Origin of the sequence: Blastomonas sp. CCH1-A6, from assembly GCF_001556365.1 — a bacterium.
Taxonomy (GTDB): domain Bacteria; phylum Pseudomonadota; class Alphaproteobacteria; order Sphingomonadales; family Sphingomonadaceae; genus Blastomonas; species Blastomonas ursincola.
Map to the genome: position 1 here is coordinate 1 of NZ_LSIS01000364.1, position 43,291 is coordinate 43,291.

The following is a 43,291-nucleotide window of genomic DNA, read 5'->3' on the forward strand; positions in this document are numbered from 1 at the left end:
CTCGTCGGCGCCACCGATTTCGGACGGGCCGGGATTGTACGTGTCCTGACGGTTGTCCTCGCATGGGTGCCGGCGTTGCTTTTCCGGCCATCGCGCGCCAGCTCCAGCATCGCCGCGAGCCTTTATGGCGCCGCGCTCGGCACCCTGGCCTGGAGTGGCCATGCCGCGGTTGGCGAGGGTTTTGCCGGTTGGCTGCACCGACTGAATGACGCAGCCCATCTGCTCGCCGCAGGGCTCTGGCTGGGTGCGATCGGCTGGTTCGCGCTGCTCGTGCTGCGCGCCCATGCCGGATCCGATCCGGAGCGCACCATGGCGCTTGCGGCGGCGCTCAAGGGCTTTGCACCAGTCGGCGCGGCGCTTGTGCTGGTGGTGGCGCTGACAGGCGTCGTCAACAGCCAGATGATCTTCGGCCTCGGCCAGGCCCTGCCCGTTCTTTCAACACGCTATGGTCAGCTGCTCGTTGTGAAACTCGGACTGGTCGCGCTCATGTTGCTATGCGCCAGGTCCAATCGGTCGACAGCGCGAAGCATCCCGGACGCTTGGAACGCTGGCCCGGCCCCGGATCAGCAAGCGCTCCAGACCATGCGTCGAACGCTGCTCGTCGAGCTGCTGCTCGCGGTGGCGGTGATCGCCGTCGTCGCGTGGCTCGGACTGGCATCGCCCATGCCAGGCGACAGCTGATCGGGCAAAACCGTCTGAGAGAGCGAACGCGGCTCTGTCCGATCAATCAGCCAGTCGCACAACGCGCAAGGCCACAGCCAGGACCGGCGCGCAGACCCTGATGAGCGCCCGACCAGTCGAGGTCAGAATTCCGACCAGTCGTCCTCGTCCTGCACCGTCTGCAAGGCGAGATTGCCCGCCATTTGCGGCACCGCACGCGGCCTTGTACGCTGCGTCGGAGCGCTGGGCCTGGCTTTGGCGGTCGCAGCAACAGCAGTGCCGCTGAACCGCTGCACCACCATCGCCAGATCATTGGCCTCGTCTGCCAGGCTGCGCGAAGCGGCAGTCGATTGCTCGACCATCGCCGCATTCTGCTGGGTCATCTTGTCCATTTCGCCGACGGCAAGGTTTACCTGCTGCAGACGGCTCGCCTGGACCTGCACCGAGGCCGAGATTTCCGCGATGCGGCTGTTCACGGCCGCCACGCGGTCGCCGATCTGCAACAGCACCGATCCGGTCTCGTCGACCAGCGCCACGCCATCCGAAACGCTGGCCGTCGAAGCCTGGATCAATTCCTTGATGTCCTTGGCGGCGTCGGCGGAACGCTGTGCGAGCGCGCGCACCTCGTTGGCGACCACCGCAAAGCCCTTGCCTGCATCGCCGGCACGTGCGGCTTCGACTCCGGCGTTGAGCGCGAGCAGGTTGGTCTGGAAGGCGATGCCATCGATGACATCGATGATATTGGTGATCTCGCTCGCCGATTTCTGGATGGCGTGCATCGCATCGACCGCGCGATGCACCACAGCGCCCCCATCGGTCGCGGCGACATGCGCCTCGGCCACCTGGGTACCGACTTCGCCCGCATTCTTCGCGGTCTGCTGCACCATCTGCGTGACTTCCGCCATGGCGAGCGCGCTGTCGCGAAGGTTGGCCGCCTGCTGCTCGGTCCGCTGGGCAAGATCGTCCGACGCGGAGCGGATTTCGGTCGCGCCGTTCAGGACATTGCTGGCGGTCTCAGCGACCTTCGAAAGGATCGCCGAAAGCGCGGCCGTCGCATCGTTGAACGCATGGCTGATGGCATTGGCCTTTTCGCCCAGCGCAGCGTTGATCTTGATCGCATAGCCCAGATCGCCATCGCGCAGATGACCGAGCGCCGAGGTAACCTCGCCGATCACGTCCTGGAGCGCCGCATCCGATTCTTCGCGCGCCTTGGCATTGTCGCGGAAGATCAGCATGGCGCGGCTCATCCGGCCGACGCAGTCCTCGAAATGCCCATAGGGGATGGGCGAAACGAGATCGCCCGACGCGAGACCCTCCATCCGGACAACGGTGTTCACATAGGGATCGCATATGAGCTTCTTTGCGGTCAGCATCACGCCGACCACCGCTGCCAGCGCGAACAGCTCGACCAGTTGGATGCCCAGAAGGCCTCCGACACCGGACAATGTCACGACCAGCGGAATGGCAACCAGCGTGCCCAGCAGCATGATCAGAATGTCAAACTTTCGCCGGATAGGCGCATTGGCAGTGAAATACTGAATCATCGGTGATCTCCCGTCGCAGTGTGGAGAGCCTATGGGACTATGCCCAAATGCCTAACCAGTGGTTTAGATTCAGCCCCTCCCCCCAAATTTAGGGGGGTGGGTTCTGACGCGCGGTGTTCCCCCGAACAGTCTGTTTCCTTGGCACCCTGTCGTCAGGCTGCTGTCAGCCAGCTTGGGCAGAACGGACTGGACAGGAGGCTGGCATGACAAAGATCTTTCATCCCGCGCATTCTACGGTACCCGTCTGGGATCTCCCGACGCGGCTGTTTCACTGGTTGCTGGTGGCAGCGATCGCGATCGCTTTTGCATCGTCGGAAGAAGCGAGCGCCCTGGCCCCATGGCACATGGCCGCCGGATATCTTGCGGCGGTGCTGATCGTGTTTCGCCTGTGCTGGGGCTTGATCGGCAATGCCCAGGCCCGGTTCGCAAACTTCGTCAAACCCGGCGCGGTTCTGCCTCATGTCCGGGAGTTGCTGGCCGGAAGACCGCAGCGCACGCTGGGGCATAATCCGCTTGGCGGTCTGGCAGTGCTGGCGCTGCTTGCCGGCACGGCAACGGTCGTCGGCACAGGCATCCAGATGACGACAGGCGCAGGAAACGAGGATTTGCATGAAATCCTCGCCTTCTCGCTGCTCGGGCTGATCGTGGTCCATGTGATCGGCGTGGTGGTGATGTCGGTCCTGACGCGCGACAATCTGGCCAGGGCAATGGTTACCGGCCGCAAGCCCGGACCCGGGATGCGCATCCTGCGCGAACCACGCGTGCGCCGCGTAATGGCGAACCTTGCGGCGCTGGTGATCGTCGGCCTGTCCGTGTTCGGCATCACCCGTTATGATCGCGACGCCTTCATGCCCGGATCGCGCGAGGAAGCCGAACATGCCGAACATCATGCATCTGCCAGCGCCCTGCGCATTGTCGGTCAGGATGATCATGACGAAGACTGATCCGGGAGCTGCGCCTTGCGTCTGCTGATCGTCGAGGACAATGAGCGGCTCGCGGGGCTGATCGCCGAAGGACTGGGGCGGCGTGGGTTCATCTGCGACATGGCGCCTGACCTTGCTACGGCGGAAGACAGCCTGGCGGGTGCCGAATTCGATGCGATCATCCTTGATCTGGGGTTGCCCGATGGCGACGGGCTCGCCTGGCTGCAGCATCAGCGTGCCCTTCGCCAGCTGGTGCCCGCGCTGATGCTGACCGCGCGCGGTGGGCTGGAGGACCGGATTGCCGGGCTCGACGCCGGTGCGGATGATTATCTCGTCAAGCCAGTGGACATCGAGGAGCTGGCGGCGCGAATCCGGGCGCTGCTGCGACGGCCCGGACCGCGCGCGGTCAGCGTGCTGGAGAGCGGTCCGCTGCGCTTCGATCCGGTGACACGCGAGGCGCGGCTCGACGATCGGGTGATCGACCTGTCGCGGCGCGAGGCCGATCTGCTCGAGCTGCTGATGCGGCGGCTGGGCAGCGTGGTGGTGCGCGATGCGATCGAGAATGCGCTGTACAGCTTCAACGAGCCGGTGACCCCCAACGCGGTCGAGGCGATCGTCTCACGCCTGCGCCGCAAGCTCGAGGAAGCCGGGCTCGCCGGGCAGCTGCATACCGTGCGCGGCGTCGGCTACATGCTGCGGAGCGGGTGATGGAGCGGCCGACACCGTCGATCTTCCGTTCGCTCGCGCGCGGCCTGGCCGTGGTCGTCACCGGCGGCACGTTCCTGCTGCTGGGCGCAGTGCTGCTCGAATACTGGAGCAGTTTCGCCGCGATGTCCGCGCCCGACGCGCTGCGGTCCGCGCTGCGCGAGATGGCCGAACATGTCGTGCTGCCGGTGCTGGCGCTGGCCATCCCGATGATGCTGGCGATGCACTTCGTCATGCGCCGCGCGCTCCAGCCGCTCGCCGAGGCGACCGACAGGCTTAACGCGGTATCGGGCCAGGACCGCAATATCCGTGTCGATGACGCACATCTGCCCGCGGAAATCCTGCCGTTCACGACGGCCGTCAACACGCTGCTGGGGCGGCTCGAGCAATCGGCGGCGCAGCAGGAGGCCTTTGCCGCCGATGTCGCGCACGAACTGCGCACGCCGCTCGCGGCGATGATGCTCGAACTCGACGGGATGGAGGGGGAGCCGGCGGCACGGCTGAAGGGCGATGTCGCGGCGATGCGGCGGCTGATTGACCAGCTGATGCTGCTGGCGCAGATGGATGCGCAGGAGGCTGCGGCGACCGCGACCGACGATGTCGATCTAACCCAACTTGCCAGCGACGTGATCGCTCGCATCGCGCCGACGGTGATCGCCTCGGGTCGGATGATCGAGCTGGTCAGCGACGGCCAGCCGCCGAGCCTGCGTGGACGCCGCGAGGCGATCGGGGCCGCCCTGCGCAATCTGATCGACAACGCGGTGCGCGTGACGCCTCCTGCCGGCACGGTGCGGGTGATCCTGGATGGCAGCGCCGTCATCCGCGTGTCGGACGGGGGTCCGGGGCTTTCGGAAGAGCAGCTCGAACGGATGATTCGACGCACCGCGCGCGCCGATCACGCCAGTCCCGATGGCGCCGGCCTGGGGCTGGCCATCGTCCACCGCATCATGCAGGTGCATCGCGGATCGATCCGCACCGATCCAGCCTCGAGCAGCCTGATCCTCGATTTCCGGCAATAGCAGCCACTGTCAGGCAACCGTCAGCTTTGCCCGTCACGAGGTCGGGATGGACAGGGCAAAGATTCTCTACGCAACTCTCGCGGCACTGGCGATTGTCGCCGCCTTCGCTGGCTATCGGCTGCTCGGAGGATGGGGTCAGCCTGATGGTGCCGGTCAGGAAACGGCCGATATGTCGGTCGCCGCGGGAGCGCTCAGCGCGCAGCAATTGCGGCGCCTGGGCGTCCAGACTGTAGTGGCTGAGGCCGCGATGGACGTGCCGCTGGGCACCGTCCCTGCCGCCATCACCCTGCCTCCCGAAGCACAGGTGGCGGTGACCGCCCCGTTCGACGGCGCGATCATCCGGCTGCATGTCATCCAGGGTCAGCAGGTTTCGGCCGGACAAGCCCTGGCGACCGTCAGGAGCCGCGAGCCGCTGCAATATGGCGCGGAGCTTGCGCGCGCCCAGGCGCGGCTGGGCCTGGCCGAAGCCAGCGCCGCACGTACCCGTCAGCTGGTGCAGGAAGGCATTGTCGCAGGCGCGCGCGCCGACGAGATGAACGCCGCGATCCGCGTCGCGCGCACCGATGTCGCGGAAAACGCGCGCATCCTGCGCCAGGCAGGCGCCAGTGCCTCGGGCGAGGTCACGCTGCGCGCGCCGATCGCCGGGCGTGTCGCGGCCATGACCGCGCAGGTTGGCGGCCCGGTGATGGCGACCTCCGCACCCTTCGTGATCGAGAACAGCAGCGCCTTCACGCTCGATATGCAGCTGCCCGAGCGCCTGGCGGGCCAGGTCCGCCCCGGCATGCGCATCGCGGTCCCGGCAACGGGCGCGATGCCGGAACTGACCGGTTCGATCCTGTCGGTGGGCAGCTCGCTCGATCCGGCGACCCGGTCGATCATCGCCAAGGCGCGGATCGACGGAACGCCGCCGCTGGTCGCGGGCAAGTCGGTGATGGTCGTGATCCATCATGACAGCGCACAGCCCGGCGTCAGCGTGCCTTCGCGCGCGATGACCACCATCGACGGCAAACCGCATGTGCTGCTGCGGACCAGCAAGGGCTTCGCGCCGCGCGCGGTGACGGTTGCAGGCCAGTCTGGCGACCGGACGATCCTGTCCGATGGGCTGAAGCCGGGTGACAAGGTCGCGGTATCGGGCATCAGCGAGCTCAAGATGCTGCTGGCAGGGAACTGATCCGATGCTACGCAAGCTGGTCGAAGCCTCGCTCAATTTTCGCCTTGTTGTCGCCGGGCTTGCGCTGGCGATTGCGGCGCTCGGAGCATGGTCGTTCGTCAACCTGCCGATCGATGCCTTTCCGGACATCAGCTCGACCCAGGTCAAGATCATCCTGAAAGCCCCGGGCATGACCCCCGAGGAGGTCGAAAGCCGCGTCATCACGCCGATCGAGATGGAGATGCTGGGCATCCCCAATCAGACGGTGCTGCGATCGGTCGCCAAATATGCGATTGCCGATATTACCATCGATTTTGCCGACGGTACCGACATCTATTGGGCACGCAGCCAGGTCGCCGAGCGGCTCGCCAATGCCACGGCGGACCTTCCCGCCACGGTCGAGGGCGGGATGGCCCCGATCTCGACGCCGCTGTCCGATATGTTCATGTTCACCATCGAAGGCCCGCTGTCGCTGACCGAAAAGCGGCGGCTGCTCGACTGGACGGTGCGGCCCGCCCTGCGCACGGTGCCCGGCGTTGCCGATGTCAACGCGCTGGGCGGCATGGTCGAAACCTATGAGGTGCAACCCGATGGCGCAGCGCTCGCAGCTGCAGGCATGACCATCGAGGACCTCAAGGCCGCGATCGAGGCAAGCAACCGCAATGACGGCGCGGGGCGGCTGAGCGTCGCAGAGGAATCGCTGATCGTGCGCTCGGTCGGGGCGATCGCCTCGCTCAACGATCTCGCGTCGGTCGTGGTGCGCAGCGCGGGAGGGACGGTGCTGCGTGTCGGCGATGTCGCGACGGTGCGCATGGGCAGCCTCACCCGCTATGGCGCGGTGACGAAGAACGGTACCGGCGAGGCGGTGCAGGGTCTGGTCATCGGCCTTCGGGGCGCGGATGCCAGCAAGATCGTCGCCGGGATCAAGCAGCGGCTCGAAGAACTGCAGCCGACGCTGCCGCCGGGCGTCACGGTGAAGCCGTTCTACGACCGATCTGACCTGATCGGCCGCGCGGTCGGAACGGTGGAAAAGGCGCTGCTCGAAGCGACGGTGCTGGTCGTCATCCTGCTGCTGCTGTTTCTGGGCGATGTGCGCGCTTCGGTAATCGTCGCGCTCGCGCTGCCGATGGCGGCGCTGATGACCTTCATCTGGATGCGTAGCATCGGCCTGACCGCGAACCTGATGAGCGTGGGCGGGCTCGCCATCGCGGTCGGCATGCTCGTCGACGGCGCGGTTGTGGTGGTCGAGAATGTCGTCGAGCGGCTGTCCGATCCGAAGCATCGCGGCGCGACCAAGCTCAACGTGGTATTCGTCGCGACAGCGGAGGTCGCAACCCCGGTCGCCTCGGGCATGGCGATCATCGCGCTCGTCTTCCTGCCGCTGCTCACGCTCGAAGGGCTTGAGGGCAAGCTGTTCGCGCCGGTGGCGATGACCATCGTGCTGGCCTTGCTCTCGGCGTTGATCCTGTCGCTGACCCTGGTCCCGGTGCTCGCCTTCTATGGCCTCAAGCGCGTCGAGGGGCATCATGAGCCGGTCCTGATGCGGTGGATCACACCGCTTTATGCCCGGCTGCTCGATGCGAGCTTTGCGCATCCCCGCCGGGTCTTCATCGGCGCTGGCGCCGCTCTGGTGCTCGCGGGCGGGGCCTATGCGGTGACCGGCAAGACCTTCCTGCCGACCATGGACGAAGGTTCCATCATCGTGCAGCTGAGCAAGCTGCCGAGCATCGGCCTTGATCACAGCACCGCAGGCGACATGAAGGTGCAGAAGGCGCTGCTCGCCGATGTGCCCGAAATCGAGGCAGTGATCGCGCGCGTCGGCAGCGACGAGCTGGGGCTCGACCCGATGAGCCCCAACGAGACCGACAGCTTCCTGCAATTGAAGCCGCGCGACGAGTGGCGCCGGGGCGACAAGGCCTGGCTGACCGACCAGATCCGCAATGTGATGCACGATTTTCCCGGCATCGAGCCGACCTTTACCCAGCCGATCGAGATGCGCATTTCCGAGATGCTGACCGGCGCGCGCGGTGATCTGGTGATCAAGCTGTTCGGCCCGGATCTCAAGGAACTGTCGCGGCTCGCCGGGCAGATCCAGGCCCGGCTGGAGAAGATCGAGGGCACGACCGAGGCGATGACCGTCGCCAACGACACCGTCGACTATCTGCAGCTCGACATGGACCGCGTGGCTGCCGGACGCGCCGGGATGCCAGTCGATCTGCTGCAGGACATGATGCGCGCCAATGTCGAGGGCGTGCGCGCCGGTACCGTGACCGAAGCGGGACGCCGCGTGCCCGTAATGATCAAAGGCACCGGCGGCGCGGGCATGGACCCAGCGCAATTTGCCGATCAGCTCTATCGCGCGCCTTCCGGCCAGCTGGTGCGGGCAAGCGATGTGGCGCAAGTCCGCCAGGTCGCAGGCCCGGTGAAGCTGGAGCATGAAAACGGCTCGCGCTACGCGATGGTCCAGGCCTTTGTCGGCGGCCGCGATCTGGTCGGCTATGTTGACGATGCGAAGCGCGACATAGAGGCCAATGTGAAGCTTCCCCAGGGCTATCGGCTGGTCTGGGGCGGGCAGTTCGAGAACCAGCAGCGGGCCTCGGCGCGGCTGATGGTGGTGCTGCCGATCTCGCTCGTGCTGATCTTCCTTGTGCTCTACGCGACGCTGGGATCGGTACGCGCCTCGCTGCTGATCCTGGTCAACATCCCCTTCGCTATGGTCGGCGGGATCATCTCGCTCGCGCTTTCGGGCGAATATCTCTCCGTCCCTGCCTCGGTCGGGTTCATCGCGCTGCTCGGCATCGCGGTGCTCAACGGGCTGGTCATGGTCACCTGTTTCCGCCAGCTGCGCGAGGACGGTCTGAGCCTCGAACAGGCGGTGCGCCAGGGTGCGGCGCGGCGACTGCGCCCGGTGATGATGACCGCGACGATCGCCGCGTTCGGGCTGGTGCCGCTGCTGTTCGCCACCGGGCCGGGGTCGGAAATCCAGCGCCCGCTCGCGATCGTGGTGATCGGCGGGCTCGTCAGCGCAACGATGCTGACGCTGATCCTGCTCCCCATTCTCTACCAGCGCTTCGGCGAGAGCCGGGCAGAGCGCGACGCCGGCGCGCTGGGCGCTGCCACCGGAGAAGCCGCATGAAGCGCCGATTCGTCCTGATCGCCGCGCTGCTCGCCGGTTCCGCGCCCACGCTTGCCCAGCCTGGCCTGCCGCCCGAGCCACAGGTCCGCGAGGCGCTCGACCAGCATCCCACGGTGCTTGCCGCGATGGCGCGGGTCGCGGCTGCACGCGCCGATGGCGAGGCGCTGCGCGCGGGCCCGCACGAGTTCCAGCTGACCACCAGCGCGATCCAGCGCAGCGTCGATCGCGACGGCCGCTATGCCGAGTTCGATGCCTCGCTCAGCCGCCCGATCCGGCTGCCGGGCAAGGCGCGCCTCGACCGGCAGGCAGGCGCCTCGGGCGTCGCGGCGGCGGAAAACCGGATGGAGGATGCGCGGCATCAGGCGGCCCTGCTGCTCGCCGACTATTGGTGGGACTGGCTGGGCGCGGCGGCCGAGCAGCAGATCGACGCACAGGCGGTGCAGAATCTGGAGCGCTCGCTCGCCAGCATCCGACGCCGGGCAGAACTGCGCGATGCCGCACCGATGGAGGTCGATCAGGCCGAGGCGGCACTGGGTTCGGCGCGGTTGCAGGTGCAGCAATCGGCGGGCCGCGCTGAGCTGGCCAGGGCGCGGATCGCGGCGCAGTTTCCGGGCTTGGCGCTGCCTGCCGCGCCGGACGACCTCCCGCTGCCCGAGATGCCGCAGGCAAGCCTTGCCGAACTGCGCGCTCTGGTGATCGCGCGCAGCCACGAGATCGGCGCGGCCAGGGCAGAGGCTGAACGGATGCAGGCGCTGGCCGATCGCGCGCGGCGCGACCGCATCGCCGACCCCAGCGTCGGCGTTCGCGCGTTCAGCGAACGCAGCGGCCAGGAAACCGGGATCGGCCTGATCGCCACCATCCCGATCGGCGGGCGGCACCGCAGCGCGCTCGCCGACCGCGCGGGCAGCGAAGCGGCGGCAGCCGAAGCGATGGCAACGGCTGTCGCGTTCGACGTGCAGGAAATGGCCGATACCGATGTCGTCCAGGCCGATGCGGCCTGGTCCGCCTGGCAACGCAGCCGCGATGGCGCCAAGGCGCAAGTCGCCGCCGTGCTGAAAATGCGCAAGGGCTATGATCTTGGAGCGATCGACCTGGCCGATCTGCTGCTCGCCGAACGGCAGACGCAGGACATGTTCCGAGCCGAGGTGCAGGCGCGCACCGAGGCGCTGCGCGCGATCACCCGCATCCTGGTCGACAGCCACAGCATCTGGATCAGCGACGAGCTGTAGCGGACAGGTTCCTCGACGCTTCGGACACCGCAATATCCATTGCGACCCGTGGTGAAGCGGTCGGCAGCCTGCTGCAACGGTCGTTTTGAGATTGCCGAACCAGAATCCACGAACACGCATCTCAGACGGCACCGGTCCGAACTGCGGCTGGAAACAAACGCTGGTTTTCCGGGGCTTTGGCCCATTCGCGAGGCGCTCAGCGAATGGGTAATGGTGCCCAGAAGAGGCATCACATTCGGCCTATTTTTCCGCGTATTTTCAAATATTTATGGAATTCGGTTTATGCAAAGAGCCCACAAAAGGCCCGCAAAGACCGTCTAATGCATTGGTTCGATGCCTTTTTCGGGACTCGAAATTGAATTTTTCCTTTTGAAAGTTGGGCTAGATCAATATCAGCTTTGCGCCCCAACCCCTGCCATTCAGGGCTCATTGCGAAGTCGCTGATGGCCGACGTATAACCATAAAATACTTGCAGGGCGAAATTGGGTTTCGCAACCAATCGAATTGCCAATTGCGTCATTGCAACCTAATCAGGCAGGTATGTTCGCCCGTTTCGCTCTCCTCCTAATAGTTTGCGCGCTTGTCGTGCCCAAGGCGGCGTGGGGTGCGCATCTCGCGGGACATGAGCAGATGGCCTCGGCTTCTGCGGTGCACACGCACCACGCCGATCATGCGCATGAACACGCCGATGATGGCGTTGCGGCCGATGAACATGGTTCTGGCGATAACGCCCCCGATGAAGGCCTGACCCACGACCATAGCCCTTCGCTTTCGTTGGCAACGGCGATGCTGACGCCTGACGATCCGCAACTGTCATCCTGGTTTGCGCCTACAGACCTGCGTTTCGATCGCAGCTTTGCGGAAGCGGCGCTTTCACGCCCGGAATCCCTCCTGAGACCTCCCCGCACGGCCTGACGCATGTGCCGGGCGAGCGCCCGGCGTGTCAGCTCATGTGGAGGAATTCATGCCCAAATTGCGGATGCAGGTCGCATCCATCGCCCTCATTATAGGCCTGTGCTCAGCGCCCCTGCCGCTTGCCGCGCAGGAAGTTCTGACCGAAGATCTCGCGATCGCCCGCGCACTGGCGCGCGAAGGTATTGCTGCGCGCGACGATGCCAACCGGGCCGAGGCTGCAGCGGGAGTGTCGATCATCGGCCCGCTCGACAATCCCGAGCTTGAACTGTCGCGCGAGAGCGCGGGCGGGGAAAGCGAGTGGCAGCTTGGCATCATCCAGCCCATCGACCTGTCCGGCAGGCGCGGAGCCTTGCGCGATGCCGCGCGCAGCGAGGCCGAAGCAATTGAGAACGACATTGCATGGCGGCGTCAGCTGCTCGTTGCCGATACTCGCCGTGCCTATGTTGGATGCGCGGCAGCGGGCGCAGAATTGCAGGTCTGGCAAGCTCACGCAGCCGACCTAGCCGAAGCCACGCGCATCGCAGAAGCGCGCGCCCGCGAAGGCGACACAGCGGTCTATGACGTGCGCCGTACGCGCGTCGCGCTGAGCAGCGCGGAAGCGGAACTGCGACTGGCAACAGGTGAACGCGAAGCAGGCTGCGTCGCGCTGGCCGCACTGACTGGGATCGAAGACCCGCAAATCCCGCCCTCTGCCATGACCTCTCTGCGCAGCGGCGCTGCCACCGGCACCCGCGCGGACCTTGCCGCGCAGGAACAGCGGCTCCAGGCCGCGAGCCAGCGTGTCACGGCGGCACGGCGGGCAAGACTCCCGCAGTTCTCGGTCGGCGCAGGCGTCCTTCGCCGCGACGACGGGATCGACACGGCCTATGGCCCCACGGTTTCCATCGGCGTGACCCTGCCGATCTGGAACGGTGGCGGCGCGGCAGTCTCGGAGGCAGAAGCCCGGCAACGCGCGCTCGAAGCCGAACTTGCGATTGCCCAGCGCACCGCCGAAGCCGAGCAGCAAGCCGCCGCCACCCGCGCCGTTGCAGCGCAGGAAGCCGCCGTTGCGGCTGCCCGGTCTCGCGATGATGCTGCGCGGCTTGGGACCATCGCTAGCACTGCCTACGAGGCCGGAGAAATCGGCGTCGTCGAACTTGTCGATGCCTACGAAGCCCAGCGCGATGGCGAACTGACCGTCATCGCGCACGCACGGCGCGCCGCAGACGCCGCCATCACTTTCGACCTAGCAACAGGAAGGACCTACCCATGAAGAAGACCCTTATCCTCGCCGTCATCCCCGCCACTTTGGCGCTGGCCGCTTGCGGTGAAACCGCCACGGAAGAGGCAGCACCCGCCGAGGCCGCCGTGGTCGATGACGACAACGATGCGCCTGAGCCGGTCGCCGAAGAAGCCCATGACGATACCGAGCCGCACGACGAATCCGTGCCGCACGATCATTGATCTGCGGCTTTCATCTGAAACCCAACAAGAAGACCTGAACACATGACCCGATCCCGCCTGCTTGTGGTGCTCGCCGCCACCCTCCTGCCCCTCTCGCTCGCTGCTTGCAGCGGTGCCGATGTGCCTGCCGAAGAGGCGCACGGGCACGGCGGAGGCGGGATCAAGGTCACCGATTATGCCGATCTGACAGAGCTGTTCGTCGAGTACCGGCCTCTGGTGATGGGCAAGGACCGCCGCTTCGACGCGCACCTTTCCTGGCTCGATGATTACCGCGCGGTCACCGAAGGCACACTCACCGCCGAACTGACCTGGCCCGATGGCACGGTCGATCGCGCCGAGGCAGGACCGAGCGATGTCGAAGGCATTTTCCGTCCGCTGCTGAAGGCGTCCAAGTCGGGCAAGGCACGCCTTCGACTGGTGCTCGATTCCCCGCGCGGGGTTTCTTCGCACGATCTGGGTGAAGTGACTGTCTGGGCCACGAGTGAGGAGGGGGCCGAAGCTGCTCCGGCGGAAGAAGAGATCGACGGCGCGATTGCCTTCACCAAGGAAGTCCAGTGGCGCATCCCGTTCCTCGCCGAAGCGGTGCGGCGTGAAGACGTGGCGCTCACCATTCCGGTGACGGTCGACGTGCAGATGCAGCCCCAAGCCGAAGCCATGGTTTCTGCGCCGGTCGACGGCATCGTGCGCGCGGCCCGCGTGCCCTCGCCGGGCATGGGCGTGCGGCGCGGCCAGACACTGGCCAGCATTTCCTCAACCTTGGGCGGCGGCGAGGACGTGGCGACACTCGATCTCGCCATCCGCGAGGCCCGCATCGCCCGCGATGCAGCCGCGCGCGAAGTCGAGAGGATGAACGCACTGGTCGAAGGCGAGGCCGTACCCCAGCGGCGTCTCGACGAGGCGCGCACCCAGTTGCGGCTCGCCGAAGCGCAGATTTCCGCCTCACAGGCACGCCGCAATGCGCTCTCCGGGGGCGGTGCAGGCGTGCCGGTGGTCGCACCGATCACCGGACAGGTGCTCGAAACCTGGATGGTTCAGGGCCAGGGCGTGACCAGGGGGCAGCAATTGCTGCGCATCGGCAATCCTTCCGCGCTGTGGCTGGTTGCGCGTGTACCCGAGAGCATGGCGAGCCAGGTCGTGCAGCCGCAGGGAATCGAACTGGTCCTGCCGAACGAGACTATCTCGCTGCCTCGCGGCAGCGGCGTAGCACTGGTCCAAGGCGGCGGAGCGATCGATCCCGCCACCCGAACCTTGCCGGTGATCTTTGCCTGGAACAGCCGCCAGGTCCGCCCCGGCCAGCGTGTGCAGGGCCAGTTGATGGTGGGAGGCAGCGAGGAAGCGCTGACCATTCCGGCGAGCGCCATCCTCAACGAAGGCGGACAGGACGTGGTCTATGTCCAGATCGCGGGCGAGACCTTCCAGCGCAGGCCCGTGACCGTCATTCGTCGCAGCGGCAATCGCGTTGCTGTCGAAGGGCAGCTCAAGACTGGCGAGCGCGTGGTGACACGCGGCGCGGCAGCCGTTCGTGCAGCGGCGGCAACGCCGGGTGCCTTCGGTCACGGCCACGCGCACTGAGGCTGAACCGATGATCGAGAAACTCGTCCGCTGGAGCCTTGAAAATCGCCCGGTCGTCTATGCGATCGCGGTGCTGCTGACCCTGTTCGGGGCATGGACCGCCGCGCGCACGCCGGTCGATGTGCTGCCCAATCTGACCGCACCGACCGTGACCGTTGTCGTCGATGCCGGGGGCTACACGCCGACCGAGGTCGAGCAACGGGTGACGATCCCGCTCGAAACTTCGCTCAACGGTTCGCCGGGCTTGCGCCGTATCCGCTCGAACAGCGCCACCGGCCTATCGGTCGTGACGCTCGAATTCGCATGGTCGACCGCGCCCGAGGATGCGCGCAGGATCGTGTCCGAACGGCTCGCAACGGTTGGCGATGAACTGCCCGACGATCTGCCCGCACCCCACATGACCCCCGCCAGTTCTGTGATGGGCGAGATCATGTTCGTCGCGCTGCGCTCCGACACCGCCAGCCCGATGGACCTCAAGAGCACCGCCGACTGGATCGTGCGCCGCCGCCTGATGTCCGTGCCCGGCATTGCCGAGGTGATGACCATCGGCGGCGACGAGCGCCAGGTGCAGCTTCTGGTCGATCCGGCGCGCCTATCCGCGCGCGGCATCGGCATGAACGAGGTGGTCGAGGCGATGGAAAAGGCGAGCGGTAATCGCTCCGCCGGGGTCGGGGTTGCCAACGGACAGGAATGGCTGATCGAAGGCGTAGGCCGCGCCGAGGACGCGGAAGGTTTCGGTAATGTCGTGGTCGGCGAGCAGAACGGCTTTCCCGTGCTCGCCCGCCATGTCGGCACGATCCGCATCGGCGAAGGGCTGAAGCGCGGGACCGGAGCGTTCAACGGCAAGCCTGCCGTGATCTTCGCGATTCAGAAGCAGCCGGGCGCCAACACTCTCGAACTGACCGAGCAACTCGACACCGTCTTCGCCGATCTCCAGCGCACGCTGCCCGAAGGCATGGTGCTGGAGACGCAGGTGTTCCGCCAGGCCGATTTCATCGAACGTTCGATCGACAACGTCCGCAGCGCGCTGATCGAAGGGCTGGTGCTGGTCGCGGTGATCGTCTTCATCTTCCTGATGAGCTGGCGCGCTACTGCCGTGGCGCTGGCGGCGATCCCGGTCTCGGTGGTCTCCGCGATCATCGTCATCAATTCGGGCGGGGGCACGATCAACACCATGACGCTCGGCGGCCTTGCCATTGCGCTCGGCATGCTGGTCGATGATGCGATCATCGTGGTCGAAAACGTGGTGCGCCGCTTGCGGCTCGAACGCGAGAAGCCGGAAAGCGAGCAACAAAGCGATATCGCCGTGGTCGGTTCGGCCACTGCCGAAGTGCAGGGATCGATCCTGTTCGCGACGCTGCTCATCCTGCTCGTCTTCCTGCCGATGTTTGGCCTGACCGGCATCGAGGGGCGGCTGCTGCAACCGCTCGCGCTCGCCTATGGCGTGTCGCTGCTCGCCAGCCTCGCCATCGCGCTGACGCTGACCCCGGCACTGTCTTATAACCTGCTCACCCGCAAGGACGAGGCGGTCGGTCACGAGCCGAACTGGGTTGCGAAGCTCAAGACACGTTACGTCAGCTTGCTCGACACGCTGATGACCCGCTGGCGCGCCATGGTGATCGGATCTTTGGCGCTGTTCGTAGTCGCAGGGATTGGCATGGTGCTAGCGGGCCGGGCCTTCCTGCCCGAGTTCAACGAAGGCTCGCTAACAGTAAACGTCACGACGCTGCCCGGCACGAGCCTCGAAGACAGCGACCGCGCCGCAAGCGAAGTCGAGGCGGCGCTGCTCTCGCAGCCCGAGGTGCGCACCACCGCACGACGCACGGGCCGCGCGCCAGGCGATCCCCATGCACAGGAGGTCTTCGCTTCCGAGATCGAGGCGACGCTCAACGAAGGCGGGCGCGACCGCGAAGAACTGCTCACCGCCTTGCGCGGCGCGGTCGGTACTGTGCCCGGGGTGCAGGCGATCTTTGGCCAGCCAATCGGCCACCGGGTCGACCACATCCTTTCGGGCGCGCGGGCGAACATCGCGATCAAGGTCTTCGCGCCTGACACTGATACGCTCCAGCGCATATCGACGCAGGTCGAAAGCGCGGTGCAGGGCATTCCCGGTGCGGTCGACGTGCAAAAGGATACGCAAAGCATGGTGCCGTACCTGCGCGTGCGACTGCGCCGCGCGGACCTCGCCAACTATGGTCTCGCGGTCGAGGACGTGACCGGCGCGATCGAAGCGGCCATCGGCGGGGCCGAGGTCGGTCAGCTGATCGAGCGCCCGGTTATCACCGATGTCGTGGTACGCTACGATCCTGCGCAATTTGCCGATGCAGGCCAGATCGAAAGCATGGTGCTCGCCGCGCCGAACGGCACGCTGGTGCCGCTCGCGGCAGTGGCAGATATCGTCCGCGACCAGGGGCCGAACGCAATCACCCGCGAGAGTGTCGAGCGGATGCAGCTGGTACTCGCCAATGTGCAGGGCCGCGATCTCGGCGCAGTGGTGGCCGATGTGCGAGAGGCAGTAGACACGGTCGAGCTGCCCCAAGGCGCGCATATCGAGCTGGGCGGCCAGTTCGAAAGCGCCGCGAGCGCCACTCGCACGCTGTTAGCGCTCGGGCTGATCGTGCTGGTCGGCATGTTCCTGTTGCTGCGTCAGGCGTTCCGCTCGGGCCGCGATGCGCTGCTGGTCATGATCAACCTGCCGCTGGCGCTGGTCGGCGGCGTGGTCGGGCTTTGGCTGACCGGCGGCGTGCTGTCGGTGGCGACGATCATCGGCTTCATCACCCTGTTCGGCATCGCCACGCGCAACGGCGTGATGCTGGTCAGCCACATCAAGCATTTGCAGGAAGTCGAAGGCATCACCGATCTTGCCGAAGCAGTGCGGCGCGGGGCGGAGGAGCGGCTAGTGCCGATCCTGATGACCGCAATTTCGGCAGGCCTGGCTCTGATTCCGTTGGCGCTCAACATGGGTCAGCCGGGCAGTGAGATACAGGCTCCGATGGCGGTCGTGATCCTGCTCGGCCTGGCCAGCTCAACAGCACTAAATATGCTGGTCCTTCCGCCGGTCTATCTCAAGGTGGTGCGGGACGGCTGGGGCGTAAGATCCCGGACTGGCCGAGAAGCAAGCCCATAAATACCGTTGTTCTGCCGTCCGATAAAGACACTCAGTAGGCGCACAATCTTTCGCCGATAAACGTATCGGTACCAGTGCCGCGCGACTCTTTTACCCAGGCGGACCAGCCAATCGACCTTCGCCGTGGCATAGCCGGTCCATAGAATCGGAAACCCCACCAAGAGCGGCCGCGACCCGAGATGACCTTCGGATGGTCACCTATGGGTGGGGCATCGCATCATTGCTTTCGCTCCAACCCAATCCGAGCGACTTTTGGATCGCGATCCAACTGTTGGTCATCGCAGCCATTGAGCGATTCAAGTCCGCCGTCGCCTGCTGTCGCTGCCGCAGCGAGGTGTTGAGATCGACCAACGATATCGCCCCCGCGTTGTACCGTTGTTGGTCGAGTTCGGCGGCCGTGTCGGCCTGCCGCTTGATCTGCGCCAGCGCAGCAACGTTGGCGCGTTGCTGACCAAATCGGGCGAGCGATTGCTCGGCATCCTGGAGTGCGCGCAGAACGATCTCGCGGTAGCGTTGGAGCGCCTCCTCGCGCCCGGCTTCGGCCTGGTCGACCGAAGCTGCGGTACGCCCGAAATCAAGCAGGTTCCACTGCAACTGGGGCAAGGCTATTGCCGAGAGATTGCCAAGATCGAAGATGTCATCGGGCTGCGTGCCTCCGAGGCCAAGAATGCCCATGAAGGAAAGCTTCGGGAATCGAGCCGCTTCGGCCACTCCGATCCGGGCATTGGCTGCCGCAAGCGTCCGCTCGGCGGCGCGAATGTCGGGCCTTCGGGCGATCAGCGCGGCAGGGTCGCCCACGGCCACGCGCGCCGGCGGGAGAGGGATGGCCGAGGCTTTCGACAATAGCTGGTCGAGACTGCCGGGTGCTTCCCCGGTGAGAACCGCCAAGGTGTCTTTCAGGACCGCGATATCCGCGGTCGCTTCTGCGATCTGCGACTTCAAAAGTTCGAGTTCGGCATTTGCGTTGCCGACGGGAAACAAGGCAAGAGCGCCTTGCGTGTACCTCTGATACGTGAGCTCAAGGGTCTGCTGCTGCAATTCACGTTGCTGCTCGACAAGGTTGAGTCGCGCCTGGGCCTCCCGGAGACCGACGTAAGCCCTCGCGACTTCTGCTGCGAGCTGGACCTGCGCATCCTCCGCGTTGGCGACGCTCGCGGCAGCCTGCGCATTGGCGGCTTCGATGCGCCTTATCTGCCCTCCGGCAAAGTCTATCTCCCAGTTCGCATTCAGTCCCACGTTGTAGACGCTCAACGTGTCCTGATCACCGTCTTGGCTGGGCGCGTCCGGGCTTCCCGCCGGCGGGCCGCTCTGGAGGTCCAGACCAGGCACCCGGGCTTGTATCGTGGTCGCTTGCGCAGCCGCCGACGGAAGCCGGTTGGCGCGCTCCTGCCACAATGAGGCGCGCGCCTGATCGATCCTGGCGCGCGCGGCGGCAACACCGGGGTTTCCGGCAAGCGCGCGGGCTTCCAGATCATTGAGCACCGGATCGCCCAGCAGCAACCACCAGTCGCTGGCGACCGGCGCTTGCGAGTCCACATCGGAACCGGCCCGCACAAAGCCATCGGCCCCGACCGTCTTGACCATAGGCGGTCCGGCATAATCGGGACCGGCGGTGCATGCTCCGAGAAGAGCAAAAGTGGAAAGGAGCGGAATCAGCTTGCGCATAACATTCTCAATGCATCGAAAGCGAGACGTTCTTGGGCAGCGCCCGAAGAAACATCACCAGTGGAACGGTTGCGAGCGTGATCGCCCCCATGGCGAAGAACACGTCGTTGTAGGTCATCACAAACGCTTCCCGCTGGATGGTGGTCGAGAGCGTTTGCAGGGCCGCTTGCGGGCTGCCCAGCGATGCAGCGAGGCCATCGAGATAGTCCTGTAACCGCCCGCTGTTCGCATTGAGCGTTTCTTCCATCCGCCTGCTGTGATGCCACAACCGCTGGTCCTGAAACGATGCGAGCCCCGCGAGGGCGAACGAGCCGCCGAGGTTGCGTGCGGCGTTGAAGATGCCGGACGCGTCACCGGCATCTTCCTTGGCCACAGAGGCTACGGTAGCCTGATTGAGGAACATCATGGTCAGGATCATGCCGATGCCGCGCAGGAACTGGCTTTCTGTAAAGACGCCGCCGCCTGATTCGGCGGTCAGGTTGATCGAGATGAAACAGCTGAGCGCCATGATCAGCATCCCGGCCCCTACGGCGATGCGGATGTGAATCCTTCGGATCATGAACGGCAGAACGGGCATCAGAAGGAAGGCAGGTACGCCCATCCAGAAGATAACCAGCCCCGTTTGCAGCGCATTGTAGTCGGAGATAATAGCCAGGAACTGGGGGATCACATAAGTCGAGCCGTACATCACCATGCCGAGCGCCAGGGCCATGACCACCACGCTGGCGAATTGTCGGCTCAACATCAGGCGAAGCTTCAGAACCGGCTTCCTCGCGTAGAGCTGGCCATACGTCAGCAGCGCGAAACCGATCAGTGTGATAATTGTCAGCTGTAGGATCAGCGCCGATTCAAACCACTCTTCGCGATGCCCCTCTTCCAGTACGACGGTCAGGCCGCCCAATCCAAGGATCATTCCCAGAATGCCGGCCCAGTCGGCCTCGCGCAAATAGATCCAGTTCGGCCTTTCATGCGGCAGCCCGACGAACAGCAACAGAAGAAGCAAAGCGCAGATCGGCACATTGACGAAGAAGGCATAGTGCCAGCTCAAATTCTCTGTCAGCCACCCGCCGACCAACGGACCCATAACGGGTCCGAGGATCACAGTCATGCCGAACAATGCCATGCCGATCGGCTGCTGCGACGGCGGCAATCGCTTGGCAACGATGGTCATTGCCGTCGGGATAAGTGCTCCGCCAGTAAAACCTTGGCCGACGCGCCCGATGATCATCGTGGTCAAGTCCGTCGCTATACCGCAGAGAACGGAAAACGCGGTGAACGAGCTTACCGCGATAATCAGCAGGGTGCGAAGCCCGAAAAGCCGTTCCAGCCACGCGCTCAGCGGAATGATGATGATTTCGGCAACGAGGAAGGCCGTGGCAATCCACGTCCCTTCGGTTCCGGTCGCGCCGATCTCGCCCTGGATCGTGGGCAGGGCAGAATTGACGATCGAGATATCCAGCGTGGCCAGCATCGCGCCAAGCGCACCGGCTGCCACCGCGATCCAGGCGGTTGCGTCGGCGCGCTCGGGGGAGCCGGCGATCCGTGAGGGCAATGCCGTTTCCATTGTGCGTCAACGCGCCCGGGCGCCAAGCGTGGTGAGCTCGTCCCTCGCGCCGCGGGTGTCGACCGTTGCCACCACCGACATACCCGGAATTAGCAAGCGCCGGACCTCCGGTGTCGCCTGTATCGAGATGCGAACAGGGATTCGCTGGACGATCTTCGTGAAATTGCCGGTGGCGTTCTGCGGGGGCAAGATGGAGAATTCGGCACCGGTCCCGGGTGCGATGCTTTCAACCCGCCCTTCGAGTTCGAGATCGGGAAGTGCGTCGATCTCCAGAGAGACCGGCTGGCCTGGACGGATCAGGCCAAGCTGGGTTTCCTTAAAATTCGCGGTCACAAAAATCCGATCAGTCGGGACCACGCTCATGAGCCGTTGCCCCGGCTGGACGTATTGGCCGGCGCGAACCGTCAAATCGCCGACCCGCCCAGTGATGCTCGCGCGCAGCGTCGTTGCCGACAAGTTGAGACGGGCGGCTTCGAGCTGCGCGCGTGCAGCGTTCGCCTGTGAATCAGCCTGCTGGATCTGCGCGCGCAGAGTATCTTGTCGCCTCTGCGCCGCCAGTAGCCCGGCCCTGGCCGCCGCGACTTGAGCCTGCGCTTGGCGGGCCTGCGCCTGCAGCTGGTCCAGCCTTTCTCGCGGTTCGGCTCCGGTCGCAGCAAGCGGGCGATAGCGGGCGACCTGTTCACCTGCGAGCGTCGCCTGCGCCATCGCCGCGGCGAGCTGCGCGCGGGCCTGATCGATGGCGGCATCCTGTTCGCGCTGCTGGGCGCGAACCGTGTCTGCGCCGGCCAATGTCGCGGCAATCTGCGCAGTGACCTGGTTCGACTGCGCGCGATAGTCGCGAATGTCGAGCTGAACGAGCGGCTCGCCTTCCCTCACCGCCTGGTTTTCCGTCACCAGTACGCGATCAACATAGCCGGCCACCTTCGGCGCGACCACCACGCTGTCGGCCGCAACATAGGCGTTGTCGGTCGATTGCTGATACTGTCCGTATGTCTCGTTGCGGTAGTACCAGATACCGGCGGCGATCAGTACGATGAGGCCGACGAGCACCAGACTGCGCCGAACCTTTGGATTGGAGAGCGCCTTGGGCTTGTCCTTTTCCTTGTCGACTTCGGCGTCGATTGCCTGTCCCATGTCTTCGGCCATTTGCCCTTGCACTCCGTAGCTGCGCCCCTGACGCTTTCACGCCACATAGGCTCTCCACGAATATATGAAAGCCCTTTACTAATTTTAGCCCTGAGGTAATCTCCCTTTCATGACTGCTCAGACGAAGAGCCCCAGTTTCGATAACGTCGTAAACGACGATGATCGCGCCATTTTTCTGATGGACGAAATCAGCCGGGCGGCACGAAGAGCATTCGACGAACGCACCCAGCCCGTTGGGCTTAACCGCACTCAGTGGAGGGTGCTGGCCCAGCTCATCAAGGATCCATCGCTGAATCAATCGGACATCGCCAGACAGCTCGAACTTGAGTCGGCGACGGTTGGTCTCGCTGTCACGGCATTATGTGATCAGGGATACATGATCCGCCGCCGCGATGTGAGCGATGGGCGGGCCTGGCAGCTCGACCTGACGAGGAAGGTCGAGAACATCCTGCCCGAACTCAGGAACGCCGCTGACGCGACACATGAGAAGTTATGGGCAGGTGTGTCGCCCGCACAGAAAGAGGCTCTGGCCGACGTGTTGGCGATCATGAGCGCAAACGCCCGTGGACTGCTTTCCGATGCCTGATGCGCCAGTCTCGACAGTAAGCGACAGTCGCCGTCTGGCGCAGGTGATCGGCATTCTTGGAAGACACGGTCTGAACGGCCTTTCGGCAAGTCTCGGTATCGGGCGGACCCGCGGGGATGCGCCACCTCCGCGACCCGAAGCGGTCGTTTCTGCACTCCGCGAGATCGGCCCTGTCGCCGTCAAGTTCGGCCAGGTTCTGGCAATGCGGAGCGACATGCTCTCACCCCAATGGACTACTGCGCTCGCGACCTTGCAGGATCGCGTGCCCGCCGTGCCATTTGCCGAAGTTCGGCATTCGCTCGAGACGGCGTTGGGCGCGCCGGTCTCCGACTGTTTCGAATCCTTCGACGAGACGCCGCTTGCTGCAGGGTCTATCGCGCAGGTCCACGCCGCAGTGCGCAAGGATGGAGTTCCTGTAATCGTCAAGATCAGGCGTCCTGGTATCGAGGAGATCGTGGATGCCGATCTGCGTCTGCTCCGGCGGCTTGCCCGTCTGGCGCAGCGGGTCAATCCCGCGATCGCCCGCCAGCGCCCCGATGAACTCCTGCGGTTTTTTGCCGAGAGCCTGGACCGCGAGATGGATCTTTCAGCGGAAGGGAACGCCAGCGACGAGATTGGCGCATTCCTGGCCGGATTCGGCGTGGAGACGGCCCGCTTTGATTGGGAGGCCAGCGGAAGGAGCATCAATATTCAGGAGCGGGTCGATGGCCTGCCTGCGACCGACCTGGAGCAGCTGCGCGCCGCGGGCATCGACATGGCGCAAGTGGCGCGAACCTACGCCCAGGCCGTCTTGCAAATGATCGTGATCAACGGTCGCTTTCATGCGGATCCCCATCCCGGCAACATACTGATCAAAACGGACGGCACCGTCGTCTTCATTGACTTCGGCGCCATCGGGACACTGCTGCCCCATCGCCGCGACGAACTCGTGGACCTTTCGCTCGCGATCGCGGGTGAGGACACGGCCACGCTGGCAGGTATTCTCCTGCGGTGGGCCGGCGATCCTCCCGTCGATCGTGAAGCACTCGCCCGTGCACTTGCGGGACTGATTGATCGGTTCAAGGTGTCGGTGCTTGACCAGATCGATCTCGGCGAGGTGTTCTCCGACGTGTTCCGGCTGTTGCGGGAGTTCGAGCTGTCGCTACCTCCAGACCTCGCGTTGATGTTGCGCACGCTGCTTACGGCGGAAGGATTCGTGCGGCGCATCGAGCCCCGGTTCGACATCGGCGCGGAACTGGCCCCGATCGCCCGGCAATTGCTTCGCGAACGCGTCGGATTTGGAGAACTGCGTGACAAGGCGCGTCGCACGACCGCGCTTTTGGGGCGGGCAGCGCTGAATGCCCCCGAACTCGTGTTAGAGCTGGAGAAGATCGTGCGGTCGGGCCGATTGCCGATCAGCCTCGACCGCCGGGATCTACAGCTCCTGGCCAGCGGCAGTCGCCAGCGACCCCTCGCTGGTCATCATGTCATTTCTGCTGCTCTTATTATCGCGGCAGCCATTCTATTCGAGGGACAGCCAACGCTCGCCGGAACATGCGCATTTGCGTCGGCTATAATCATCGCAGTCGAATGGTTTCGTCGGAAATGAAGACGCGTGGATGTCCGATTAGATTTGCAGAATCAGCCGACGTAGGCACCCCGACCGCTTGCGAGCAGTCGCTGCGCTGTATCCTCGATTCTGGTTTCCGCGACACTCAACTGCTTGCCCAGTTTGACGACACTGCCAATCGCGCGCAGCGGACCTGAGGTGGCAGGACGGTGAAAATCGACGCGAAGGTCGGCAGTCGCCCGCGCGGTGCCACCCAGCGCGTTGATGGTGTAGAGACCGGTCAGGTCGATCAACGCCGACAATATGCCGCCGTGCGCCGACCCGATCATAGGATTGGACACGATCTCATCCCGCCATGGCATTTCGAGAATTAGCTCGCGCTCGGTCAGATCGACAACATTGAGGCCGAGCCAGCGGTGAAACGGCGCGACGTGGAGCATCTTGCGCAGTTCGGTGAGTTCGGGCCTTTCAGTGCGGCTGGTCATCTCGCATCGCTCGCAGCATGAGTTTGGATCAGGAAGTCGGCAATCGCCGCGCCAAAGACATCGTTCTGATCGCCGACCACCATGTGTGTGGCATCGGCGATGTCGCTATAGGCGGCATGCGGGACCAGCTTGCGGAAATGCGCCACCGCTTCCGGCGAGACGAGATCGCTCGAACCGCCCCTGACCAGATGCACCGGCAGGGTCAGCTTCATCGCCGCACTGCTGAGTTCGCTCTGTCCGTGATCGCCCATTTCGCCGTTCTGTGCGCGACGGCGCATGACCCCATCGATGAAGGCTGGATCCCAGTGCCAGTAATAGCGCCCGTCGGCCTTTTTGCGCAGGTAATGGGCGAGACCCGACGAAGCTTTGCGGCTGGGGCGATGCGGCAGATATTCGGAAATGACGCGCGCGGCTTCGTCCGGGGAGGCAAAGCCCTCGCGCGCGTGGGCAGCCATGAAGCCGACAACCCGCGCCACCCCGGTTGCTTCCATTTGCGGGGTAATATCGACCAGCGTCAGTGACGCGAAGCTGCCGGGGGAAAGCTGCCCTTCAGCGACAATCCCGGCGAGCCCGCCGAGCGACGCACCGATTAGCGCTGGCTTGCGATCCAGCTTTGCTGAAATGGCCACCAGGTCACTCGCGAAGTCGGCAAATTCATAGGCCCCGTCGCTGGCCCAATCGCTGTCGCCATGACCGCGCAGATCGATGGCGATGGCACGAAAGCCATGGCCGGCGAGCAGGGTCGAAATCTTCTTCCAGGCCCGCCGTGTCTGCCCGCCGCCGTGCGCGAGAATGACCGGCATCCCATCGAGCGCGCCTTCGACAGTGGCGGCGATCGCGTGGCCGCAGTGGCCAGTCAACCCGACTGCATCATTTTCCATGAAGTCTTCTTACGATAAGACATCTTACAGTAAAATCCTTTCGATCGACCGCTCGACGGGTAAGGCACACTCCTATTGAAAAAAGATCGGCAACGATAGCTATTTGACCGGGTCCGACGAAATCGTCTTTCTGGTCGAAGAGGTGCCACGCTAGCTGCGCAAACTGTTCGATGCCTCGACGGCGAAATTCGGTCTTTCGCGCAGGAAATGGCGCGCCGTTGCCTATATTTTTCGTTCGCCGGGACCAACCCAAACCGAACTTGCCAAGTGCCTTGATCTGGTGCGCGCCAGCGTCGGTCATGGGATCGATCAACTTGAGAAAGCCGAATATATGGTGCGGCGTTCAATCGAAGGCAAACGCCGGGTTTCGACGCTGCATCTGTTGCCCCGCGCAATCGAAATCCTCCCGTCGCTCCGAATTGAGGCCGATGCGATTTATGCCCGCCTACTTTCGGGAATTTCAGAGCGGGGGTCTGCCGCTATCAAGTAGTTGCTGACAGCTATGTCTCGGAATCTTCAGTAATAATTGCTGGGATTTTGCGCCCTGTAGCAAGTGACGCAACACGTGCGTCAGCCTAGTGCTTGCAGTTGGAGATCGCTTCGCTTCCAAAGCGGGAGCGCCCGAGAGCACTGCGCCAGGCCTTTCTGAATATCTGGAAAGATCCCGACAAGGGCGATAGCCTTTAATTGATCGCGGATCGCTTCTACGATCATCGAAGCGAGGCGCAGCCACGTTTAGAATCGATAGGCGATCCCTACGTTGGCTAGAATGGGCCTTATCCTCAGTCGGGCACTCACGGGCGCGCCACCGAGCGCTCCCTCTGCAACTGTTGAAAACGGAACATATCTGGCGTCCGCATTGAGCATCAAACCGTCGGCCACCCTCACGCGGACCCCGGCCTGACCCGCCGGCGCCCAGCGATCCTCTATATCGAAGTCGGACAATGCCCCGTCGTCCTTACCAAAAAAACGATCCTGCCGACACCGAGGCCTACGTAAGGCCTTACAACTCCCTGGCTGTTGAAATGATATTGAGCGGACAGAATAACCGGTCCGTAGCGGGTCTCGCCCAATGTCCCGAGCGACTCGACCGAACAGGCTCCGACGATTTTCGCCGAAGCCGGAACACCGAAAAACAAGTTCGCCGCAATATCCCGCGTGATAGAATATCCGATATCCGCTGTTACGGTAGTCGCATCGCCAATACGCACCCCGGCATCCGGCAAGGGATTGCCGGCGACGGTGACGTCAGACGCTTCTTCCCCTAGGATAGCCTGCGTGACGTTAAGGGTGACGGTCCACTGATCGGAATCAGATACCTCTTCGCCTTGGGCCGGCTGGGCAAGGCAGAAGCTCGACCCAAGCGCCAGTCCCAACAGGCGTGCAGCCCTCGCCCTGGCAATTTTACGAGCAACGATAATCATTTTTGTTTTTCCTTCTCGATGGAAAATACGAAACCTAATTCGGGGGGTGTCGAGGACGCCCTCGTTTTCAGAGAGTGCCATTCCTTTGCGTGCAGCCTGGCGCGCGTGGCGATCCTGTTGCAAGTTCTTAGCGGTCGTCGCCGTTCTCCAACTTCGTCCTGCCGAGGATGATTCCGGCGGCCCTTTCCGCAATCATCATCGTGGGTGCATTGGTGTTGCCGGCCACGAGTCTCGGCATGATCGAGGCATCGACGATGCGAAGCCTCTCGACCCCGCGCACCCGCAGGGCGGGATCGACCACGGACTGGGGGTCGCGCCCCATCCGGCACGTTCCGACCGGATGATAGATCGTCTCCGCGCGCTCGCGAATGTCGGCGACGATGTCCGCCTCGCTTTGCACCGACGGACCGGGAACGATCTCCCGCCTGGAATACGCCGCCAACGCCGGCGCCGCCAGTATCTTTCTCCCGATCCGGACGGCCTCTATCATGGTTTCGAGGTCCCGCGGATCGCTGAGATAGGCGGGATCGATCAACGGGGCTGAAAGGGGGTCCGAGCTCTTGAGTCCGATGCGGCCGCGGCTCTTCGGCAAGAGGTCGCAGACGTGCAGCGTGTAGCCATAACCGAACGCAACCTGCCGCCCATGGTCCTTGAGCAATGTCGGGAGGAAATGGAATTGCAGGTTGGGCCGCTCCTGCGCGGGCGAGCTCCGGGCGAAGCCGCCGGATTCCGCCACGTTGCTGGTCAGGAAGCCACGTCCCCGGAAAAGATAGGAAAAGACGCCCGCCATCGCTCGGGGCAGGAACGAAGGCGCGATGCCAATCGGCGTCCGATCATTGGCATTGTGCATGATCGTGATGTCTAGATGGTCCTGAAGATTCTTCCCCACCTCTGGCCGATCGGCGACCACGGGAATTCCGAAATTGCGAAGCTCCTGCGCATCGCCAACGCCCGACAGCATGAGCAATTGCGGCGAGTTTATCGCGCCGCCCGAAAGGATAACCTCGCCGCGCGTACGAATGTCGGCGAAACGAACTCCAGAGGCATAGGTGACGCCCACGGCCTTAGTGCCTTCGAAGAGGATGCGGGTGGCCCGTGCATTCGTGATGATTCGCAGATTAGGTCGGCTCTTGGCTTCTGAGAGGAAAGCCCTGGCGGAACTCCACCGACGTCCCCCGCGCTGCGTGACTTGGTAGAAGCCGACTCCGTCTTGCGTTTCGCCGTTGAAATCGGCGTTTTGCGCGAGCTGGATCTGCTGTCCGGCGTCGACGAAGGCCTTGCTCAAAGGGTTGGACGTCCGCAGATCGCAAACGTGCAATTCACCGTCTTTGCCATGATAGGGATTCGCGCCGAACCGCTCGTTCGCCTCCATCGCCCGGAACAGGGGAAGGACATTGTCATAGGACCAGATAGGATCGGCCGCCTCGCCCCAGGCATCATAATCCTGCCTGTGCCCGCGTATGTAGACCATTGCGTTGATGGAGCTCGATCCACCGAGCGTCTTGCCGCGCGGCCAGAACAGCTTGCGATTGCCGAGATGCGGCTGCGGCGCCGTCTCATAGCCCCAGTTGAGCGTTTTGCTCTTGGAAAGAAGCGCTATTCCGATAGGCATGTGGATCAGCGGGCTGCGATCGGGCGGTCCTGCCTCGAGCAAGCAGACCTTCGTCTCAGGGTTGGCCGACAGGCGATCGGCCAGCAAACATCCGGCTGACCCGCCCCCCACGATGATATAATCGAACATACTTTCCCCCGATCGGTGGGCTATTGCGTTCATCGAAAGTTTCTCTGTCCGGCGAACGGACTCAAGGTCGCGGGAACGGCCTCCGTGAGACCGATTAGAAATCAAGGCGCTCATAATCTTCCTTGGTCGCTCCGCAGTCGGGGCAATACCAGTCTGCGGGGACGTCGACCCAACGCGTGCCAGGAGCGACGCCGGTCGCCGGATCGCCCAGAGCCTCGTCATAGACATGTCCGCAGGTCACGCAGTGCCACTTGGCGAAAGGCTCTGCCCCGACAGCTGGTTCGGCCAGCGGCGAGTTGGACGCGTCGTCTGCGAGACGAATGAAATCCGGCTTGTCGCGAACCGCGCAGTCGGGGCACGCCCAATCGTCGGGAACTTCGGCCCAATTGGTGTGCGGGGCTAGCCCTTCATGAGGCTCACCCTTGATTTCATCGTAGATATAACTGCAGTCGGGACAAATATACCGGGACATAATAGCTTATTTCCAATCTGTTCGATAACTGGTGTGATAGCGAGCGAAGTTGCGGCGCTAATGCGCGCCTCCTCTTCGGCGACCCGTTCCGACCGATTTGCACACTCGACATCGGAACCGCGAAGTCGGCCTTCTGGCGCCGCCCTTGGTTCGAATCCAATCGCGGGAAAATTAGCCGCTCAGCGCCGGCGTGCCGTATTTGCGGACGATCGCGTTTTTGTGGGCGGCATCGATCTGGATCTTGTCGATATCGCCATTCGCCCATTCGATCACACGCGGGTCCATTACCTTTCTGAAGAGGGGCGGGATCAGCGCTATGAAGAACATGCCGGGATAGCCGGTAGGCAGTTCCGGGAGGCCCCTGAAGTCGCGAAGCGACTGGTAGCTGCGCGTCGGGTGCGCATGGTGATCGGAATGGCGCTGAAGATGGAACAAGATCAGGTTGGACGCGATGTGATTGCTGTTCCAGGAGTGCCGCGGCTGGGCGCGTTCGTAGCGGCCGTCCTCCATTTTTGCCCGCAACAATCCGTAATGTTCGATATAGTTCGCGCTCGTCAGCTGCCACCATCCGAACGCCATCTGGATGGGCAGGAACACCAGCAACTTGGGATCGGGTCCAAAGGCGATCAGCAGCGAGCCGTAGACAGCAATTGTAAGGATTAACGGCTGGATGATCTCGTTCCCCAGATTCCAGACACTCTTTCCACCACGCTCGAGCCGAACCTTCTCGAGCTTCCACGCGCGCAGGAAGGCGCCCGGAACTTCGCGAAGTGAGAACTTGTAAATATTCTCGCCCATCCGCGACGTTGCCGGATCCTCGGGCGTCGCCACGTCCCGGTGGTGACCCTTGTTATGCTCGATGAAAAAATGCCCGTAGCCGACTACCGCCAGCACGATCTTGGCCAGCCAGCGATCGAGCGTCTGCTTCTTGTGGCCCAGTTCGTGCCCGGTGTTGAGTGCGAGGCCATTGACGATGCCCAGCGACAACGCCAGCGTCACAACTTCCCACCAGGCCATTGGCCGGGTTGCGATCCACCAGACCGATCCGATCAGCGACGCATAGTGTACCGGCACGGTCAGCCAGGTCAGGATACGATAGTATCGATCGGCTTCCAGACGAGCGACTGCTGCCTCCGGCGGATTGTTCGGATCATTGCCGAACAGGGCGTCGAGCAGCGGGATGACGCCGTACCAGACGACCAGCGTAAAGCCGTAGAAAAGGCTCCACCCGGTCCGATCGACAAGATAGAGGCCGATCAGTGGTGCGGCTGGCCAGACCACGGACAACGCCCAAAGATAGCGCTTCTTATCGACATATTGGTCCGGGGCGCTGGCGCCCGGGCTTCTGCTTGTGATCTCATTCATCGCCTGATCCTTTCCCATTGGCACATTTTTCTGTGTCTCGAACCGGCCTATGGTCGGTGCATCGGACCCGTCTATTACTCGTGACGGAGCGAACAACCCAACTTAAGTATGGTTTATCAATTCTTCGGGAATCTTAGACAGCCCCCATCGTACGCAGGTGGCAGTTCCGCATCAGCGGGCAGCCGAATAGGGGCTAAATCAACATGACCGACGCGAGCGCAGATGTGCTTATCATCGGGGCAGGCCATGCCGGCGGCACCGCCGCGGCGCTGCTTCGCCAGAATGGGTTCGAGGGCTCGATCATCCTTGTCGGCGACGAGCCGATCGGTCCCTACCAGCGGCCGCCCTTGTCGAAGGCGGCCCTGCGCGACGACTTGAGTGTCGTCCCGACGCCGCTGAAACCCGTCGAATTCTATGCGAAGGCTGCGATCGACCTGCGGTTGGCCCGGCGCGCGGAGAGACTCGATCGTCAAGCGACAAAGGTGCTGCTCACGTCCGGCGAGAGCATCTCCTACGACCAGCTGATCATCGCTTTGGGATCCCGCCCCGTCCAGCTGAGCGTGCCGGGCGCTGATCTCGCGGGGATCGTCGGCCTGCGAACGGCGGTCGATGCCGAGCAGCTGCGTGTCGCCCTCGCGCGCGGGAAGCACCTGGCCATCGTCGGCGGCGGCTATATCGGGCTCGAAGTAGCCGCCTCCGCCCGGGCGCTCGGCGCGGAGGTCACCGTGATCGAGCGCGAGTCTCGGCTGCTCGCGCGGGTGGCATCCCGCGAAATTTCCAGCTTCTTCCACGATTGCCACGTTCGACATGGCGTTCGGTTCGAACTCTGCACCGCCGTGACCGGCTTCGAAGGGCGCGATGGCAGGTTGACGGGGATATGCCTTGGCGACGGTCGCACGCTGGACTGTGACGCGGCGCTGGTCGGTGTCGGCGCGGTCCCCAACGACGAAATCGCGCGCGAGGGCGGGCTTGAAACCGAAACCGGGATCATCGTCGATCACGAGTCGCGGAGCAGCGATCCTGCGATCTTCGCGATCGGAGACGTCGCACGTCGCCCTGTCCCGAACCTGCTTCAAAAGGTTCGCCTCGAAAGTGTGCCCAACGCTCTGGAGCAGGCGCGGCAAGCGGCCGCTGCTATAACCGGCCGGCCGGCGCCTAAGCAGGAAATACCCTGGCAATGGTCCGATCAATATGACCTGAAGCTTCAAATGGCGGGCATAAAGAACGAGTGCGATCGAACCGTCCTGCGCGGTGCGCCGTCGTCACAGCGCTTTTGCATATTCCATTTGAAGGAAGACCGCCTGCATTGCGTGGAAGCGATCAACTCGCCGCAGGAATTTGCGTCGGGCAAGCAATTCATCGCCGCAGGCGCGCGCATCGACGTCGAACGATTGGGGAACCCCGCCGTCCCGCTGAACGACGCTATCGCCTGACCTTTTTTCCGGCCCGGCCATAAGGGCCTTCGGGTACGTCGGCTTGCGGGCGCTCAGCATGTGTGCAAGCCCGCACGCACGGATATGTCCCGCTATCGCAAATTGGCATTCCAGTCTGTCCTTCCACGCTGCATGTTGTAAACACAAGCAGAGAGTTGGGTGAAGACCATGGGCGCAGTCGCTGATCGAATAACGTTGCTACATGCGGAAAGTCTCCCGCGCCCGCGCTTGCTCTCGAGCGACTGGGCAAAGCGCTTCCATGTCTTTCGTGCGCCGCCGGGACACGGAAAAAGCGTTGCAATGGCCCAGCTGTGGGCCGCCCACCGTGAGCGCGGCGAGATGACGGCCTTTGTGTCGGCCAAGCACGCCGATTACGACCCTGACTTGCTCGCGCAACGCATCTACGGCCAATTGCTGACAGCTGAAAATACGCAGAGCATTTTCTCGGCGATGGACGAGCGAAGGCCGCGCAATCTGATGACCTTGGCTGATCGGCTCGACCATGCCGCTGATCGTCAAGGGTACCGATTGCTAATCTGCATCGACGACATCGGCTGTGATTCGGAGATGGCGGACCGGATCGAAGACCTGATGCTCGCCGCGCCGCCGAATGTTGCGATCGCTGCGGCTATGACGGCGGATATTGGTTTTGCTCGTGTCGCCGCGCAGGGCCAGGTCGAAGATGTGACGGTCGACAAGCTGAATTTCAGCCTCGACGAAGCGCGGGCCGTTGCCTGCGGGATGCGCGCCGGTACGGTTTCCGACGCCGATCTCCTTACGCTTTGGGAGCGGACCCGGGGTTGGGCGGCGCCGCTGATCCTGCTGCTGCGGGCGGCCACCTCGACCGGAACCCAGAATCAGCGCCTCGTTTCTAGAAAAGTCACCGGGCGCGACTGCGATCTCGATCGATACTTCAGGAGCGCCATCCTTGCATCTCTTTCCGATGAATTGCGGGAATTCTGCATTCGGGCTTCGGTCCTGGACTCCGTATCGGCCGAGTATTTCGATCAATTATTCGGTGGAAACGACGGCGCCAGGCTTATCGAGAAGCTGTGCGTGGAGCGGATGCTGCTTAGGCCAATGGACAGGAACCGGTCCGCTTGCGAATTTCATCCACTTCTTCGTGAGTTCCTCGAGCACCGATACGCGGTCGAGTATCGGAGTCTGGATCCGGAGCGTCTTGCCCACGCCGCGGAATGGCAGCGACAAAGCGGCAACAGCCGTGAGAGCATCAGCCTGTATCTTCGTGCAGGTGAAAAGGACACAGCCACCGAGATGGCGTCCAGCAGCATAATGGACATCGCGCTGCGGCAGGGAGAGGTAGAGCAGATACAGCTATGGAAGGCCAGTTTCTCCGAAATGGATAATGCCCCCACAATCGCCCTCGGCTTGGCGTGGGCGCAGATTTTCAGTCTCGGGCAAGCGCAGGCAGCAGCCCTGATTGCCGACATAGACGCTGCCAGCAGCGTCCAGGCCGATGATTCGACCAAGCTGCAACTGCAACGTTGGCGCGATCTCGTGGCTGCCGTCGGTGCGGCGACCGCAGACGACCTGACGGAGGCCAGGCGTCGATGCGAACTCTGGATCAAGCAGCATGACGGCACCGATCTTGTGGGCCAGGGCGCGATATTAACTTGCCTCAGCTTTATTGCCGCCAGTGAACACAGGTTTGATGACCTCGTGAAATTGAGGGGGCAGGCCGCATCAGTCAACACGGTCGCCGAACATCGCTACGCGCTTGGCTGGCTTCATGCCACGATAATTTTCGGCGAAATTGCGCAGGGCCACATGGGCTCGGCTGCGGACCTGCTACGCAATGCGCGCGACGATGAGCAGGCGCAGTTTCGCGCCACGCCTTTCTCTGCCAAGCTGCTCGACCTGCTGGAACTTGAAATCGATTACGAGGCGAACCGGCTCGGCACCCTAGGCTCCCGCATCGGGAACGTTCTGGAATTCGTACGTCACCACGGGGTGGTCGATCTGACATTCTTGGCCTTTCGCACTGCGGCAGCTTTCATCGATCTCGGCGGCGATCGGCAGGGCGCAATAGAATTGCTGCAAGAGGCACGCGTAATTGCAAGCGAACACGCATTCCCGCGACTTGATGCATTGGCGCGCATCGCTCTCGCCGACATGGCGGTGATGACCGACGTGGACGACGCCGTCGCCATGCTTCCCGCCCACGATCACCCCGCCTTCCTGACGGCGCATGGCCCCGCTCTCCGCGCGCGCGCATCGCTCAGCGAGGCACGTATTGCCTTGCGGCAGGGAAAGTTCCATTTGTGCAGGCGATCAGCAATCGTGGCGCTTGAGCATGCGCGCCGCAATCATTCGGGTCGACTAGAAATTTCTGCCATGCTTTGCCTTGCTGCTGCCACCGCAGCGGCGGGGAGAACGGCCCCTGCCGAACAGATCGTGGCGGATGCCGTAGACATCGCGTTGCGGAAGCGGTGCTTCCGCACGCTGCTGGATGAGCGGAGGACGCTGGAAAGGCTGGGATCGGCGACCGCCGCGCTGATAAATCTGATCCCGGACGAGCAGGCATTAGGCGCAGGCCACCGTACAGAAGTTGTCCGTACGTCACGCTTGCCCAAACAGGTGGATGTGCCGACGCTGACCAGGAAAGAACTCGCCATCCTGCACCGCGTCAAGGAGGGCCTCTCCAATCGTGAAATTGCCATCCGGCATCGCATCAGCGAGAATACGGTGAAATGGCACCTACACAAGATATTCGGCAAGTTACAAGTTCGAAACCGAGTCCAGGCAGTTTTGAAAGCCGAAGGCATAGGGTTTCTCGATTAGACTTCCGATGTACACTGAACCGTCCAGGGTTCTCCGCAAGCCGAAATTACTAAGATTTAGAGGCCGTTTCGAAAGGGGTTGAGCGGCTGAGGTTCCTGTGATTCCGGGGTTTTGCAGACAACCCGGAGATCTTGATGAGGACCCCAGCCACCCGCGCGCAGCATACGCGAGTTTCGAAGCGTTACCAGACGGATTTGAGCGATGCCGAGTGGGCGCTGGTTGAGGTCTTTCTGCCCGAGGCGCGCGCGACGGGACGCCGGCGACAATGGCTGATGCGCGAGGTGTTGAATGCAATCTTCTATGTGTTGCGTGGCGGGATTGCATGGCGGCTGCTGCCCAAGGACTTCCCTCCGTGGCAGACGGTCTACCGCTGGTTTGCCCGGTTCCGGGACGACTGCGTGTTCGAGCGGATGAACCATGCGCTGGTCGCGCTCGACCGCCAGCGAGCCGGAAGGGACGCCTCGCCAAGCGCAGCCATCATCGCCAGTCAGAGCGTCAAGACCACTGAGAGCGGCGGGCCGCGCGGCTATGATGCAGGCAAGAAGATCAAGGGTCGCAAGCGCCATGCTCTGGTCGATACTGACGGCAGGCCGCTGCTTGTCGAGCGGCACACCGCCGATGTCCAGGATCGTGATGGCGGCGGCGCGTTGCTGCAAATCTCGCGCGGCCTCTTCCCGTTCATCGAGAAGGTCTGGGCCGATGGCGGATATAATCATCACCGTGTCACCGAGGCGACCAGCATCACCGTCGAAATCGTCAGCAAGATCGCCGGCCAATCCGGCTTCGTGGTTCTGCCACGGCGCTGGGTGGTCGAACGCTTCTTCGCTTGGATCAACCGAAACCGGCGCCTCGCCAAGGACGTCAAAGCCACCCTCAAATCCGTCGCAGCCTTCCTCTACGCTGCCGCCGCCATGCTCATGATCCGCCGATTGGCTCGGTCAGCGTGAGTTTCGAAACCGACTCTTAGCCATATATATATATATATATAGAGAGAGAGAGAGAGAGAGAGAGAGAGAGAGAGCGAGAGAAGACAAGTAACTTTGCCAGGGCCTGCCTGGTACTTGCGGTTTGATCGGCACACCGTCGCGAACGACAGGCTCGACTATTTCGCGCTCGACGAAACAGAAGTCGGCGACAGTTCCTGCCCTTTTCCTGCACCCTCAGGGTCAATGCTGGAGCGACAGGCCGAGCGGAGATGTAAACACGCTCGATCCCGCGCCGCGTTGCGCGGCGCCCCTGTTCCGGACACTTCGCGTACTAATGAACGAAGGCTGGTCCTACCGGCGTGTGGCTGGCGGTGACGTGCCTTCCTCACCCTGCTTGATAACGAACGCCTTCTGCGCGTCCGTGAAATTCGATGCCTTCATGCCGTAACTCTAACCGCGAATAGTCCAAAATTCGGGTGGCAGAGCAGCGGTCGATCGAGAAGCTCGCCCTGACTCAGGCTCCGAGCGCTTTCAGCGGTTGCGAAACTGCGCCATATCCAGCGTCAGGCGGTAACACCAGAACCCGTTCCCCGTTCTCGACCGCAACCTCTGGCAGCACCGTCACCAGCCTGCGTTGCCGTGCGCGCGCAAGGCAATCCTGGGCGCCCTCTGCCTCGGCGAGCAGCTTCAGGTTCATCAGGGTGGGAAAGATAATTGTCCGCTCGCCCGACGCCGCCAACCGGATGGCCTCTGATGGCGAAATCCATTCCGCATCCACGGTTTCCCGTCCATCGCAAGCCGCGACCTGTCCCGGCGGCGCGCTAAGGGCGTAGAACCAGGTGTCGAACCGCTTGGGCATGATGGTCGGGGTAATCCACCGGGCAAAGATGGCCAGTTTGTCCAGCCTGAGGCGAACATCCAGTTCGCAAACGACATCGAAGAACGCGATTTCGCCAGCATCGACCGCGCTTCGCACCGCCGCGTCACACGGATCCTCGAACGGTACGCCCTGAGCGGTTTGCGCCAGCAGGATCCCGGTTTCCTCGAACGCCTCGCGGATCGCCCCGACCCGCAAGGTCCGTTGAACCGGGTCGAGATCGTCCCAGCCGATCGCATGACTCCTCCAGCGCTCGTCGGCGTCGCCGCTGTGCGTCTTGCCACCCGGGAAAACCAGAGCCCCCGACGCAAAATCGATCTGGTGATGACGCTTCACCATCAGGACCTGGAACTCGGGGTGGTCGCGGACTAGCAGCACCGTTGCGGCTGGTTTGGGTTCTGGAGCTTGGTCAGAATCACTCATGCTGGCCTCCCTGGCTGTCGCTGAAGCTGCGTTTCTCGATGTGCGCCCGGCCGGGCAAATCCGGCAGCCATCTGTCGATCGCGCCGGATCCGATAGAATTGGCGCGCACCACGATCAGTCACTTTTTGACCATTGTTCAAGGACAGCGCGCAAGGCCGCCGCGAAGGCCAATGGCTGGTCGAGCATCAGGTGATGCCGCGCTTCCGGAACCGCGATGACCGGGATGTCGCCTCCTCCCAGTTCATCGAGATAGCGGCGCGAATCCGATGTGAAGAGCTGGCTCTCAGCGCCGTGGATAATTGCCCTTCTGCCGGGTGCGGCAACCACACGCGGACCGATCTCGAGCCACAGGCGGTGCGAATTGTCGCGCTTGAACACGGCTGGAGAGAACTTCCAGGTCCAATCGATCCCTTCGCGGCAAAGGGCATGGTAAGCCATGTAATCCATGAGAAACGGTTCACCCACCGGCTGGGGCGGGGACAACACATACCTTTTGCGGGCGCTCGGGAAATCGGGATAGCGGCGATGCGGGCGGTTGGGATCGCCCGAGCCGGGGCTGGTCCGACCCATGCTCCAGTATTCCTCCAGCGCCGAGGGGCGCAGGATCATCATGTCGCAGATCGCTGCCCCGCCGAAGGCGTCCGGCGCGAGTTCAAGCGCCCGCAACGCAACGGCGGAACCGAAACTGTGAGCGACGACGATCGGCTTGCTGGCTTGGCCGAACAGGCCCAAGGCTTTAGCAATCCCGATCATTTCGCGGCCACGCGCGGTCATGTCGCAGTCCGGGCGCACCTCGCTGTCGCCCATCCCGGACAGGTCATAGGCGACAAGGTGGTAATCGGCCGCAAGAAACGGGGCTATGAAGGCGAAGCAGCGCGCGTGCGAGAGAAAACCGTGGGTCATCAGCACCGGCGGCGCGGCCGGATTTCCCCAGCGGAAGTAATGCATGCGCACGCCGTCAACCGTGACGAAACCTTCCTCGCGCGGAACAGCCAGGGCCTCGGTGAACCAGTCTGGCAGAACCGACGGGTCAGGCGCCCATTCCGGCACAATATCGGATGCAGCCGATTTCATAAATTGCAGTTCCCCCGTCACGCCAGCGTGAAGCCGCGATATCCGTTCGCCGCCACCTCGTTTATGATGTTCAAGTAACCCACCACGCTCGGGTAGTTTATCAGCTGCCGCGGCTTGCCCGGAATGTTGTCGCCCATGTACCAGGACTTTGCCCGGGGAAAGAGCGTGATCGCCCCGATTGCGGCAACGCTTGTGGTCCATTCGCGCTCCGCTTCGGCTTCCGCTTCAAATCGGGTCAGACCGTCGTCGCGCAGCTTCACCAGGAAGTCCCGCATCCAGTCGCCCTGAATTTCCGCGGCCGTCGGACCGTTGGAAAAGCCCGAGGGACTGAGCGGTCCGTACAGGTAGGCCAGATTGGGAAAGCCGTGGACGGCCGAGCCGAGATAGGCGGTGACCCCTTGGTGCCAGGCATCGGCAAGACAGCGATCATCGCGGCCCCTGATCTCGATCTGGGTCAACCCGCCACTGCCGGCGTCGAAGCCGGTGGCGAACACGATCAGGTCGCACTCGATCAGGCCCTGCGAGGTGAGGATGCCCTCGGGCACGATGCGTTGGATGGGAGTCTGCTTGAGATCGACGAGCGAAACATTCTGCTGCGAGAAGATCTCGTAATAGTTCTGCTCCAGCGAAGGACGCTTGGTGCCGAAGGGGTGGGGCGGTTCGCTCGGCGCCAGGGACTCGTGCAAGGCGGGATCAGCGATCCGCGCCCGGGTCTTGTCGCGCCAGAAATCGTAGGCGTGACGGTTGGCCCGTTCGTCGGTCAGCAGGTCGGCGAAATTGGCATACCAGAACCGCAAGCCACCGGCCTGCCATTGCCTTTCGAACAGGGAGCGGCGTTCTGCTTCGTCAACGTCGAGCGCGGAGGTCTCGACACCGTTCATATCGAATCCGCCGCTTGTACGAAGGCGGGCCGCAAAGAGTGCCGGGTAATCGCCTTTCTCCCGTTCCTGCTGCTCCGCCGTTAGCACCTCCTGCCGCATCGGCAGCGCAAGGATCGGGGTGCGCTGCAGCAAGGTGAGCCGTGCCGCCTCGGCTGCCGCTTCCTGCGCAACCTGGACCCCGCTCGCGCCGGTGCCGACGATCGCCACCTTGCGCCCGGCCATGGACAACCCGTGCTGCGGCCAATGGCCCGTATGGTGCCATTCGCCCGCAAAGCTTTCCAGTCCGGCGATGTCGGGCACATGGGCCTTGGCCGCAAAGCCGAGGCAGGGCAGCAGATAGCGCGCGGTGATCGTTTCGCCCGAGCCGGTCGCGACCCGCCACTTGCGCCGGTCTTCGTCCCACGCCGCGCCGGTCATGCGGGTTCCCATGGCCATGTGGGGCCAGAGCGCAAGACGGTCACAGACATGACGGAAATAGGCGCGCAACTCGCGCCATCCGGGATAGCGTTCGCTCCAGGTCCAGTCGCGCCACAGTTCGGGCAGCGACAGTTCGTACAGCGGCACCTGTGAATCGACGCGCGCGCCGGGATAGCAATTCCAGTACCAGATGCCGCCCGGCGCTTCGGCCGCATCGATAAGCCTGGCGTCGATGCCGGCCTCGCGAAGACGGTGGAGCAGATAGATTCCGCTGAACCCGGCGCCGACGATCAGCGCCTCCCAATCGCCGCCAGGCGTACCGGTCACGTCGCGGCGCCCTGGCTCATCGCGAAGGCCCGAACGGCGGCATAGTCGGCCTTGCCATTCGATGCGCGCAGCGCAACCCCGGCCAGGAAGACCGCCTTCGGAGTCTTGTAACCGGCCAGTTGCTGGCGGACATGGGCCTTGAGGGCGGCCTCGTCGAACTCGGCGCTGCCTTCCAGGACCACGACGCCGGTCACTGCCTGGCCCCATTTCTCGTCGGGCACGCCGACCACCAGGGCATCGGCCACCGAGGGATGGGTCTTGAGCGCCTCCTCGACCTCTTCGGGATAGACCTTTTCCCCGGCGGTGTTGATGCAGACGCTGCCCCGCCCGAGCAGGGTCAAGCTGCCATCTGCCTCCACCTGGCACCAGTCGCCGGGGATCGAGTAGCGTACGCCGCCGATGGTCCGGAACGTCTTCGCGGATTTTTCCGGATCCTTGTAATATCCCATGGGTATGGCACCCCTGCGGGCGATGAAACCGGGAACACCGCTGCCTGCTTCGACCTTGGCATCATTTTCGTCGAATACGTCGCAATGCTCGCCGATCGCGAATTTGGCCGTCTGGACCGAACCGAGCGCGGTGGTCACCGACAGCCCATAGCCCAGCCCCTCTGAGGCGCCAAAGGCGTCCATCAGCGCGACCTGGGGAATGTGCCGGATCAGGCCGTCCTTGACCTCGCGGCTCCACATGACGCCAGAGGAGATGATCGAGATCAGGCTTGTCGTATCGTAGCGCCCGGGATCCTTGTCGAGCGCGGCGAGCATCGGCTTGGCAAAGGCATCGCCGACAATCGCGATCGATTGCACCCGGTGCTTTTCGACCGCACGCCATAGCTCCTCTGCATCGAACGAAGGGCTTTCGAGCGTGACGATGCAGCCGCCGGTCATCATGGTGCCCAGGGCAGAGAGAAGACCGGTGCCATGCATCATCGGGCAGGCCGGAAGGAACACCCGGCCCGGGCCTTCGGCGGCCAGCATCGCTACGGCTTCGGCCATGTCTTGCGGCGCCGGACCAAGCAGGCTGGCGGAATCGAGTTGCGCCTGGCGCAGGTCATGGTGGCGCCACATCACACCCTTGGGCATGCCGGTGGTTCCGCCGGTGTAGATGAATAGTAAGTCGTCGGGCGAACGGGCGATGCCCAGCGGCAAACCATCGCCTTGCGCCGCCAGCGCCTCATAGGGTTCGGCAAACGGCGCGATTGCCGCCGGATCGCCAATTTCGACAAAGATCCGCACCTTGCCGAGCCGTTCTTTCAGTTCGTCGATGCAATCGCGGAATTCGCTGCTGTAAACGATCACCTCGGCATCGGAATCGTCGAAGATGTAATGGACCTCGTCCGGCTTGTAGCGGTAGTTGATATTGACGTGGGTCAGCCGGGCCTTGAAGCAGGCGGCCATGGCCTCGCCATATTCGGGCCGGTTGCGCATGTAGAAGGCCACCTTGGCCCCGGGCTCGATCCCCCGGTCGCGCAGCGCGCGGGCCAGATTGTTGGACCTCCCGCCCATTTCCGGCCAGGTGATACTCCGGTCACCGTGGATCAGGACAGGGGCAGCTGGCGGAAGCACCGGTTCGATGGCATCCAGAATGTCGCCGAAATTCCACTCGGTCATGGTTTTCTCTCCCGGACGGTCCTACTGCGCCGTCGTCAATCCCTGCAGCTGCGCCGCTTCTTCCCTGACCCGCTCCGGCCCGCCCAAAACCTGGCGGTTGAACCCCATCCGCTTAAACCAGAAATGCAGGCCCAGCAGATCGGTAAAGCCCATGCCGCCGTGCACCTCGGTTGCGGTTCGCGCCACGAAACGGTGAACCTCGCCGGTGTGCGACTTGGCGTGGCAGGCCATCAGCGCCGCCTCGCCAAGGGCGGCATCGAAAGCATGCGCGGCATACCACACCAGCGCCCGGCACGGTTCGTGCCGGGCGGCCATTTCCGCGCACATGTGCTTGACCGCCTGGAAGCTGCCGATGACCCGCCCGAATTGCTCGCGTTCCCCGGCATAGGCGACCGCCTTTTCGATCATAACCTCTCCCGCGCCCAGGCTGTCTGCGGCCAGCAGTATCCGGCCGGCGTCGAGCAGCCGCCGCGCCGCAAGTCCACCATCGTCGGCAAGCGGTTCGGCCACTGCGCCGGTCAACTGCAATTCGCCGACGCTGCGGGTGGCATCGATGGTGTGCAAGGCAATTCGCTCGACCCCGTTCGCGGCGGCGTTCAGCAGATGCAGCCGCCCCGATTCGTCGGCCACAATGAAATGGTCCGCATCGGCAAAGTCGAGCGCGAACAGTGCGGTGCCGGTCAGTCCGCCGGCTTCGGCCCGGACTTTCGCGCCGTCGCGCTCCTCGACGATACCGGCGATTGCGACGCCGAACCGCACTGCGCCGGTCGCGATCCGGGGCAGCCAATGGGCCTGCTGCGCGGGCGATCCGGCCAACGTCAGCGCCAGCGGGGCGAGTACGCTGCGGGCCAGGAACGGGGCCGGGGCCACCGTCCGGCCGAGCTGCTCGGCAACCACCGCCGCATCGAGCAGGCTCATCCCCAGCCCGCCATGCGCCTCGGGCACCATCAGCCCGGTCAGGCCGATGTCAGCAAGTGCGGCCATGACCTGGTCGCTGACCGCGCTGCCCGCATCCACGCAGGAGCGCACTTGATCGAGCGGGCAGGTTTCCGCGAGGCAGCGACCGACCGTGTCGCGGAGCATTTCCTGTTCGGGGGAAAGACCGAAATCCATCAGGCGGCTTCCTTCCGGCTGGACGAAGGTTCGGGCGCCGGGCGCGGCTCGCGCGGCATGTTGAGGCCGCGTTCGGCGATGATGTTCTTCTGGATCTGCGCGGTGCCGCCGCCGATGATCAGGCCCAGCTGGAACATGTAGTTCCATTGCCACGAACCGCCTTCGCGCTGGCGCGGACTTTCCGCATAGAGGATGCCCATTTCGCCCATCGCGTCGATCGCCAGGGCCGAGATCTGGTGCGCCAGTTCGCAGCTCTGGAGCTTGACAATAAGTTTGGCCATGCCCCCGGCCTCGCCCTTGATCTGGTTGGAGAGCACCCGCATGCCATTGTATTTCATCGCCGCGACTTCCGCCTGGAGGGCGACGAGGCGGTCGCGCAGCACCGGGTTGTCGATCGCGCGGGCCGGCCCGACCTGTTCTTCCCGCATCAGGCGGATCAGCGCCAGCAACCGGTTTTCCAGGGCATCGGGATCTCCCAGCATGCCGCGCTCATGGCCAAGCGTCGCATTGGCGACGAACCAGCCCTGGCCGCGCTGCCCGACAATCTGATCGACCGGCACCCGCACGTCGGTGAAGAAGGTCTCGTTGAATTCGGCGTGTCCGGTCATCGTCTTGAGCGGGCGGACCTCGATCCCCGGCAGGTCCATCGGAAAGATCAGATAGGAAATGCCGGCGTGCTTGGGCGCGTCCGGCTCGGTCCGCACCAGGCAGAAGATCATGTCGGCCTGGCGCGCGGTGCTGGTCCAGATCTTTTGGCCGTTGATCACGAAATGGCCGCTTTCCTCGCGGGCGCTGGTGCGCAGACTGGCCAAGTCCGACCCGGCGCCAGGCTCGGAATAGCCCTGGCACCAGACCACTTCGCCGCGCAGCGTGGGTTCGATCCAGCGGCGCTTCTGCTCTTCGGTGCCGAGTTCGAGCAGGGTTGGAACCAGCATCGAGATGCCTTGGTTGGACAGTCCGCCCGGCACGCCCGCACGCGCGAATTCCTCGGCGATGATCCGCGCCTTGAGGATGTCGGGCTCGGCGCCGTAGCCGCCATATTCGCGCGGAATGGTTCGCGCGGTGTAGCCATTTTCCAGCGGCAGGTTTTGCCAGGCGACCTTCGGC

At 63.7% G+C, this 43,291-nt stretch carries 36 protein-coding genes; 18 read left to right on the forward strand and 18 right to left on the reverse strand.

The genetic code is table 11. The annotated features are described in order from the left end of the window. A partial coding sequence (locus tag AX735_RS16935) for a CopD family protein (RefSeq protein WP_066282617.1) occupies positions 1-681 on the forward strand: 681 nt, incomplete at its 5' end. Positions 682-803: 122 nt separating this feature from the next. Here the strand turns inward: AX735_RS16935 and AX735_RS16940 are convergent. Then, the gene (locus AX735_RS16940; RefSeq protein ID WP_066282619.1) at positions 804-2,204 is read right to left on the reverse strand and encodes a methyl-accepting chemotaxis protein; all 1,401 of its coding nucleotides are present in this window, start codon (positions 2,202-2,204) and stop codon (positions 804-806) included. A 203-nt stretch (positions 2,205-2,407) separates the two neighbouring features. Here AX735_RS16940 and AX735_RS16945 point away from each other — a divergent pair, with 203 nt between their 5' ends. The 11 genes from AX735_RS16945 to AX735_RS16995 all read left to right on the forward strand — a co-directional run bounded on the left by AX735_RS16945 (position 2,408) and on the right by AX735_RS16995 (position 17,423). Beyond that, positions 2,408-3,148 carry a cytochrome b/b6 domain-containing protein gene (locus tag AX735_RS16945; protein WP_066282624.1) on the forward strand — a complete coding sequence of 247 codons (741 nt, stop codon included), beginning with the start codon at positions 2,408-2,410 and terminating at the stop codon, positions 3,146-3,148. A gap of 15 nt (positions 3,149-3,163) precedes the next feature. After that, positions 3,164-3,835, forward strand: coding sequence for a response regulator transcription factor (locus AX735_RS16950; RefSeq protein WP_066282627.1), 672 nt, complete (start codon positions 3,164-3,166; stop codon positions 3,833-3,835). Next, positions 3,835-4,851, forward strand: coding sequence for a sensor histidine kinase (locus AX735_RS16955; RefSeq protein WP_066282630.1), 1,017 nt, complete (start codon positions 3,835-3,837; stop codon positions 4,849-4,851). Before AX735_RS16950 ends, AX735_RS16955 begins: the two co-directional genes overlap by 1 nt. Before the next feature lie 46 nt (positions 4,852-4,897). Continuing rightward, positions 4,898-6,022 carry an efflux RND transporter periplasmic adaptor subunit gene (locus AX735_RS16960; RefSeq protein ID WP_066282632.1) on the forward strand — a complete coding sequence of 375 codons (1,125 nt, stop codon included), beginning with the start codon at positions 4,898-4,900 and terminating at the stop codon, positions 6,020-6,022. Positions 6,023-6,026: 4 nt separating this feature from the next. Continuing rightward, positions 6,027-9,137, forward strand: a complete 3,111-nt coding sequence (locus tag AX735_RS16965; RefSeq protein WP_066282634.1) for an efflux RND transporter permease subunit — start codon at positions 6,027-6,029, stop codon at positions 9,135-9,137. Continuing rightward, positions 9,134-10,366 (forward strand): TolC family protein, encoded by a 1,233-nt coding sequence (locus AX735_RS16970; RefSeq protein WP_066282636.1) that lies wholly within the window; start codon positions 9,134-9,136, stop codon positions 10,364-10,366. The genes AX735_RS16965 and AX735_RS16970 overlap by 4 nt, the downstream gene beginning before the upstream one ends. A gap of 540 nt (positions 10,367-10,906) precedes the next feature. Continuing rightward, positions 10,907-11,281, forward strand: a complete 375-nt coding sequence (locus tag AX735_RS25290; protein WP_137775297.1) for a hypothetical protein — start codon at positions 10,907-10,909, stop codon at positions 11,279-11,281. Positions 11,282-11,330: 49 nt separating this feature from the next. After that, positions 11,331-12,533, forward strand: coding sequence for a TolC family protein (locus tag AX735_RS16980; protein ID WP_082730817.1), 1,203 nt, complete (start codon positions 11,331-11,333; stop codon positions 12,531-12,533). Next, entirely contained in the window at positions 12,530-12,724 is a 195-nt protein-coding gene (locus tag AX735_RS16985; protein ID WP_066044391.1) for a hypothetical protein, read from the forward strand. The genes AX735_RS16980 and AX735_RS16985 overlap by 4 nt, the downstream gene beginning before the upstream one ends. Positions 12,725-12,766: 42 nt before the next feature. Continuing rightward, positions 12,767-14,296, forward strand: a complete 1,530-nt coding sequence (locus AX735_RS16990; protein WP_066044389.1) for an efflux RND transporter periplasmic adaptor subunit — start codon at positions 12,767-12,769, stop codon at positions 14,294-14,296. A gap of 10 nt (positions 14,297-14,306) precedes the next feature. After that, positions 14,307-17,423, forward strand: a complete 3,117-nt coding sequence (locus tag AX735_RS16995; RefSeq protein ID WP_066044387.1) for an efflux RND transporter permease subunit — start codon at positions 14,307-14,309, stop codon at positions 17,421-17,423. Between the two features lie 198 nt (positions 17,424-17,621). On the opposite strand, the gene AX735_RS17000 is transcribed toward AX735_RS16995, so the two are convergent. From AX735_RS17000 to AX735_RS17010, 3 genes are read right to left on the reverse strand one after another with little or no spacing between them, the layout of a single operon-like run. Next, complete coding sequence (locus tag AX735_RS17000) at positions 17,622-19,088, reverse strand: efflux transporter outer membrane subunit (protein WP_066044384.1); 1,467 nt, start codon at positions 19,086-19,088, stop codon at positions 17,622-17,624. Positions 19,089-19,095: 7 nt separating this feature from the next. Beyond that, the gene (locus AX735_RS17005; RefSeq protein ID WP_066044381.1) at positions 19,096-20,652 is read right to left on the reverse strand and encodes an MDR family MFS transporter; all 1,557 of its coding nucleotides are present in this window, start codon (positions 20,650-20,652) and stop codon (positions 19,096-19,098) included. 6 nt (positions 20,653-20,658) lie between these two features. After that, positions 20,659-21,798 carry an HlyD family secretion protein gene (locus AX735_RS17010; protein WP_081097062.1) on the reverse strand — a complete coding sequence of 380 codons (1,140 nt, stop codon included), beginning with the start codon at positions 21,796-21,798 and terminating at the stop codon, positions 20,659-20,661. Positions 21,799-21,907: 109 nt separating this feature from the next. On the opposite strand from AX735_RS17010, the gene AX735_RS17015 reads away from it, so the two are divergent. Then, positions 21,908-22,384 carry a MarR family winged helix-turn-helix transcriptional regulator gene (locus AX735_RS17015; RefSeq protein ID WP_066044379.1) on the forward strand — a complete coding sequence of 159 codons (477 nt, stop codon included), beginning with the start codon at positions 21,908-21,910 and terminating at the stop codon, positions 22,382-22,384. Further along, entirely contained in the window at positions 22,377-23,972 is a 1,596-nt protein-coding gene (locus tag AX735_RS17020) for an ABC1 kinase family protein (protein ID WP_066044377.1), read from the forward strand. The genes AX735_RS17015 and AX735_RS17020 overlap by 8 nt, the downstream gene beginning before the upstream one ends. A 32-nt stretch (positions 23,973-24,004) precedes the next feature. On the opposite strand, the gene AX735_RS17025 is transcribed toward AX735_RS17020, so the two are convergent. Genes AX735_RS17025 through AX735_RS26465 form a run of 3 tightly spaced genes read right to left on the reverse strand, consistent with a single transcriptional unit; the run spans position 24,005 to position 25,600 of the window. Continuing rightward, positions 24,005-24,418: a hotdog fold thioesterase gene (locus tag AX735_RS17025; protein ID WP_066044374.1), complete on the reverse strand. Its 414-nt coding sequence runs from the start codon at positions 24,416-24,418 to the stop codon at positions 24,005-24,007. Further along, the gene (locus tag AX735_RS17030) at positions 24,415-25,299 is read right to left on the reverse strand and encodes an alpha/beta fold hydrolase (RefSeq protein WP_066044372.1); all 885 of its coding nucleotides are present in this window, start codon (positions 25,297-25,299) and stop codon (positions 24,415-24,417) included. The genes AX735_RS17025 and AX735_RS17030 overlap by 4 nt, the downstream gene beginning before the upstream one ends. After that, positions 25,289-25,600 (reverse strand): hypothetical protein, encoded by a 312-nt coding sequence (locus AX735_RS26465; RefSeq protein ID WP_231725686.1) that lies wholly within the window; start codon positions 25,598-25,600, stop codon positions 25,289-25,291. Before AX735_RS26465 ends, AX735_RS17030 begins: the two co-directional genes overlap by 11 nt. On the opposite strand from AX735_RS26465, the gene AX735_RS26960 reads away from it, so the two are divergent. After that, positions 25,526-25,789, forward strand: coding sequence for a hypothetical protein (locus AX735_RS26960; protein ID WP_353611412.1), 264 nt, complete (start codon positions 25,526-25,528; stop codon positions 25,787-25,789). The two genes, AX735_RS26465 and AX735_RS26960, sit on opposite strands and share 75 nt — an antisense overlap. A gap of 245 nt (positions 25,790-26,034) precedes the next feature. On the opposite strand, the gene AX735_RS26965 is transcribed toward AX735_RS26960, so the two are convergent. The 5 genes from AX735_RS26965 to AX735_RS17050 all read right to left on the reverse strand — a co-directional run bounded on the left by AX735_RS26965 (position 26,035) and on the right by AX735_RS17050 (position 30,301). After that, on the reverse strand, positions 26,035-26,187 hold the full coding sequence (locus tag AX735_RS26965; protein ID WP_353611415.1) for an OmpW family outer membrane protein: 153 nt from the start codon (positions 26,185-26,187) through the stop codon (positions 26,035-26,037). 38 nt (positions 26,188-26,225) lie between these two features. Then, entirely contained in the window at positions 26,226-26,804 is a 579-nt protein-coding gene (locus tag AX735_RS26030) for an OmpW/AlkL family protein (RefSeq protein WP_196490545.1), read from the reverse strand. A 46-nt stretch (positions 26,805-26,850) separates the two neighbouring features. After that, the gene (locus tag AX735_RS17040; RefSeq protein WP_066044369.1) at positions 26,851-28,464 is read right to left on the reverse strand and encodes a GMC family oxidoreductase; all 1,614 of its coding nucleotides are present in this window, start codon (positions 28,462-28,464) and stop codon (positions 26,851-26,853) included. A 94-nt stretch (positions 28,465-28,558) separates the two neighbouring features. After that, positions 28,559-28,936 (reverse strand): rubredoxin, encoded by a 378-nt coding sequence (locus AX735_RS26970; RefSeq protein WP_081097063.1) that lies wholly within the window; start codon positions 28,934-28,936, stop codon positions 28,559-28,561. A 171-nt stretch (positions 28,937-29,107) separates the two neighbouring features. Beyond that, complete coding sequence (locus AX735_RS17050) at positions 29,108-30,301, reverse strand: alkane 1-monooxygenase (RefSeq protein WP_066044402.1); 1,194 nt, start codon at positions 30,299-30,301, stop codon at positions 29,108-29,110. Between the two features lie 203 nt (positions 30,302-30,504). Here AX735_RS17050 and AX735_RS17055 point away from each other — a divergent pair, with 203 nt between their 5' ends. The 3 genes from AX735_RS17055 to AX735_RS17065 all read left to right on the forward strand — a co-directional run bounded on the left by AX735_RS17055 (position 30,505) and on the right by AX735_RS17065 (position 35,483). Continuing rightward, positions 30,505-31,734, forward strand: coding sequence for an NAD(P)/FAD-dependent oxidoreductase (locus AX735_RS17055; protein ID WP_066114744.1), 1,230 nt, complete (start codon positions 30,505-30,507; stop codon positions 31,732-31,734). Positions 31,735-31,902: 168 nt separating this feature from the next. Further along, positions 31,903-34,536, forward strand: a complete 2,634-nt coding sequence (locus AX735_RS17060; protein ID WP_081097064.1) for a LuxR C-terminal-related transcriptional regulator — start codon at positions 31,903-31,905, stop codon at positions 34,534-34,536. Positions 34,537-34,670: 134 nt separating this feature from the next. Beyond that, positions 34,671-35,483 (forward strand): IS5 family transposase, encoded by an 813-nt coding sequence (locus tag AX735_RS17065; RefSeq protein WP_060980184.1) that lies wholly within the window; start codon positions 34,671-34,673, stop codon positions 35,481-35,483. Between the two features lie 493 nt (positions 35,484-35,976). On the opposite strand, the gene AX735_RS17070 is transcribed toward AX735_RS17065, so the two are convergent. From AX735_RS17070 to AX735_RS17095, 6 genes are all read right to left on the reverse strand, one after another. Then, on the reverse strand, positions 35,977-36,762 hold the full coding sequence (locus AX735_RS17070; protein ID WP_060980183.1) for an NUDIX hydrolase: 786 nt from the start codon (positions 36,760-36,762) through the stop codon (positions 35,977-35,979). 114 nt (positions 36,763-36,876) lie between these two features. Then, positions 36,877-37,836: an alpha/beta fold hydrolase gene (locus tag AX735_RS17075; RefSeq protein WP_060980182.1), complete on the reverse strand. Its 960-nt coding sequence runs from the start codon at positions 37,834-37,836 to the stop codon at positions 36,877-36,879. Between the two features lie 17 nt (positions 37,837-37,853). Further along, positions 37,854-39,461, reverse strand: coding sequence for a flavin-containing monooxygenase (locus tag AX735_RS17080; protein WP_060980181.1), 1,608 nt, complete (start codon positions 39,459-39,461; stop codon positions 37,854-37,856). Further along, the gene (locus AX735_RS17085) at positions 39,458-41,071 is read right to left on the reverse strand and encodes an acyl-CoA synthetase (RefSeq protein ID WP_060980180.1); all 1,614 of its coding nucleotides are present in this window, start codon (positions 41,069-41,071) and stop codon (positions 39,458-39,460) included. Before AX735_RS17085 ends, AX735_RS17080 begins: the two co-directional genes overlap by 4 nt. A gap of 21 nt (positions 41,072-41,092) precedes the next feature. After that, entirely contained in the window at positions 41,093-42,184 is a 1,092-nt protein-coding gene (locus AX735_RS17090; RefSeq protein WP_060980179.1) for an acyl-CoA dehydrogenase family protein, read from the reverse strand. After that, positions 42,184-43,291 (reverse strand): acyl-CoA dehydrogenase family protein (locus AX735_RS17095; RefSeq protein ID WP_066282639.1); only part of this gene is annotated, 1,108 nt, incomplete at its 5' end. The genes AX735_RS17090 and AX735_RS17095, both read right to left, overlap by 1 nt.

Bases quoted from the DNA above. Each gene is read 5' to 3' on its own strand.
- AX735_RS16940 (WP_066282619.1), bottom strand. From the start codon at position 2,204: ATGATTCAGTATTTCACTGCCAATGCGCCTATCCGGCGAAAGTTTGAC.
- AX735_RS16945 (WP_066282624.1), top strand. From the start codon at position 2,408: ATGACAAAGATCTTTCATCCCGCGCATTCTACGGTACCCGTCTGGGAT.
- AX735_RS16955 (WP_066282630.1), top strand. From the start codon at position 3,835: ATGGAGCGGCCGACACCGTCGATCTTCCGTTCGCTCGCGCGCGGCCTG.
- AX735_RS16960 (WP_066282632.1), top strand. From the start codon at position 4,898: ATGGACAGGGCAAAGATTCTCTACGCAACTCTCGCGGCACTGGCGATT.
- AX735_RS16965 (WP_066282634.1), top strand. From the start codon at position 6,027: ATGCTACGCAAGCTGGTCGAAGCCTCGCTCAATTTTCGCCTTGTTGTC.
- AX735_RS16970 (WP_066282636.1), top strand. From the start codon at position 9,134: ATGAAGCGCCGATTCGTCCTGATCGCCGCGCTGCTCGCCGGTTCCGCG.
- AX735_RS25290 (WP_137775297.1), top strand. From the start codon at position 10,907: ATGTTCGCCCGTTTCGCTCTCCTCCTAATAGTTTGCGCGCTTGTCGTG.
- AX735_RS16980 (WP_082730817.1), top strand. From the start codon at position 11,331: ATGCCCAAATTGCGGATGCAGGTCGCATCCATCGCCCTCATTATAGGC.
- AX735_RS16985 (WP_066044391.1), top strand. From the start codon at position 12,530: ATGAAGAAGACCCTTATCCTCGCCGTCATCCCCGCCACTTTGGCGCTG.
- AX735_RS16990 (WP_066044389.1), top strand. From the start codon at position 12,767: ATGACCCGATCCCGCCTGCTTGTGGTGCTCGCCGCCACCCTCCTGCCC.
- AX735_RS16995 (WP_066044387.1), top strand. From the start codon at position 14,307: ATGATCGAGAAACTCGTCCGCTGGAGCCTTGAAAATCGCCCGGTCGTC.
- AX735_RS17000 (WP_066044384.1), bottom strand. From the start codon at position 19,088: ATGCGCAAGCTGATTCCGCTCCTTTCCACTTTTGCTCTTCTCGGAGCA.
- AX735_RS17005 (WP_066044381.1), bottom strand. From the start codon at position 20,652: ATGGAAACGGCATTGCCCTCACGGATCGCCGGCTCCCCCGAGCGCGCC.
- AX735_RS17010 (WP_081097062.1), bottom strand. From the start codon at position 21,798: ATGGCCGAAGACATGGGACAGGCAATCGACGCCGAAGTCGACAAGGAA.
- AX735_RS17015 (WP_066044379.1), top strand. From the start codon at position 21,908: ATGACTGCTCAGACGAAGAGCCCCAGTTTCGATAACGTCGTAAACGAC.
- AX735_RS17020 (WP_066044377.1), top strand. From the start codon at position 22,377: ATGCCTGATGCGCCAGTCTCGACAGTAAGCGACAGTCGCCGTCTGGCG.
- AX735_RS17025 (WP_066044374.1), bottom strand. From the start codon at position 24,418: ATGACCAGCCGCACTGAAAGGCCCGAACTCACCGAACTGCGCAAGATG.
- AX735_RS17030 (WP_066044372.1), bottom strand. From the start codon at position 25,299: ATGGAAAATGATGCAGTCGGGTTGACTGGCCACTGCGGCCACGCGATC.
- AX735_RS26465 (WP_231725686.1), bottom strand. From the start codon at position 25,600: ATGACCGACGCTGGCGCGCACCAGATCAAGGCACTTGGCAAGTTCGGT.
- AX735_RS26030 (WP_196490545.1), bottom strand. From the start codon at position 26,804: ATGGCACTCTCTGAAAACGAGGGCGTCCTCGACACCCCCCGAATTAGG.
- AX735_RS17040 (WP_066044369.1), bottom strand. From the start codon at position 28,464: ATGTTCGATTATATCATCGTGGGGGGCGGGTCAGCCGGATGTTTGCTG.
- AX735_RS26970 (WP_081097063.1), bottom strand. From the start codon at position 28,936: ATGTCCCGGTATATTTGTCCCGACTGCAGTTATATCTACGATGAAATC.
- AX735_RS17050 (WP_066044402.1), bottom strand. From the start codon at position 30,301: ATGAATGAGATCACAAGCAGAAGCCCGGGCGCCAGCGCCCCGGACCAA.
- AX735_RS17055 (WP_066114744.1), top strand. From the start codon at position 30,505: ATGACCGACGCGAGCGCAGATGTGCTTATCATCGGGGCAGGCCATGCC.
- AX735_RS17060 (WP_081097064.1), top strand. From the start codon at position 31,903: ATGGGCGCAGTCGCTGATCGAATAACGTTGCTACATGCGGAAAGTCTC.
- AX735_RS17065 (WP_060980184.1), top strand. From the start codon at position 34,671: ATGAGGACCCCAGCCACCCGCGCGCAGCATACGCGAGTTTCGAAGCGT.
- AX735_RS17070 (WP_060980183.1), bottom strand. From the start codon at position 36,762: ATGAGTGATTCTGACCAAGCTCCAGAACCCAAACCAGCCGCAACGGTG.
- AX735_RS17075 (WP_060980182.1), bottom strand. From the start codon at position 37,836: ATGAAATCGGCTGCATCCGATATTGTGCCGGAATGGGCGCCTGACCCG.
- AX735_RS17085 (WP_060980180.1), bottom strand. From the start codon at position 41,071: ATGACCGAGTGGAATTTCGGCGACATTCTGGATGCCATCGAACCGGTG.
- AX735_RS17090 (WP_060980179.1), bottom strand. From the start codon at position 42,184: ATGGATTTCGGTCTTTCCCCCGAACAGGAAATGCTCCGCGACACGGTC.